The sequence below is a fragment of the Pseudomonas sp. CCC3.1 genome, assembly GCF_034347405.1.
Lineage (GTDB): Bacteria > Pseudomonadota > Gammaproteobacteria > Pseudomonadales > Pseudomonadaceae > Aquipseudomonas.
The window spans coordinates 5,806,567-5,864,237 of sequence record NZ_CP133778.1 but is presented as its reverse complement, the minus strand read 5'-3'; the positions used below and the strand labels follow the sequence as shown (position 1 = coordinate 5,864,237).

The window sequence follows — 57,671 nt, the reverse complement described above, 5'->3', positions numbered from 1 at the left end:
GAACGCTCTACTACTACTATTTGATCTACCGTGAACCTGGGAATAACTAAAAATGCTTTATCTATGGATCAAAGCCTTCCACATCATCAGCATCGTCTGTTGGTTTGCTGGCCTGTTTTACCTGCCCCGCCTCTTTGTTTACCACGCTCAAAGCGAAGATTCCGTCAGTAAAGAACGATTTAGCCTCATGGAACGCAAGCTGTATCGCGGCATCATGGGCCCCGCCATGATCGCCGCACTCATCTTCGGCGGCTGGCTGCTCTACCTTGCTCCAGGCTTTCTCAGCCAAGGGTGGATGCACGCCAAACTGACACTGGTATTTCTGCTCATCGGCTACCACCACATGTGCGGCGCGCAAGTGAAACGCTTCGCCCGTGGCGAGAACAAACGCAGCCACGTGTTCTATCGCTGGTTCAATGAAGTGCCTGTTTTATTCTTACTGGCCATCGTCATTCTGGTGGTGGTCAAACCGTTCTGACTTCAACTTATCCCCCGAGGTTATCCAATGTCACTGCCCGCTCTGCTTGATAAACGCCTGCGCTTGCCGGTAGTCGCCGCTCCCATGTTTTTGATTTCCAATCCTCAACTGGTACTGGCGTGCTGCCGCAATGGCGTTGTCGGTAGTTTTCCTGCACTCAACCAACGCGAGAGCAGCGGTTTCAAGGCCTGGCTTGAAGAAATCGAAGCGGGTCTGGCCACATTGGATAACCCCGCCCCCTATGCCGTAAATCTGATTGTGCACAACAGCAACCCGCGGCTACAGGCTGACCTGGCGATCTGCATCGAGCACAAAGTGCCCATCGTGATCACCAGCCTGGGCGCCGTTAAAGAAGTCGTTGATGCCGTCCATAGCTACGGCGGGCTGGTATTTCACGATGTCACCACGCGACGGCATGCCGAAAAAGCCGCAGAAGCGGGTGTAGATGGACTGATTGCAGTCGCAGCAGGTGCCGGTGGCCACGCGGGCACTTGGAGCCCATTTGCACTGGTCGCCGAAATTCGTCAGTTCTTCGATAAAACCATCTTGCTTGCTGGCTGTTTGAACCATGGACACGAAATCCTGGCGGCGCAGGTAATCGGTGCTGACCTTGCCTACTTGGGGACACGCTTTATCAGCACCCAAGAAAGCCATGCACCTGACGCTTATAAAGAAATGCTCTTGGCCTCTCAGGCTGCCGATATCATTCACACCCCGGCCGTATCAGGGGTACCCGCCAGTTTTATGCGCCAAAGTCTCGAAAATGCCGGTTTTGATCTCGCAGCGCTTAAAACACAAGGTGAGGTAAAACTCAAACCCCTCGCCGACGAAGCAAAAGCCTGGAAGACCGTCTGGTCTGCTGGCCAAGGTGTCGGAGAAATCAATGATCAGCCCACAATCGACCAATTGATTACACGACTGGATGAGGAATACCGCAAAGCGCTAAACCTTACCTCACAACTGGCGCAGCACTGGCCGCACCACTAATCCCTCGAAGCCCGCCAACCCGGCGGGCGTTTTAAAGACATCCGGACAAGGAAGCCCCAATGCCAGAACTGAGCCTGGAACAAGCCCCTCAAGAAGAGCATTTTGCCCCCCTGGATCCCCTGGGATTCAGCGGCCGTATTGGGCGCTTGCGATTACTGGTCTGGAACACGGTGCTCACCGTCATTGCCACAGTGGTTTCAATACTCGTCCTGCTGGCAGTCAACGTTTCACCAACGCTTGGCATTACCTGTGGCGCGACCCTGAGCATTGCTTATTTACTGATCGCTTTAAGAATCAGTGCCCAGCGCCTGCATGACCTCAATTGGTCCGCCTGGATGCTGTTACTGCATTTGGTACCTGTGGCCAACCTTGTGCTGACCCTCATGATGCTGTTGATGCCCGGCACACCCGGCCCGAACAAATACGGACCGCCGCCACCGCCCAACAGTCAGTCCGTCACCGTTATGGCCTGGATCATCATCTTTCTGATCGGTCTGAGCATCTGCGTGATGATCGCCCTTTTTGCTTTGGGCCTTATGGCTGCGTTGATCAACGCAGTCAACGGCAACACCCTGTAGACTGCGCACCTAAATGAACGCGTTAACGCCAGGGACATCATTGTCACCGGACTGTACCGTTGCGATGGAGAACAGCATGACCCGTTACGCTTTGATCACTGGCGCTTCCAGTGGTATTGGCCTGGCCCTGGCAGAAGCCCTTGCCCGTCGTGGGCGCAGTCTGATCCTTGTGGCCCGACAACGGGACGCACTGGAAAGCATTGCGCTTGAGCTGACTCAGCGTTTCGGTGTCGACGTCTTGTTCCGCGCCTGCGACCTGGGCGAACCCCTGCGCCTGTCCGGCTTTTTGCTGGAGCTGGAAGAAGGCGACCGGCAAATAGACTTGCTGGTCAACTGTGCAGGAATCGGCACCTGCGGCCCGTTCCTCGCCCATGACTGGAGCGCCGAACAAGACCTGATCGAACTCAACATTCTGGCGCTGACGCGGATGTGCCATGCCATCGGCAACATGATGGCCGTGCAAGGCGGCGGGCAGATCCTCAACGTGTCATCGATCGCCGCCTATCAGCCCGGCCCGTGGCTCAGCACCTACTTCGCAAGCAAAGCCTACGTGCTGCACTTTTCCGAAGGCCTGCGCGAAGAAGTGAAAAAAACCGGTATCAAGGTCTCGGTGCTCTGCCCCGGGGTCACCCGAACCGGTTTTTTCGATGCAGCCAAAATGAACCCGGATGCCGTCAAACGCAATAAAAGCGCCCTGAGCCCCGAAGAAGTCGCCCTTTACACCGTGCGCGCCCTCGAAAAGAACAAGGCCATCATCATGCCCGGCTGGCGTAACCGCTGGCTAACCCGCATGCCACGCCTGCTCTCTCGCTGGATGACCCGAAAAATCGCAGCCTCGGTCAACAAATCCTACTGCCCGCGTTAACGAGGCTGGGCGTAATCCGTGAGCCTGAGTACACTCAGACCGGACTTCACTCACGGAGACAACGCTTTGGATACTCTGTTCACCAAAATCATCAACCGTGAAATACCGGCCAAGATCATCTACGAAGATGATCTCGTGCTCGCGTTTCACGACATTGCCCCGCAAGCGCCGATCCATTTTTTGGTCATTCCGAAAAAACCGATCCGCACCCTCAACGACCTGACCGAAGAAGACAAGCCGCTGGCCGGACACATTCTGTTCACGGCGCAGCGCCTGGCCAAAGAGTTAGGCTGCGAAGACGGTTTCCGCGTGGTGATGAACTGCAATGAAAAGGGCGGCCAAACGGTTTACCACATTCATATGCATGTGCTGGGTCAGCGCCAGATGAACTGGCCTCCGGGCTGATTAGCCTGATACGAGTACAACACCGTCGTGGGGGCGACACTTCCCCCACGCCTGCGGATGATCCAACGCAAACCCTGCCCACCCGTTTGGGGTAAACTGGCCCCCGTGATTTTTTCCGGAGGTAAGCATGACTACCCAACGTCACTACTCGCCGATTGACCGTCTACTGTTACAAGCCGATACCGCCATGCGCACCTTGCTGCCCTTCAGTGGCCAGCCGCATCGCCCGTCTCCGGCCATCGTTAAAACCGACAAGCCGCTGGATGAGAAAACCGCTCGCCACGTTGCTGGCCTGATGCGTATCAACCACACGGGCGAAGTCTGTGCCCAGGCGCTGTACCAAGGCCAGGCCCTGACCGCCAAGCTGCCGCAAGTACGTGAAGCCATGGAACATGCCGCAGAAGAAGAAATCGACCATCTGGCCTGGTGCGAACAGCGTATTCACCAGCTAGGCAGCCATACCAGCGTGCTGAATCCTCTGTTTTACGGCATGTCTTTTGGTATTGGCGCCGTGGCCGGTTTGATCAGTGACAAAGTCAGCCTCGGCTTTGTCGCCGCCACCGAAGACCAAGTCTGCAAGCACCTTAACGAACACCTTGAGCAACTCCCTGCCGAAGATGAAAAGTCCCGGGCGATTCTTGAGCAAATGCGCCTCGATGAAGAGCAGCACGCAGAGTCCGCACTCAATGCTGGCGGCTACCGTTTCCCAGCCCCGGTAAAATTTGGCATGAGCCTGATGGCAAAAGTCATGACCAAAAGCACCTATCGCATCTGACGCCACACTAACAGTGTCGGGACAGAGGCAAATAAAAAGGCGGCAACCTTTCGGGAGCCGCCTTTTTTGTGGCTGAAACCTTACGCCATGTTGCGGGCGTAAAAGATTTCGAGCATTTCGTGCTTCACACGCTCAGTCACCTGCTCGCGCTGTTCAACCGACAGATTGCTGGTGGCGTCGCCGAACAGGTAGTTATCCAGTTCGAAATCCTTGAGCAGCATCTTGGTGTGGAACAGGTTTTCTTGGTACACGTTCACGTCGGTCATCTGATAACCGTCGCGGGTGTCTTCGGAAAGGTAGTTCTGGATCGAATTGATCTCGTGATCGATAAAGTGCTTTTTGCCTTCCACGTCACGGGTAAAACCACGCACACGATAGTCGACCGTCACGATATCCGAATCAAACTGATGGATCAGATAATTGAGAGCTTTAAGCGGTGAAATAACGCCGCACGTCGACACGTCAATATCCACACGGAAAGTCGCAATACCGTCCACAGGATGAATCTCTGGATAGGTATGTACCGTGATATGACTTTTGTCGAGGTGAGCCAAAATGGTCTCGGGCAGCGGGCCTGGGGATTCTTCAATCTGGCTTTCGGTAGGAATCACCGGCTGCTCGGAAATCAGAATAGTCACGCTGGCGCCTTGGGGATCGTAATCCTGACGGGCGATGTTCAGGATGTTGGCACCAATGATATCAACCACATCTGTGAGGATCTGCGTCAGGCGTTCTGCGTCGTACTCTTGATTGATGTACTCAACGTATGCCTGCTGGTCTTGCGGGGTTTCCGCGTAGCAGATGTCATAGATGTTGAAGCTCAAGGTCTTTGTCAGGTTATTGAACCCGTGGAGCTTGAGTTTGCTTTTCACCGTTATAAAACTCTCTATGTCGATGCGGCTCGGCCGCGTGATCCAGCATGCCCGTCAAGTGCGTGGACGCACCTGCGTAGGACGGTTAACACCTCTTCGCGATGGCGATTTTGGTTATCTGTTCGGACATGCGGCCGGGAGTTTTTCCCTGCCACTACCCTGAAAAAAGTGGCGCATTATGCAGACGTCAGCGACTGATCGCCAGAGTCTGCATTGCATTTATGAAAATTGAATGTCCACTCAACCCAGTTCAATGATTTCGTAGTCATGGCTGATAGCAACACCCGCCGCGCCCAGCATGATCGACGCCGAGCAATACTTCTCGGCCGACAACTCGATAGCACGCTTGACCTGAGCTTCTTTCAAACCGCGACCTTTAACCACAAAGTGCAGGTGAATTTTAGTAAAAACCTTTGGGTCTTCGGTAGCGCGCTCGGCCTCCAGGAACGCTTCACAGCTTTCGACTGCCTGACGTGATTTCTTCAGAATGCTGACAACATCAAAGTTGCTGCAACCACCGAGCCCCAGCAGAAGCATCTCCATAGGCCGTACGCCCAGATTGCGACCGCCACTTTCAGGCGGGCCGTCCATCACAACGACGTGGCCGCTGCCTGATTCACCCAGAAACATGGCCTCACCCGCCCATTGAATGCGTGCCTTCATCGCCCAGACTCCACTGTTTTAAAAGGGGCGCCAGCTTATCACAGGGTCCGAAACTGATGACTCACTGCGCCATGGCCTTTCTTGGACAAGACGAAGGGAAAATTCTGCAAACCACACAGAATCTGTCTGTTAAGCTGGCGCCAAATCACTGGCGCCAGCCAGCCAGCGCTCTATATAAAAATAGATCTGACCCCTACTGTGCTCGCTTTCGGGATACAACCATGGTTGCTATTACCCCCATACCCAAGATCAAAAATCTCGACAAATTTTTGACTCACTGCCAACGCAGACGCTATCAAACCAAGAGCAACATCATTTGCGCGGGAGAACACTCACACACACTGTTCTTCATTCTCAAAGGCTCTGTCACGATTCTGATTGAAGACGACGATGGTCGCGAGATGATCATTGCCTACCTCAACCCAGGAGACTTTATTGGTGAGCTGGGCCTGTTTGAACAGGCAGGGCAAGAACAACCACGCAGTGCTTGGGTCCGGGCCAAAACCGAGTGCGAAGTCGCAGAAATCAGCTACATAAAATTCAGAGAATACGCGCAACAAGAACCAGAAATTCTTTACGCGCTTAGCGGCCAAATTGCTCAACGCCTACGCAACACCACACGTAAGGTCGGAGACCTAGCGTTCTTTGATGTCACCGGGCGAGTTGCACGCTGCCTGCTTGAGCTGTGCAAACAGCCCGACGCCATGACCCATCCAGACGGCATGCAGATCAAAATCACCCGTCAGGAAATCGGTCGCATTGTCGGTTGTTCGCGAGAGATGGTCGGCCGTGTGCTCAAAGGCCTTGAAGAGCAAAACCTGGTCAGCGTCAAAGGCAAGACCATGGTGGTGTTCGGCACGCGCTAAGGCCTTAGCAAGGGTGCCAGGATCTGTTGATAACTGGCGCTCAGGCGCTCAAAAAAGCCGGGCGCGGCAAACACTTCATGCAAGGCGATATGGCTTTCAGCACGGCAGCGCTGCGCAAGCTCACAGCGCTCATTGAAACGATTGACCGCAGCGACCATCGACTCACGCTCATTTTCAACCAGTAACGCGCCGTGAACCAAACCCACCGGCCGTTGCCCGCCTTGGCTCTGACGCCAGCGCTGAGCCGTACCAACCAGCTTTCGGGCATTGAGATTCACGTTGAAGCGCCCATCACAAAAGGCGCCGTCAATTTCGCCTAACGACGCCGAGCCCCCGAGCGCAGTCAGTAAATCGCAGATCGGCTCGCACAGGCGGCGATATGCCGCTTCGATACGGCCGTGATCACCTTCGCTGCGCAGCGGGGCATAAACCAGCGCAATGTTGACGGTAGAAGGTGACTGAGGGACAGGCTCTCCGCCTGTTTCGCGCAACAGGATAGGCCAACCACTGGCTGCCAGCTCAACACTGGCTTGCTCGAACCCGGCTAACCGACTCAAGCGCCGAGGCATAACCAGCGAACTGTCCGTGGGTTGCCAGAACAACACGCCCGCTTCGCGCTCCCCTGCACACACCGAGGCCAATAAATCCTGCTCGGCTTTAAGACCTGCCTCGACGGTGAGTTGCTGGATGAGCGCCATAAAGTACCTGTTCCGACACAAAACAACTGTGGGAGCCTGGCTTGCCAGCGATGCATGCAATGCGGTTTTTCTGTTAAACCGCGTCGATACCATCGCTGGCAAGCCAGCTCCCACACAGTCAATCGAGGATCAATCCAGCGTGGAGCCCGCCACGGGTTTACCGCGCTCCGGGAAGAACAAACGCTGCAATTCCGCGCCCGGCTGTTCAGCACGCATGAACGCCTCACCCACCAGGAATGAATACACCTCGCTGATTTCCATCAACTCGACATCCGCACGGTTGAGGATGCCGCTCTCAGTGATGACCAATCGATCACGCGGAACACGCGGCAACAGATCCAGCGTGGTTTCCAGGCTGACGTCGAAGGTGTGCAGATTGCGATTGTTGATCCCCACCAACGGGGTATCCAGTGTCTTGAGTGCACGTTCAAGCTCATCGCCATCATGCACTTCAACCAGCACATCCAGATTGACGCTTTTGGCAACGGCAGCCAGTTCGGCCATTTTCACGTCATCCAGTGCTGACACAATCAACAGCACGCAGTCAGCACCCAACGCACGGGCTTCAACGATCTGATAAGGATCGATCATGAAGTCCTTGCGAATCACCGGCAGGCCGCAGGCCGCGCGGGCTTGTTGCAGATAGGCATCGGCGCCCTGGAAGAAATCGATGTCGGTCAGCACGGACAAGCAGGTCGCGCCGCCCTTTTCATAACTCAGGGCAATCTCGCTCGGCACAAAGTGCTCACGAATCACGCCCTTGCTCGGCGATGCCTTTTTAATTTCGGCAATCACGGCAGGCTGCTTCAACTTGGCCTGCGCCAGCAATGCCTTGGCAAAGCCGCGTACCGGATCCGCCTTGGCCGCCAGACCTTCAAGCTCCGCCAGGCTGACGCGCGCTCTGCGCTCGGCCACTTCCTGAACTTTGCGCGCCAGAATATTCTCTAGAACGGTAGGCACACTCATGCTTCATTCTCCTGCTTGAAGATCGCGGTAAAGGCGCCCAGCTCTTCGAGTTTTTCCCGAGCCAGCCCTGTGTGCAACGCATCGTGAGCCAACGCCACACCTTCTTTAAGCGTGTAGGCAAGGTCGGCGGCATACAGCGCAGCGCCGGCATTGAGCACGATCATTTCAGCAGCCTTCTGACCTGACTCCGTTTTACGACGCCCCAAAGCATCGCGAATCAGCTCCAGGGATTGTTCCGGGCTATCGACCACCAAGCCAAACAGACTCTGGCTCTTTATACCCAAGTCTTCTGGTTGAACCCAGTATTCCGTAATGACACCCTTTTTCAGCTCTGCCACAAAGGTCGGCGCCGCCAGACTGAACTCATCCAGACCGTCTTGCGAATGCACCACCAGCACGTGCTTGCTACCCAAACGCTGCAAGACTTCAGCCAGCGGACGGCACAGCGCCTGATTGAACACGCCAACCACTTGATGCAACACGCCAGCCGGATTCGTAAGCGGGCCAAGCATGTTGAACAAGGTGCGCAGCCCCAGGTCGCGACGCGGGACAGCCGCGTGCTTCATCGCGCCGTGATGGGATTGGGCAAACATAAAACCAATGCCGACGCTGTCGATACAACGCGCAACCTGAACAGGCGTCAGGTTCAGGTACACACCGGCGGCTTCAAGCAAATCAGCACTGCCGCTTTTGCCCGACACTGCGCGATTGCCGTGTTTAGCCACGGTGCAGCCTGCGGCTGCAATCACCAGCGCAGAAGCGGTGGACACGTTGAAAATATTCGCGCCATCACCGCCAGTGCCCACGATGTCGACCACGCCATCCAGGGTATTGAGCTCAACCTTGTCGGCCAACTCGCGCATGGCCGTGACGGCACCGACGATCTCGTCGATGCTCTCGCTCTTCATGCGCATGCCCATCATGAACGCGCCAATCTGCGCTTCGGTGCATTGACCGGTCATGATGTCGCGCATCACATCGCGCATCTCGGCTTCGCTCAAATCAAGGTGACCGACGATACGGCTCAGGGCTGTTTTGATATCCATAAGAAGTCCTTAGCGCGTGCCGCCAGTTTGTTTGAGGAAGTTAGCGAACAGCTCATGGCCCTGCTCGGTCAAGATCGACTCAGGGTGAAATTGCACCCCTTCGATGTTCAGCGTTTTGTGGCGCAGCCCCATGATCTCGTCGACCGAGCCGTCAGCATTTTGCGTCCAGGCCGTCAGCTCCAGACACTCAGGCAAGGTTTCACGCTTGACCACCAGCGAGTGGTAACGGGTCACAGTCAATGGGTTGTTCAGCCCCTGAAAAACACCTGTATCCAGGTGATACACCGGGCTGGTTTTACCGTGCATGACTTGCCGGGCGCGAACCACGTCACCGCCAAAGGCCTGGCCGATGGATTGATGCCCGAGGCACACCCCCAGAATCGGCAACTTGCCAGCAAAATACTTGATCGCTTCAAGCGAGATGCCCGCCTCGTTAGGCGTACATGGGCCGGGCGACACCACGATGCGCTCAGGGTTGAGCGCCTCGATCTGAGCCACGGTCAATTCATCGTTGCGCACGACTTTAACGTCGGCACCCAACTCGCCGAGGTACTGCACAACGTTGTAAGTAAAAGAGTCGTAATTGTCGATCATCAGCAACATGGCAAAGCTCCTCAGGCGTCGGACGCGGGGGTTTGTTCAGCGAGCGCTACGGCACGAAACATCGCGCGGCGTTTATTCAGCGTCTCTTCCCACTCCAGGGCCGGTACCGAGTCAGCAACAATGCCGCCACCCGCTTGCACGTGCAACTCACCGTCCTTGATCACCGCGGTGCGAATCGCGATGGCCGTGTCCATGTTGCCGTTCCAGGCGAAGTACCCGACTGCGCCGCCATACACGCCACGTTTAACTGGCTCCAGCTCGTCGATGATTTCCATCGCGCGGATTTTCGGTGCGCCCGACAACGTGCCCGCTGGCAAAATCGCTCGCAGCGCGTCCATCGCTGTCAGCCCACTTTTGAGCTGGCCAGTGACGTTGGACACAATGTGCATCACGTTGGAGTAGCGCTCGATCACCATCTTCTCCGTGAGCTTGACCGAACCGGTTTCCGATACACGGCCCGTGTCGTTGCGCCCCAAATCGATCAGCATCAAGTGCTCGGCGATTTCCTTGTCATCACTGAGCAGGTCTTTTTCCAGCGCCAGATCAGCTTCTTCGGTTGCGCCGCGAGGACGCGTGCCGGCAATCGGGCGCACGGTAATCAGATTGTCCTCAACCCTGACCAGCACTTCCGGCGAACTGCCCACCACGTGGAAGTCACCAAAATTGAAGAAGTACATATACGGCGTCGGATTGAAGCAGCGCAGCGCTCGGTACAGGTCAATCGGCGCAGCCTTGAAGTCAATCGACATGCGCTGCGACGGCACGACCTGCATGCAATCGCCCGCCAGGATGTAGTCCTTGATCGTATCGACCGCTTTTTCGTAGTCATCCTGGGTAAAGCTGGAGCGGAACACCGGGTCAGCGGCTTGCTGCTGGGTGAAGTCCAGGCCACGGCGGGGTGCAATCGGCTGACGCAATTGCTCAAGCAACGCCTCAAGACGCGCCTGACCTTCGTCATACGCATCCGCTTGCGCCGGATCGACCAGCACAATCGCGTGCATCTTGCCCGCCAGGTTATCGAACACCACGACGGCATCCGACACCATCAGCAAAATGTCCGGTACGCCCAGCGGATCCGGGTTCGGGCACTTGCCCAAACGCTTCTCCACGTAGCGCACGCAGTCATAACCGAAATAGCCCACCAGCCCACCATTGAAGCGCGGCAAGCCAGCAATGGTCGGCACGTTGTAACGGGCTTTGAATGCCTCAACGAAGGCCAGCGGATCTTCAGCTTCGTGAGATTCGATTTCGACGCCGTCATGAGTCACGCGAATCTGCTGCTCGTGCACACGCAACACCGTGCGGCATGGCAAGCCAATGATCGAATAGCGCCCCCACTTCTCGCCGCCCTGCACCGACTCCAGCAAATAGGAGTTGGGCTGATCGGCCAGTTTCAGGTAGATCGACAACGGCGTGTCGAAGTCAGCAAGGGTTTCACGTGCAAGCGGGATACGGTTGTAGCCGGCAGCGGCCAAACGCAGGAATTCTTCGCGGATCATGAGGTGCCTCGTGGCATGAGGGTAAAACGGTCAGGTGTGCAAACGTGCCGGATCTCCGGCCAGATTCAAGTCAGGCGCGCCAACGCCAGCGGGCCAGGGCCTTGATAACTTTCATCCAGAGTTTGCGAGTGACCACCACGATGGAATCTCTTCGAGAGGGGTGAACGGAAGCGCCCAACGTTATCTCAGGCGCAGAATCTAAGCAACCGGCTATCAGCTCATGCAGATTGTCGATGACGACATCCGGGGCTTCTTCAGCAATCGGCCGACCATGGTTGTAGCCATAGCTCATGGCCACACAGCGCACACCAGCCGCTTTTGCCGCCAGCACGTCATTGCGTGAATCGCCGACAAACAACGCTTGTTCCGGTGTCACACCGGCCATTTTCATCACGAAAAAAAGTGCAGCAGGGTCAGGCTTTTTCTGCGGCATGGTGTCACCACCCACAATCCAGCGAAAAAACCGCCCCATCTTCAGCTCATCCAGCAATGGCGCGACAAACCGCTCGGGCTTGTTGGTGATCAACGCCATTTCAACACCCTGCTTTTGCAGCCATTTAAGGCTTTCGCGCACGCCGGGGTAGATCGTGGTGTGTTCATGGCCGCCATCATAGGCGTCCATGAAAATCGCCAGCGCCTCTTCAGCCTCCGCGTCATCGACACCCGAGGCCGTCATATTGCCGGCCAGTGCACGGCGCACCAGCATGGGCGCGCCGTTGCCGATCCACATCTTTACGTTTTCAATACCGGCGGGCGGGCGGCCCAGTTTGAGCAGCATGGTATTCACGGCGGCGGCCAGATCCGGAACCGAATCGATCAAGGTCCCGTCCAGATCGAACATCACCAGTTTGGGCAGTTGCCCCCCAAGCAACTGCTCAAAGCCACTCATGGGCGTGCCAACGCAAGCTCGGCACGCATTTTCTGAATCACTTCTTCGTAGTTCGGCGTGTTGAAAATCGCCGAACCTGCCACGAACGTATCGGCACCGGCTTCAGCGATTTCACGGATGTTGCCGACGTTTACGCCACCATCGATTTCCAGGCGAATCTCGCGGCCAGAGGCATCGATCAATGCGCGGGCTTCTCGCAGTTTATTCAACGTGCCAGGGATGAACTTCTGCCCGCCGAAGCCTGGGTTAACGCTCATCAGCAAGATCATGTCGACCTTGTCCATCACGTACTTGAGCACATCCAGCGGCGTGGCCGGATTGAACACCAGACCTGCCTTGCAACCGCCTTCGCGGATCAGCTGCAAAGAGCGGTCAATGTGCTGAGTGGCTTCGGGATGGAACGTGATGTAGGTCGCGCCTGCTTCGATAAAGTCGCCAATGATCCGATCGACCGGGCTGACCATCAGATGCGCATCGATGGGCGCGGTAATGCCGTACTTGCGCAGGGCAGCGCACACCATCGGACCGATGGTCAGGTTTGGCACGTAGTGATTGTCCATGACATCGAAGTGCACGATATCAGCGCCAGCGGCGAGCACATTGTCGACTTCCTCGCCAAGACGGGCGAAATCGGCAGAAAGAATCGATGGGGCAATAGCGAAGGGCTGCATAACGCACCTTTTAATGAGCAAAACACGGTGGCGCGCATTGTATACCGCCTGCCGAGAAGCGCCACCGGGCCGTGATGATTAACCCCGTAGCAGCTGCCGAGCTCCGCGAGGCTGCGTCCGACGACGCAGTCGTCGTAAAACCAGCGGTCGCGGTCTGTCAGATCCATCAGATTCTTAGCCGTTACGATCGCTTCGCAATCGGACGCAGCCTCGCGGAGCTCGGCAGCTGCTACGGAACGTCGCAACATCTACTCATTCGTTGCATCAATGCCTGGGCCTTGCGTGATCTAACTTTAGAAAACCACCTAGTCAGAGGGCAAAGGATTGCCAAACTCCAAGAACGCTTATCGCCTGCATATTGGCCGCTACTCAGAGCCCGGTCGCCTCTATTTGCTAACCACTATCACCCAGAAACGACGCCCGCTTTTTCAGGACTTCAAACTGGGACGCTTGGTGGTCGATCAATTCAGGCAAGCACATGACGACGGTATCGTAACGTCAAAGGCGTGGGTCGTCATGCCAGACCATTTCCACTGGCTGGTAGAGCTACACAACAAAACACTTGGAGAATTGATGTGCCGCGTTAAATCGCGCAGCAGCCTAAACATAAACAACTTCGCTCAAACCAGTGACCGCGTATGGCAAAAGGGTTATCACGACAGGGCATTGCGCCGTGAAGAAGACCTCAAGGCAACCGCCCGCTACATCGTACAAAACCCGATCCGTGCGGGCCTGGCCACACGAATCGCAGACTACCCCCTCTGGGACGCCTGCTGGATGTAACCCTTACGCCTGGGCCGTGCGCATTTTCTCGCTGCGCCCGCGCAACCACTCCAGCGTCAGCAACAACACCACCGAAAAGGCAATCAGCAACGTCGCCGCTGCGGCAATGGTCGGGCTGAGGTTTTCGCGGATGCCACTGAACATTTGCCGTGGCAAGGTCGCTTGTTCTGGCCCCGCCAAAAACAGGGTCACAACCACTTCATCAAACGAGGTCGCAAAGGCAAACAGCGCCCCCGAGATCACGCCTGGGGCAATCAACGGCAAGGTCACGCGGCGGAACGCTGTCAGTGGCGAGGCACCCAGACTGGCCGCCGCCCGCACCAGGTTATGGTTGAACCCCTGCAACGTGGCCGACACGGTGATGATCACAAACGGCACACCCAGCACCGCATGCACCACGATCAATGAGATGAAGCTGTTGCCCAACCCCAGCGGCGCAAAGAACAGGTAGCTGGCCACACCGATGATGACCACCGGCACCACCATCGGCGAAATCACCAAGGCCATGACCAGCGCTTTGCCGGGGAAATGCCCCCGCGTCAGGCCAATCGCTGCCAACGTACCAAACACCATCGCCAACACCGTAGCCGCAGGCGCCACGATCACGCTGTTTCTCAAGGCCCGCATCCATTCCGCCGACGCGAAAAAGTCCTGGTACCAGTGCAGCGAAAAGCCCTGCAACGGGTACACCAGAAAGCTGCCCGAGTTGAACGACAACGGGATGATCACCAGCACCGGCAAAATCAGAAACAACAGGATCAGCCCACACAGAATGCGCAAGCTGTAAAACCACACCCGCTCAACGGGCGACATATAAGGACTCAGCATGGCAGGCTCCTTAGCTCAAGCGCAGGCGGGTCGCGCCTACCAGCCAGTTGTAGATCAGATAAAGCACCACAGTTGCCAGCAACAACAGACCGCCCAACGCTGTCGCCATGCCCCAGTTGATACTGGTGTTGGTATAAAACGCCACGAAGTAGCTGACCATTTGGTCGTTCGGGCTGCCCAGCAAGGCCGGGGTGATGTAGTAACCAATGGCGATGATGAACACCAGTAAGCAACCCGCCCCGACGCCTGCATACGTCTGTGGGAAGTACACCCGCCAGAAACTGGCAAATGGATGACAGCCCAGTGAGATTGCCGCACGCATATAGGTCGGAGAGATGCCTTTCATCACGCTGTAGATCGGCAAGATCATGAACGGCAACAGGATGTGCACCATCGCGATGTAGACGCCGGTGCGGTTGAACACCAGTTCCAGCGGCTTATCGATAATGCCCAGGCTCATCAGCCCGCTATTGATCAGGCCACCCGACTGCAACAACACGATCCAGGCTGCCACCCTTACCAGCACTGAGGTCCAGAACGGCAGCAGCACCAGAATCATCAGCAGGTTGCTCTGACGTGCAGGCAAGTTAGCCAGCAAGTACGCCAACGGGTACGCCAGCACCAGGCAGATGCAGGTGATGACAAAACCCATCCAGAACGTACGGGCAAAAATATCCAGGTAAATCGATTGATCAGGCGTAGCGGGGGCAATTTCACCCAAGTCGTCAATGCGGTGATCGACTGCCGCCAGCAGGTAAAACGGGGTCACGCTTGAGACGTTGCGTTTGATCGCCTGCCAATACGCCGGGTCGCCCCAACGTTCGTCGAGCGACTCCATCGCGTCTTTGTAAGATTCGGGCACCGCCTTGAACGGCAGCCCCTTGGCGGTTTTCATCAGCAGGCTGCGATAGCCGGCCAATTCCATGTTCAGGCGCTTGGACAAATCGCCCAATACTTGATTCTTGCGAGCCTCGGCCAAGTCTTCGCTGAGTGCCTGGTACACCGGCTCCGCAGGCAAACCTTTTCCGTCCCAGCCCGCCACTGCAACCACCGTGCGTGGCAAGCCTTCCACCACCTCCGGGTTGCCGACACTTTTGTAGAGCAGGGCCGCGATCGGAACCAGGAACACCAGCAACAAGAAAATAACCAACGGCGCAATCAAGGCCTGTGCCTTCCAGCGGTTAACCCGCTCGGCATGCGCAAGACGCTTCTTCAACGTTGGGCTGGAGACCTCGTTCAGGGGAACGGCGATGGCCATGGCGAACTCCGAAAATCTTTAAACGATGGCGGCGCGACTGAATCAGCCGCGCCGCATTTCAACGCTGCTTACTTGGCAGCCCAGGCATTGAAGCGTTGTTCCAGTTGCTCACCGTTGTCAGCCCAGAAGCTGACGTCGATTTGCACCTGGTTCGCAATGTTTTCCGGGGCGGTTGGCATTTGTTCCTGCACGGCTTTAGGCAGTAAAGGCATCGCCTCTTTGTTGGCCGGGCCGTACGCGATGTTTTGCGAATAGACACTCTGCTGCTGCGGCTGCAAGGTGAACGCCATGAACTTTTTGGCAGCGTCAGCCTTTGCTTTGCTCAGGCCCTTAGGGATGGCCCATGCATCGAAGTCATAAATCCCGCCGTTCCACACAATCTTCAGGTTGCTTTCTTTCTGTACGGCGGCGATCCGGCCGTTGTACGCCGAGCTCATGACCACGTCGCCAGAGGCCAGGTACTGCGGCGGCTGTGCACCGGCTTCCCACCACTGAATGTTCGGCTTGAGTTCATCCAATTTTTTGAAGGCACGGTTCTGGCCGTCTTTGCTCGCCAGCACGGTGTACACATCCTTCGGTGCCACGCCGTCAGCCATCAAGGCAAATTCCAGGGTGTACTTGGCGCCTTTGCGCAGGCCACGCTTGCCCGGGAAGGTTTTGGTGTCCCAGAAGTCAGCCCAACTGGTCGGTGCGGTTTTCAGCTTGTCAGCGTTGTAAGCCAACACCGTCGACCATACAAAGAAGCCCGCCCCGCAGCCCTGAATAGCGCCTTTGACGTACTGGTCCGGGTTGCCAAACAGCGCGGCGTCCAAGGGTTCGAACATGTCCTCATCGCAACCGCGCGACAGCTCTGGCGATTCAACCTCTACCAGATCCCAGGAGATGCTTTTGGTGTCGACCATGGCCTTGATTTTGGCCATTTCACCGTTGTATTCGCCGGCGATGATTTTGCCATCACCCTTGGCTTCCCAAGGCGCGTAAAACGCTTTGACCTGAGCGGCCTTGTTCGCGCCGCCAAACGACACCACGGTCAGGTCGGTTGCCGCCAGCGCACTGCCCGCAAACATCAGGCCGAGGCTTAGCGCCGTAAACTTGAAAGTCTTATGCATTGTTGTTCTCCACTGTGCAGGGTTGGTGAAGCCGGGGCGATCAATTCGCCTCTAAGAGAGGGTCAAGCGCACGTACATGTTCGACTTGCCAGCCCAGCGGCACGACGTCACCGACGGCCAGGGCGGGGTCCAGCTCGGCAATCGGCTGTTTCACGAAGAAATCGTTCTTGCCGCACACTTCCAGGCGTACCCGGACGTGGTCGCCCAGGTAGATAAATTCCTCGACCCGTCCTGTGAAACGGTTCGCGCACGACTCGCTGGAGCCCTTGAGGCTGATGCGCTCAGGTCGGATCGACAGCGTCACCGGATCACCCGTGCGCCCGACATTCACTGCCAGCGCCTGAACCTTCTCGCCGCGGCTCAGCTCAACCACGCAGCGCTCACCGTCCTGACTGTGCAGGCGGCCATTAAGGCGGTTGTTCTCGCCAATGAAGTTGGCCACAAAGGTATTGCTGGGCTCTTCATAGAGGGTACGCGGCGGGGCGATTTGCTGGATTTCGCCCTGATGGAACACCGCCACCCGATCAGACATCGTCAGCGCTTCGCCCTGGTCGTGAGTCACGTACACCACGGTCACACCCAGGCGCTGGTGTATGTGCTTGATCTCCATCTGCATGTGCTCACGCAGTTGTTTGTCCAGCGCACCCAGCGGCTCGTCCATCAGCACCAGTTGCGGCTCAAACACCAATGCACGGGCCAAGGCCACTCGCTGCTGCTGACCGCCCGAGAGTTGCGCCGGGTAACGCTGAGCGAATGCCTCGAGCTGCACCATGCTCAGCACTTTCTTGACCCGCTCGCTGATATCAGTGCGATTGAGGCCGCGCACCGACAGCGGAAATCCGAGGTTTTCAGCCACTGTCATGTGCGGGAACAGCGCGTAGTTCTGGAACACCATGCCGATGTCACGCTTGTGCGGCGGCACGTTATTGATGGCGCGCCCGGCCAACAAAATCTCGCCAGCGGTCGGCGTTTCAAAGCCGGCCAGCATCATCAGACTGGTGGTTTTGCCCGAACCGGACGGCCCGAGCAAGGTCAGGAACTCGCCTTTGCGAATATCCAGGTTGAGATCTTTGACGATCAGGTTTTCGCCGTCATAGCTCTTTTGCACGCCACGGAAGCTGACCAATACCTCACTCGCCCCAGCGCTTGCACCGACCTCACTCATAACCGCACCTTCTGTGTTGGACTGCTGTGGTCCAAGACTAAAGGTGCCGCCAGCCCGCAGAAATCGGGGCGCAGGAGAGATTTGCATCAGCAGGTTGGACAGCTTCTTGTAGGGATCGCCCTACAGCGATGTCGCGATTAGAACGCTGCCTTTAAGGCCGGCCCGCATCCACGCAAAGACGCGTCATAAAACTGTCGCAAATAGATAGGTGTCGCTTGCTGAGACAGACCCAAATCCCGTAGCAGTTGCCGAGTTTTGCGAGGCTACGTCCGATTGCGAGGTGATCGTAAAGCCAAAGCACTGGGCTTTTCTCAAAGACCGAGGCGGCCGGCTTTACGACGACTGCGTCGCCGGACGTAGCCTTCGGCAACTGCTACGGATTCGCCCTACAGCAGTTTATGTTCCATCGCGTATTTCACCAGTTCAGCCAGCGAGGTGATGTTGAGCTTTTGCATCAGCCGCGCTTTATGGGTGCTGATGGTTTTGCTGCTCAACGCCAGTTGCTGAGCAATGTCGTTAACGTTAGCCCCCTGAGCCAAGCGCTCAAACACTGAAAACTCCCGCTCGGACAGCAACGCGTGCAACGGCCGCTCATCGGTCAATCCAACCTCAAACACCATGCGGTCAGCCAGCTCCGGGTCGATGTATCGCCCACCCGCCGCTACCTTGCGAATCGCCGTCAGCAACAACGCCGGATCGCTGTCCTTGGTCGCATACCCCGCCGCCCCGAACTTCAAGGCGCGGGCCGCCATTTGCGCCTCGTCATGCATCGACAACACCAAAATAGCCGGCGGGTTGTTCAAGGCGCGAATCCTCGGGATAGCCTCCAGCCCGTTAACCCCGGGCATGGAAATATCCAGCAGCACCACTTCGCACGGCACATGGCGCAAGGTTTCCAACAGTTGCTCGCCATTGCTCGCCTCGCCCACCACTAACAGGTCTTTGGCCAGGCCAATCAACTGCTTGATGCCCTCACGCACGATGGTGTGATCTTCCGCTACCAGTACACGAATCACGGCTATTTCCTTTCTAAAGACGTTGGATTAATGGCACGCGCACCGTCAGCGTGGTGCCCTCACCCGGTTCGCTGTGCAACGCCAACGTACCACCGAGCATCAAGACACGCTCACGCATGCCGACCAGACCAAAGGAGGTGGCTCGCCCGGTCGTCGGCACAAATCCCCGGCCATCATCGCTGATGCTCAGGCACAGTTCACGGCCCTCCACACTCAAGGTCACTTCGACGGTTTGCGCGTGAGCATGACGCATCACATTGGTCAGGGCTTCCTGCAAAATTCTGAACAGCCCGACTTCCTTGGCCGCACTCAACGGGGGCAAACTTTCCGGCACCTGCACCAGACACGGAATGTTGGAACGTGCCTCAAAACGGTGGGCCTGCCATTCGATCGCCGAACTGATACCCGCATCCAGAATCGGTGGCCGCAAGGCCGTGGCCACGTCGCGCACGAGCTGGAACAGCTGCGCGATGAGTTTTTTCATGCTGTTGAGCCGCTCGCGCAACCCCGGATCCAGCTCGGCATAGGCCAGCTCGCACATCGAGGTTTCGAGTTTGAGCACGGTCAGCATCTGTCCCAGTTCGTCGTGTACCTCACGCGCTATTCGCGCCTTTTCTTCTTCACGCACGCTCTCCAGATGAGCCGACAATTCGCGCAACTGCCCGCGAGAACTGTCCAGCTCCAATTCAATGCGTTTGCTCTCACTGATGTCCCAGACGATGCCGTCCCACACCACCGTGCCATCTTCAAGACGCCGGGTGATGGCTTTGATCTCGGCCCAACGCTGTTGGCCTTCACGGGTCAAAATCCGCCCTTGCCACGACCAGTCGCTGTCGCTTTCCAAGGCGATGTCCTGCACGCGATGGTAATCCGCCTTGTCATCCGGGTGCACGAGACTGCGTAAGCCAACGTCACGATGACGCAGGGTTGCCGGGGAGAACCCCACCAGCTTCTCGCTGCCTTCACTGATGTAAGGAAAGTCCAGATCGCCAGTCAGCAAGGACCGCTCCAATCGGAAAACCAGCCCCGGAACGTTGGCCGCAATGCCTTGCAAACGGGCGTCGCTTTCTTGCAGAGCAGCCTGCACCAGACGCCGCTCAGTGATGTCATTGAGGTACACCACCAGGTATTCGGCCTGTTTAAAGCGCAGGAAACTCAAGGTCACGTCTGCCGGAAACTCGCTGCCATCGGCCCGAACACAATGGGTTTCGATACGTTGCGCACCCTCCTCGTTGCCGCGCGCGCGGCGCCACAGGTTCAACCAGCTGTCCATGTTCAGGCCCGGTTTGAAATCGCCCAACGGCCGATCCAGCACCGCGCCAGCCGGGTAGCCCAACATGGCTTCAGCGGCCTGGTTGGCGTAGCGCACGTGGCTGTCCCAGTTGACCCATAAAATGCCCACCGGGCTTTGGTCAATCGAAAACTGGGTCAAGCGCAACGCTTCGGCGCTGGCAGTACCTGCCGCGAGGTCTTCGCGCGCCTTGAGCAGCGCCTGCTCCAGAGCGCTTTGATGACGACGCTGCCACGCCACAATGGCCATGCTGGCCAGCAACAGTGCGCCGATCAGCAAACACAGATTCTGCCAAAAACCGGGCGACTGCCCGGCGTGGGGGTATTTGGGTTGCAACCAGCGGGTGTGCAACTGCTCCATGTCCCGCGCCGGAATGGCATGCAGCCCGCGCTCAACAATACCGGCCAACTGCGGCCAGTCACGGCGCGTGGCCACCCGCAGCAATTGCGGAAAACCAATGTCCCCGACCACGGTCAGACCGACGAATTCGGGTTCTGCGGAAAGACGCGCGAGCTGCGCCTCATCAATGACGGCGTAGGTCGCTTGCTGGCTAAGCAACAGCTGCAAGGCCTGGCGTTCAAGGGGCACGCCCTGCAAATTGAGTCCCGGATAACTGGAGCGAAGAAAGTCGGCTGTGGCGCTGGGCATGCGCACGGCGACCCGGGTATTGCTGTCGATACGCTCAAGATCCACCGAGCCTGCGCCGTTACGCTCACCCACGACCAACTGCGCAACCCGCATGTACGGATCGGAGAATTGCCACAGCCGCAGCCCGGCCGGGGTTTGCGTCAGCCCCGGCGCCAGGTCGATTTCCCCGTTACGGGCCGCTCGCTCCAGTTGCTCGAGATCAGGGTAGTTGCGCCACGTCAGCTCAATGTCCAGGCTCTGCGCCAGCCACTTCATGAGCTCCACATTGGCCCCGGACAACTGCTGCAAGCGCTGATCAAATTTGGCATAGGGCACCTGTAAAACCAGCCCGACCCGCAGCGCTTTGTGCTGCGCCAGCCACTGCTGTTGTTCGGCACTGAGCTGCGCAGCCGGGATGGAGGCCGCATGGGCCATCAAGGGCAGCCACAACCAGCCGATAACCAACAGAGAGTAAAAACGCTTCATCTGAACACTCACACCCATTAGGCTGCCGGGATTACTTCTGGCCTGGAACCACTTATGTCTTCTTTGCGCCTGGCGCTTGCAGCGCTGTGCCTGTCATCGGCTTTGCCGGTGCTGGCGGCCGACCCGGCACCGGTGAGCAAATCCGCCGAATCTGCGCCAGATGTACATCAATCAGAGGCCCGTCAACCACTGCCCGAGCGCAGCCAGGAAGACGCGGCCGCTCTTGAACGCCAACTCCCGGCCGATGAGCAGCAACAACTTCAGGCTGGCGAAGACACCTTTCTGGCCCTCTGGAAACCCGCTAATAGCAGCGACCCCAACGGGGTCGTGATCATCGTCCCGGGCGCGGGCGAAACCGCAGACTGGCCACTGACCGTCGGCCCTTTGCGCAACAAGCTGCCGGATACCCACTGGGCCAGCCTGAGCCTGAGTCTGCCGGACATGCGCAACGACGCCAGCCAGGCACGCGTGGTCGAGCCAGAAACTATTCCTACAGCGCCCGCGCCGAACAGTAGCAGCAAAGACGCCAGCACCACAGCCAAACCCATCGAACAGGCGGCCAGTATCGGGACTGAAAATCCTGATGCAGAAGCGCAATCGGACGAAGCTGTTGAAGCGATGACCAAAGCCGATGCTGAACGTATTTTCGCCCGAATCGACGCCGCGCTGGCCTTCGCCCAACAACAGCACATGCGCAGCATTGTGTTGCTCGGCCACGGCACAGGGGGTTATTGGGCGACACGCTACCTGAACGAAAAACACCCGACGCAGGTGCAAAAACTCATCCTGGTGTCCGCGCAGACACCCGCCCACGTGCAACCTGATTTGAACCAGCTCACGCTTGCACTCTCGGTTGCATTGCTGGATGTGTTCTATAAAGACAAGCCACTCATGCGCAAGGCCGCCTTGCAACGGCTGCAAGCCAGCAAACGGATGAACCGCTCAAATTTCAAACAATTGGAATTGCTCGCCACTCCGGGCAATCGTGAAGGCGAACAGGAACAGTTATTTCGCAGGGTGCGCGGCTGGCTCAGTCCGCAGCCTGTGGATAAGCCCAGTCCTTAGATTTAAGCGATTTCTGCCTCTGTGGGAGCCTGGCTTGCCAGCGATGCAGGCGATGCGGTTTTTCTGTTAAATCGCGTCGATACCATCGCGGGCAAGCCCGCTCCCACATTTAAGTGAACAGCATTGCAGTCCTTAGCGGAATCCGCGCTGCTCACGAATCAGCGCATAGGCATGGTGCAACTCACGGGTTTTTTCCGTGGCCTCACGCACCTGAGCCGGGCTGGCTCCGGTGCCAGCAACCTTGTCTGGGTGATGACGGCTGAGCAAACGTCGATACGCCCGTTTGATCTGCTCCGGGTCTGAACTGGCCGTCACACCGAGCAAAGCCAACGACTGCTGATACGTACCGCCGCGAGTCGCCAGCGGTTTTTTCTGCGGTTCATAATCGGCACCGAGCGCCTGCACCTGTTGCGGCGTCCAGCCCAGCCATCGCCCCCACAACACGATCAACTCGCGTTCTTTGGGGTCGACTCGGCCATCCGCCACCATCATTCGCCAACAGGCACGCAACACACCTTCTGCCGCATGCGGCTGCGTTTTGAGGCGCCCGAGATACCCGCGCAACGAATCACGCCCTGACTTGCCGCGATTGAACGCCGCAATGGCCCGCTGCTGTGCGGCAGCGCTCATGTCGAGCTGACGCATTTCCTGACGCGCCTGTTCGATATGTCTCTCAACGACCCGCCCACCGCTCTTGGCCAGCCGACCGAGCAGCACAAACAACAACTCATCGTTACGCAGCGTCGCGCGGCCACCCAAACGCTCACGCAGGTGCGCCCAACTGTGCAGTTGCAGGCGCCGATCAAGGGCCTGTCCCAATAAGGCACCCAACATGGCCCCCGGAATGCTGGCGATCAAAAAGCCAGCCCCGGCTCCGATCAGAGTCCCTGGCCACAGCATCTTAGTCTTTACCCTGTATCAACAATTCGACCTCAGCCAAGCGTTCATGTGTGCCGACATCCACCCAATGCCCCTGTAACTGCTCCCCCGTCACGGCCCCAGCAGCCATGGCGTTACGCAGCAGTGGCGCTAGCCTGAACGCCCCGGCTTGCGCGCCGTGGAACAGCGCGGGGCTCAAGACGGCAATTCCGCTGTAGGTCAGCGTCTCGACACCCGGCACAGCATCCAGTACCTGGGTGCCCTTGAGGTAAAAGTCACCGCCTGTGTGGTGCGCCGGGTTATCCACCAGCACCAGATGCGCCAGGCCCGCCAGCGGTTGGCGCAAGCGGGCAAAGTCGTAGTCGGTCCAGATGTCACCATTGACCACGACAAACGGGTTATCGCCCAGCAGCGGCAATGCTTTAAAAATTCCGCCACCGGTTTCCAGGGGCTCGCCTTCAGCCGAATATTGAATGCTCACACCCAAACGTGAGCCGTCGCCCAAATGGTCTTCAATCTGCTGACCGAGCCAGGCGTGGTTGATCACGATTTCGGTAAAACCTGCCGCAGCCAGCGCTCGCAGGTGGTACTCGATCAACGGCACACCGCCCGCGCGAATCAACGGCTTGGGCGTGTGCAGGGTTAACGGACGCAAGCGTTCGCCTTTACCCGCCGCCAGAATCATGGCTTTCATGCATTGGCCTCGGCAGACAGACGCAGGCAGGCAAACAACTCACCCAACTCCGCCAATTCAGGACGTCGGGCCAACACCGCTTCTATATAAGAGAAGAAGCGCGGCACATCGGCCAGGTAACGTGGTTTACCGTCGCGGTGGCAGATCCGGGCAAAAATGCCGATGACTTTCAAGTGACGTTGCACGCCCATCAAATCACTGGCCCGCAAGAACTCTTCAAAATCGGCGCCCACCGGGATGCCCAGCGGCAAGGCCAGCTTCCAGTAGTCTTCCAGCCAGGCGCGCACGCGCTCTTCGGGCCAACTGAGAAACGCGTCCTTGAACAGGCAGGTGATGTCATAGGTCACCGGGCCATACACGGCATCCTGAAAATCGAGCACGCCGGGGTTCGGAATGCTGAGCATCAAGTTGCGCGGCATAAAGTCGCGGTGCACCAACACTTGGGGCTGCGCCAACGCACTGTCGATCAACAGCGTGCTGACCCGTTGCCAGGCCGCCAATTGCTGCTCATCGAACTCGACGCCCAAATGACGGCGCACGTACCACTCCGGGAACAGTTCAAGCTCGCGGCGCAGCAATGCCACGTCATAGCTGGGCAATGGCTCGGTCATCGGCAATTGCTGAAAGGCCAGCAAGGCTTCGATGGCGTCTTTGAACAGCTCATCGGCGTTGCTGCTGTTGATCACGTCCAGAAAGGTTTTATTACCCAGATCATTGAGCAAAAGAAAACCGCGCTCCAGGTCTTGAGCGTAAATTTTCGGCACGTTTATCAGGCTGGTACGCAGCAATTGCGCAATATCGACGAAAGGTTTGCAGTTTTCCTGGGGCGGCGGAGCGTCCATCACGATAAAACTGCGGCCTTCGCCGGCCCAACGGAAATAGCGTCGAAAACTCGCGTCACTGCTGGCCGCAGTCAATGTGGCCGGGGGTACGGAGCCCCAGCCCTCCCTCTCAAACAGGGTGATCAACTGCTCATCAAGCCAAACTTTCAGGTGTTGCAAGCGTACATCTTGGTCAGGCATTACAAGGGTCTCCGACGGCGCTAGCCGTCAAGCGGGTCATGCTTTATTATCCAGAATCTTTTCCAGACCATCGATAGGCGTGCGGTCCCCCACCGCGGGCTGATGGCACGCAGGAAGCCCGGACTAATAAGATGGCATTGAAATCCCCCGCGTTTCGTAAAAAATTTCCGTTGCTGGTAACCGGCAGTTTGCTGGCCATGCAACCTCTAGCCGTGCCGTTCGCTGTTGCCGAGGAGCAGTATGACTGTTCCGTGTCGGCTACGGGTGGCTGGGATTGCGCACCGAAAACCAATAATGCGCAATTGCCACCTCGTCCGTCACATACCGGCGCCACAGCAGAAGCCGGTGGTGAGTCAGGCGAACAGGCGGCTCAGGTGCCACTGGTAACCGCAGCCAAAGGCCGTGGCCTCAAGGCGCGCAGTGACGACTACAGCCATCTGGACTGGGTCCCGCGCGACAAACTCACGCCTGCGCAACTGGCCGAAACCGGCCCGTACTGCTCGGGCTCGTACGTTGAGCCCACGCGTCCGGGCATGCACGACACCACCAGCAAAAGCGACTCGCCTACGTTTGTGGGGGCCAAGGCTTCCCGCTACCAGCAGGATGAGCAGATTGCCACCCTGGCCGGTGACGTTGTCATGCGCCAAGGCAGCATGCAGGTCGAAGCCGACGAAGCCAGCCTGTACCAGGCCGAGAGCCGCGGCGAACTGAATGGCAACGTACGCCTGCGTGACAACGGCGCCCTGATCGTCGGCGATCACGCTGATGTTCAACTGGACACCGGTGCCGCCAAGGTCGATAACGCCGAATACGTGCTGCACAAGTCGCGCATTCGCGGCAGCGCGCTTTACGCCAAACGTGCCGAAGACGCGATCATCCGCCTCAAGGATGGTACGTACACCACGTGCGAACCGAACAGCAACGCCTGGCAGCTCAAAGGCAACAACATCACGCTGAACCCGGCCACCGGTTTCGGTACGGCCACCAACGTGACGCTGCGGGTTAAAGACATCCCTGTTCTTTACACCCCGTACATCTACTTCCCGATCGACGCTCGCCGTCAGTCCGGTTTCCTGCCGCCGTCTTTCAGCAGCGGCTCCGACACCGGCTTTACGCTCGTGACCCCGTACTACTTCAACCTGGCACCCAACTACGATGCCACGTTGTACCCGCGCTACATGACCAAGCGCGGTTTGTTGATGGAAGGTGAGTTCCGCTACCTGACCGAGTCCAGCGAAGGACAATTAGGCGCGGCGTATCTCAACGACGACAACGATGATCGCAAGCTGCAGACCGACTACAAAGACACGCGCTACATGCTCAACTGGCAACACAAGGGCGGGCTTGATTCGCGTGTGCTGACCGAAGTCGACTACACCAAAATCAGCGATCCGTACTACTTCCAGGATCTGCAAACTGATCAGGTCGGCGTCGAAAGCCGCGACTACCTGAACCAGCAAGCAGCCGTCAGCTACCGTGGCGATGACTTCACCGCCAAGCTGAACGTGCACGCATACCAGTTGGCGACCGTGACCCAGGTCACGCCGTACAACCAGATGCCACAGCTCACTTTCAATGGTGGCCTGCCATATCACCCGGGTGGCGTGAACTTCTCCTACAACACCGAACTGGTGCGGTTTGAGCGCGACCTGGAAAACGGCACCTACACCGACGAATACGGTGTCACCTCGCCGCGTCTGGACAGGAACGTAACAGGTCTGGCGCGCGCCAACGGCACGCGTCTGAACCTCGCACCGGCCATGTCGTTGCCGATGACTTCGAGCTACGGCTACGTGACCCCGACCCTCAAGTACGCGTACACCCAGTACGACCTGGATCTTGATGGCACCGGCAAAACGCAAATGGTCACGGATGGCGACAAGTTCGACAGCTCGGTCAGCCGCAGCGTACCGATCGCCAGCGTCGACAGCGGCCTGTACTTCGACCGCAACACCAACTGGTTCGGCACCAACTACCGCCAGACTCTGGAACCGCGTGCGTTCTACCTGTATGTGCCTGAGCGCAACCAGGAAAACATCCCTGTTTTCGACACCAGCGAAAGTACCTTCAGCTACTCCTCGCTGTGGCGCGACAACCGCTTCACCGGCTCTGACCGTATCGGCGACGAGAACAAACTGTCGCTGGGCCTGACCAGCCGCTGGATCGAAGAAAACGGCTTTGAGCGTCAACGCGTGAGCATTGGCCAGGCGTACTACTTCAAGGACCGCAAGGTTCAGTTGCCAGGCGTGAGCGACGATCGCGATGACTCGACATCGAACGTTTCGCCGTACGCACTGGAATACGCTTACCGCTTCAACCGCGACTGGCGTGCCACTGCTGACTACAACTGGGACCCGGAAACCCGTAGCCCACGTTCTGGCAGCGCGATGATGCATTACCAGCCAGAAGACAACCCGAACAAGGTCGTCAACCTGGGCTATCGCTATCGCAACGACCAGGTGGTGTACAACCAGTACACCGGTAAGTGGCAATTTGGCGGTGACTACCTGACCCCGAGCGATCCTGGCTACATCAAGGATTACTACAAAATCCAGCAGCACGACTTCTCGGTGATCTGGCCGCTCGTGCCGCAATGGAGCGTCATCAGCCGCTGGCAGTACGATTACAACCGCAACCGTACCCTGGAAGCCTTCGGTGGCTTTGAGTACGACAACTGCTGCTGGAAAATGCGCCTGATCAGCCGCTACTGGGTTTCCAACGACGAATACACCCAAGAAGCCCCGCAAAACGAAAAGGGCGACCATGGGATCTTCCTTCAAATTGTGCTGAAAGGTCTCGGCGGCGTTACAGGCGCCAAAGTAGAGAGCTTCCTCGACAAAGGCATCCAAGGTTATCGTGAACGTGAAGATCAAGCTTTCTGAGTGTCTGCGCCCCCTAGTATTGGGCGCGTTGTTCCTGGGTACTGCAGCAGCGCACGCTGCAGTACAGCCCCTTGATAAGGTGGTGGCCATCGTCGATAACGACGTGATCATGCAGAGCCAACTGGACCAGCGTGTCCATGAAGTTCAGCAAACCATTGCCAAGCGTGGTCAGGGCGTTCCGCCTGCCAGCGTCCTGGATCAGCAAGTGCTTGAGCGTTTGATCGTCGAAAACCTGCAACTGCAGATCGGCGAGCGTTCGGGCATTCGTATCTCTGACGAAGAACTGAACCAGGCCATCGGCACCATTGCCCAGCGCAATAACATGACCCTTGATCAGTTCCGGGCGGCGCTGGCCCATGACGGCCTGTCCTATGAAGACGCTCGCGAGCAGGTTCGCCGCGAGATGATCATCAGCCGGGTACGTCAACGCCGTGTGGCCGAGCGTATTCAGGTCACCGAGCAAGAAGTGAAAAACTTCCTTGCCTCAGACCTGGGCAAGATGCAGATGTCCGAAGAGTACCACCTGGCCAACATCCTGATCCCGACGCCTGAAAGCGCGAGTTCGGATGCCGTCCAGGCTGCAGCCAAACAGGCAGAAGACCTCTACAGACAACTCAAGCAAGGTGCTGACTTCGGTCAGATGGCCATCGCCCGTTCCGGCAGCGACACCGCGCTCGAGGGCGGCGACATGGGCTGGCGTAAAGCTGCTCAATTGCCGCCTCCGTTCGATCGCATGCTGAGCGAAATGCCAGTCGGTGACGTTACGCCTCCAGTGCGTACACCGGGCGGCTTTATCATCCTCAAGCTGAACGCCAAGCGCGGCGGCGAAACGGTCATGGTCGACGAAGTTCATGTTCGTCACATCCTGATCAAGCCAAGCGAAATCCGTACCGAGGCGCAAACCAAGGAACTGGCCACCAAAATCTACGACCGCATTCAATCGGGCGAAGACTTTGCCACCCTGGCTAAAACCTACTCCGAAGACCCGGGTTCTGCCCTCAACGGCGGCGACCTGAACTGGGTTGACCCGAACTCGCTGGTTCCTGAGTTCCGTGAAGCCATGGCCGAAACCCAGCAAGGTGTTCTGTCCAAGCCGTTCAAAACTCAATACGGCTGGCATGTTCTGGAAGTCCTTGGTCGTCGCGCCACTGACAGCACCACTCAAGCTCGCGAACAACAGGCTATGAACGCCTTGCGTAACCGCAAGTACGACGAAGAGCTGCAAAGCTGGCTGCGTCAGATCCGCGACGAAGCCTATGTAGAAATCAAACTTCCTGGTGCAACCAACCAGGCAGAGAGCGCAGATCAGGGAGCACAGTGAAAACACAGCGTTTTGCACTGACACCCGGCGAACCGGCAGGCATAGGTCCAGACCTGTGCCTGCTTCTCGCTTCGCAACGCCAGCCACATCCCCTGATTGCCATTACCAGCCGCGACCTGCTCACTGAGCGGGCCGCGCAACTGGGCGTGGCTGTCAGCCTGCTGTCGGCGGGCCCGGGCAACTGGCCCGAGCAACCGGCCCCGGCAGGCAGTCTGTATGTGTGGGACACCCCGCTGAACGCGAGTGTCACCGCCGGTACGCTGAACAAGGCCAACGCCGCATTCGTGCTGCAAACCCTGACCCGCGCAGCCCACGGCTGTGTCGAAGGCGACTTCGCAGGCATGATCACCGCGCCGGTGCACAAAGGCGTGATCAACGAAGCGGGCATCCCGTTTTCCGGCCATACCGAATTCCTCGCCGAGCTGACCCACACCGAGCAAGTCGTCATGATGCTGGCCACCCGCGGACTGCGCGTGGCACTGGTCACCACTCACTTGCCGTTGCGTCAGGTCGCCGATGCAATCACCCCCGAGCGTCTGATGCGCGTAACCCGCATTCTGCACGCCGACCTGCAACAAAAATTCGGCATCGCCCAACCGCGTATCCTGGTGTGCGGGCTCAACCCGCATGCTGGCGAAGGCGGCCATTTGGGCCATGAAGAAATAGACATCATCGAACCAACCCTGGAGCGTCTGCGTAACGAAGGCATGGACCTGCGTGGCCCATTGCCTGCCGACACTCTGTTTACCCCCAAATATCTGGAGCACTGCGATGCAGTGCTGGCGATGTACCACGACCAAGGCCTGCCCGTACTGAAATACAAAGGGTTTGGTGCCGCAGTCAACATCACCCTGGGCTTGCCGATTATCCGCACCTCTGTCGACCATGGCACCGCCCTGGATCTGGCAGGCAGCGGCAAGATCGATACCGGCAGTCTGCAAGTCGCCCTGGAAACCGCCTATCAGATGGCCGAGACCCGTATATGACCGAGCAATACCAACACAAGGCGCGCAAGCGTTTTGGCCAAAACTTCCTGCACGATGCAGGCGTCATCGACCGCATCCTGCGCGCGATCAATGCCAAGTCGGGCGACCGCCTGCTGGAAATTGGTCCGGGCCAGGGCGCTCTGACGCAAGGCATTTTGAGCAGCGGCGGCCAACTGGATGTCGTGGAGCTCGATAAAGACCTGATCCCGATCCTGAATCAACAGTTCGCTGGCATGAGCAACTTCTCCCTGCACCAGGGCGATGCACTGAAGTTCGACTTCAAGAGCCTCAACGCCGCACCGCGCACGCTGCGAGTGGTCGGCAACCTGCCGTACAACATCTCCACGCCGCTGATTTTTCACCTGCTGAAAAACGCCGACCTGATCCGCGACATGCACTTCATGCTGCAAAAAGAAGTGGTTGAGCGCATGGCCGCAGGGCCTGGCGGTGGTGACTGGGGCCGCTTGTCGATCATGGTTCAGTACCATTGCCGCGTCGAACACCTGTTCAACGTGGGTCCTGGCGCCTTCAACCCGCCGCCAAAAGTTGATTCCGCGATTGTCCGCCTGGTGCCGCACGACGTACTGCCGCACCCGGCCAAAGACCATCGCCTGCTCGAACGTGTGGTTCGCGAAGCGTTCAACCAACGCCGCAAAACCCTGCGTAACACCCTTAAAGCTTTGCTCAGCAACGCCGAAATCGAAGCCGCAGGCGTCGATGGCAGCTTGCGCCCAGAGCAACTCGACCTCGCCGCCTTCGTGCGCCTGGCCGACAAACTCAGCGAACAACCTGTCGAAGCGCCAGCAGCTGACTGATCGCTGAGAAAAACGGGCACCAGGTCAGACGCGACGTCTGGCCTGGTACCGGCTAGACTCAGGCATCAGTTTTATCCGGAACTGTGTCTCTGCTTTCACGTAAGGCCTCTCGCATGCAAGATCCTCGCTATGTGATCGACGTCAGCGTCGTTACGCGTTACCTGCCAGAACAATCACAACCCGAACATCAGCGCTACGCCTTTGCGTACACCATTACAGTGCACAACACAGGCACCGTGGCTGCCAAGCTGCTGTCCCGGCATTGGGTAATTACCGATGGCGACGGTCATGTAGAAGAAGTCCGCGGCGCTGGCGTTGTCGGGCAACAGCCGTTGATTGAGCCCGGCGAACAGCACATCTACAGCAGCGGCTCGGTGATCACGACCAAAGTCGGGACCATGCAGGGCAGCTACTTGATGCAAGCGCCAGATGATCATCAATTCAAAGCCATCATTGCGCCCTTCCGCCTTGCCGTTCCTGGAGCCCTGCACTGATGGCGGTGTATGCCGTTGGCGACCTGCAAGGTTGCTTGCAGCCGCTCAAGTGCCTGCTGGAACGCGTCGCCTTCGACCCAGCCAAAGACAAACTGTGGCTGGTGGGTGATCTGATCAATCGCGGCCCGGAATCACTGGAAACCCTGCGTTTTCTCTACCGCATGCGCGACTCCCTCGTTTGCGTGCTGGGCAACCATGACCTGCACCTGTTGGCCGTCGCCTACAACATCGAACGCCTGAAAAAAGGCGATACGTTGCGCGAGATCTTGCAGGCACCCGATTGCGATGACTTGCTCACCTGGCTGCGCCAGCTTCCTTTGCTGCACTACGACATAGAACGCAACACAGCGCTGGTGCATGCAGGAATACCGCCGCAATGGACGCTGAAAAAAGCACTCAAGTACGCCAGCGAAGTCGAACAGGCTTTGCGTGATGACAACCTGGTCAAACCCTTCCTAGATGGCATGTACGGAAACGAACCTGCCAAGTGGGACAACGACCTCACGGGCATCACACGCTTGCGGGTCATCACCAACTACTTCACCCGCATGCGTTTTTGTAACCGCGACGGCAAGCTCGACCTCAAGAGCAAAGAGGGCGTAGGCAGCGCTCCACCCGGCTACGCGCCGTGGTTCAGCTATAAAGAACGCAAAACCCAGGATATAAAGATCATCTTTGGGCACTGGGCAGCACTGGAAGGCAACTGCCAAGAGCCTGGCGTGTTCGCGCTCGACACCGGCTGTGTCTGGGGCGGGTCCATGACCCTGCTCAATGTCGACACCGGCCAGCGCCTGAGCTGCGACTGTGATGATACGGGCCACACAGCCCCCACCCCTCAACCCCATTCTTCTCAGCCTTTGGGCGCGCCGTAGTACGCACCCGCTGTCAGGCCAAAGGAAAACACATGACCGAATTCAAACGCATCCCCCCACAAGAAGCTCAAGCCTTACGCGAAAAAGGTGCTGTGGTGGTCGACATTCGTGACCCACAGGCCTACGCCGCGCAGCACATCAGTGGCGCAAAGCACCTGGACAACCACTCGATCGCCGACTTCATCAGGGCCGCGGACCTCGACGCCCCCTTGATCGTCGCTTGCTACCACGGCAACTCCAGCCAAAGCGCAGCGGCCTACCTTATCAGTCAGGGTTTCTCTGACGTCTACAGCCTCGATGGCGGTTTCGAACTGTGGCGTACAACTTACCCACTAGAAACCTCTACAAACGCCGCCGAATAATTTTTTTATCAGCGCCAGCCCGCGTGATCATTGGGCTGGCGCCCCTCCTGACCAACGGTCGAACATAACAATTCACGCATCTCGCCTTGACCTCTCCGATTACCAACTATCCTTAAGCGCAGGCCATCCGAATCTGGGGAGAGCCGGTACACCGGCGTATGGATCATCAGTAGTAACTTCAAGGGGTTAGCCACCTTGATGGTGTCCTGGGGGGTACACGGCAACTGCAATGTTGCTGCATGCCAGCACTCGAACTGACCGATCTATCGCCGGCTCCACGTATCGAGCGAGGTGACGTCATGAGTATTTTTAGCCACTTCCAACAACGCTTTGAATCCACACGCCAAGAAGAGCTCACGCTCCAGGAATACCTTGAGCTGTGCAAACAAGACAAAAGCGCTTATGCCTCAGCGGCAGAACGCCTGCTGCTGGCCATCGGTGAACCGGAACTACTGGACACCTCGACCAACTCTCGCCTGTCGCGAATCTTTTCCAACAAGGTAATTCGCCGCTATCCGGCCTTTGAAGACTTCCACGGAATGGAAGAATGCATCGACCAGATCGTGTCGTACTTCCGCCATGCGGCCCAAGGTCTGGAAGAGAAGAAACAAATCCTCTACCTCCTCGGCCCGGTGGGCGGCGGTAAATCATCGCTGGCTGAAAAGCTGAAACAGCTGATCGAGAAAGTACCGTTCTATGCGATCAAAGGCTCACCGGTCTTTGAATCACCGCTGGGGCTGTTTAACGCGACCGAAGACGGCGCGATTCTCGAAGAAGACTTCGGCATTCCAAAACGCTACCTGAGCACCATCATGTCGCCCTGGGCCACCAAGCGCCTGGCCGAATTTGGTGGCGATATCAGCCAGTTCCGCGTGGTCAAGCTCTACCCTTCGATCCTCAATCAGATCGGTGTGGCCAAGACCGAGCCGGGCGACGAAAACAACCAGGACATTTCGGCCCTCGTCGGTAAGGTCGATATCCGAAAACTCGAAGAATTCCCGCAAAACGACGCCGATGCCTACAGCTACTCGGGCGCACTGTGCCGGGCCAACCAAGGCCTGATGGAATTCGTCGAAATGTTCAAGGCACCGATCAAGGTGCTGCACCCACTGCTCACCGCCACCCAAGAGGGCAACTACAACAGCACCGAAGGCCTCGGCGCGATTCCGTTTACCGGCATCCTGCTGGCGCACTCCAACGAATCGGAGTGGCATACCTTCCGTAACAACAAGAACAACGAAGCGTTTATCGACCGGATCTACATCGTCAAAGTCCCGTACTGCCTGCGCGTCAGCGACGAAGTAAAAATCTACGACAAACTGTTGTTCAACAGTTCTCTGGCCAAAGCGCACTGCGCGCCAGACACCCTGAAGATGCTCGCGCAGTTCACTGTACTGTCGCGCCTTAAAGAGCCGGAAAACTCCAACATCTACTCCAAGATGCGGGTCTACGACGGCGAAAACCTCAAAGACACCGACCCGAAAGCCAAATCGATCCAGGAATACCGCGACAGCGCAGGCGTGGATGAAGGCATGAACGGTCTTTCGACCCGTTTCGCGTTCAAAATCCTGTCCAAGGTCTTCAACTTCGACCCGCACGAAATCGCCGCCAACCCAGTGCACCTGCTGTACGTGCTGGAGCAACAAATCGAACAGGAACAGTTCCAGGCCGAAACCCGCGAACGCTACCTGCGCTTCCTCAAGGAATACCTGGCGCCGCGCTACATCGAGTTCATCGGCAAGGAAATCCAGACCGCCTACCTCGAGTCGTACAGCGAGTACGGGCAAAACATCTTCGACCGCTACGTGCTCTACGCAGACTTCTGGATTCAGGATCAGGAATACCGCGACCCGGAAACCGGCGAAATCCTCAACCGCGTAGCGCTCAACGAAGAACTGGAGAAAATCGAAAAACCGGCCGGCATCAGCAACCCGAAAGATTTCCGCAACGAAATCGTCAATTTCGTGCTGCGTGCCCGTGCCAACAACAACGGCAAAAATCCGACCTGGCTCAGCTACGAGAAGCTGCGCGTCGTCATCGAGAAAAAAATGTTCTCGAACACCGAGGACCTGCTGCCAGTTATCAGCTTCAACGCCAAAGCGAGCAAAGAGGACCAACAGAAGCACAACGACTTCGTTACACGCATGGTCGAACGCGGCTACACCGACAAACAAGTGCGACTGCTCTCCGAGTGGTATCTGCGAGTCAGGAAATCGCAGTGAGGCAGTTGTAAGCCTCAAGCCTCAAGCTGCAAGAAGAAAACACACGCGCTGTGCTTCGACTTGCAGCTTGCAGCTGACAACTTGAAGCTGCCCGGAGGGCCTTATGAGCTATGTGATCGACCGACGCCTCAATGGCAAGAACAAGAGCACGGTAAACCGTCAGCGTTTCCTGCGGCGTTATCGTGACCACATTAAAAAGGCGGTCGAAGAGGCCGTAGGCCACCGTTCCATCACCGACATGGAACATGGCGAGCAAATCAGCATTCCGGGCCGAGATATCGATGAGCCCGTGCTTCACCACGGCCGTGGCGGCAAGCAAACCGTGGTTCACCCCGGCAACAAGGAATTCACCACAGGCGAGCATATCCAGCGCCCGCAAGGCGGTGCAGGAGGCGGTGGCGGCCCCGGCAAGGCGGGCAACTCCGGCGAAGGCATGGACGAGTTCGTGTTTCAGATTACCCAGGAAGAGTTTCTCGAATTCATGTTCGAAGACCTCGAACTGCCGAATCTGGTCAAACGGAACCTGACAGGCACCGATACCTATAAAACCGTACGCGCCGGCATCAGCAGCGAGGGCAACCCGTCGCGCATCAACATCATCCGCACCCTGCGCTCAGCACACGCGCGGCGCATTGCGCTATCGGGCAGCAGTCGGGCAAAACTCAAAGAAGCCAAGGCCGAACTGGAACGGCTGAAGCGCGAAGAACCCGACAACTTCGGCGATATCAAAGAAATCGAGGCTGAAATAGAGAAACTCAGCGCGAGAATTCACCGCGTTCCATTTCTCGACACCTTCGACCTCAAGTACAACCTGCTGGTCAAGCAACCCAATCCCAGCTCGAAAGCCGTCATGTTCTGCCTCATGGACGTTTCCGGCTCCATGACCCAGGCCACAAAAGACATCGCCAAACGCTTCTTTATCCTGCTGTACCTATTCCTCAAGCGGAACTACGACAAGATTGACGTAGTGTTTATTCGCCATCACACCAGCGCCCGCGAAGTGGACGAAGAGGAGTTTTTCTATTCCCGGGAAACAGGCGGCACCATCGTCTCCAGCGCGCTCAAACTGATGCAGGAGATCATGGCCGAGCGTTATCCAACCAATGAATGGAACATCTACGCGGCCCAGGCCTCGGACGGTGACAACTGGAACGACGATTCACCCATTTGCCGCGATATTCTGATCAACCAGATCATGCCGTTTGTGCAGTACTACACGTACGTGGAAATCACGCCACGCGAGCATCAGGCGCTCTGGTTCGAATATGAGCGGATCAGAGAGGCATTTTCCGACACCTTCGCTCAACAGCAACTGGTCTCGGCCGGCGATATTTATCCGGTCTTCCGTGAACTCTTCCAGCGCAGGTTAGCCACATGACCGCCAAAGAGCATAAACGCCAACCCATTTCCACGGGTTCAGAATGGACCTTTGAGCTGATCCAGGCCTACGACCGCGAAATCGGCCGCCTCGCGGAACGCTATGCGCTGGATACCTACCCCAACCAGATTGAGGTCATCACCGCCGAGCAAATGATGGACGCCTACGCCTCCGTCGGCATGCCATTGGGCTATCACCACTGGTCCTACGGCAAACACTTCTTGAGTACCGAAAAATCGTACAGCCGCGGTCAGATGGGCCTGGCCTACGAAATCGTCATCAACTCCGACCCCTGCATTGCCTATCTGATGGAAGAAAACACTATCTGCATGCAGGCACTGGTGGTGGCCCACGCGTGCTATGGGCATAACAGCTTCTTCAAGGGCAACTACCTGTTTCGCACCTGGACCGATGCCAGCTCGATCATCGACTACCTGGTGTTCGCCAAGCAGTACATCATGCAGTGCGAAGAACGCCACGGCATTGACGCCGTGGAAGACCTCCTCGACTCCTGCCATGCCCTGATGAACTACGGCGTAGACCGCTACAAACGGCCTTATCCGATCTCCGCCGAAGAAGAACGCCGGCGCCAGAAAGATCGCGAAGAGCATCTGCAAAAACAGATCAACGACCTCTGGCGCACCATCCCCAAAGGGGCTGACAAATACAGCGAAAAAGACAACGCCCGTTTTCCTGAAGAACCGCAGGAAAACATCCTGTACTTCATCGAAAAACACGCGCCCTTACTGGAGCCCTGGCAGCGCGAAGTGGTACGGATTGTGCGCAAGATCGCCCAATACTTTTACCCGCAACGTCAAACACAGGTTATGAACGAAGGCTGGGCCACGTTCTGGCACTACACCCTGATGAACGACCTGTACGACGAAGGCCTGGTGACCGAAGGCTTCATGATGGAGTTCCTGACCTCGCACACCAGCGTGGTCTTCCAGCCCGGCTTTGACAGCCCGTATTACAGCGGGATCAACCCCTACGCATTGGGTTTTGCGATGTACCGCGACATTCGGCGCATCTGTGAAAACCCTACCGATGAAGACCGTCACTGGTTCCCGGACCTGGCAGGCACCGACTGGCTGTCCAGCATCAAATTTGCCATGAGCAGCTTCAAGGATGAGAGTTTCATCCTGCAGTACCTGTCACCCAAGGTGATCCGCGACCTGAAACTGTTCAGCATCATGGACGACGATCAAAAGGATGATTTGCTGGTGCCGGCCATTCACGACGAAAACGGCTACCGCACCATTCGCGAAACGCTGGCGGCGCAATACAACCTGGGCAATCGTGAGCCGAACGTTCAAATCTGGAGCATTGATCGACGCGGCGACCGCTCACTGACCCTGCGCCATCAACAACATGACCGTAAACCGCTGGGCGAATCCACAGACGAAGTGCTCAAGCACCTGCATCGGCTCTGGGGCTTTGATATTCATCTCGAAACCCTGCAAGGCGACCAGGTGATGAAAGTCCACCACGTGCCCCCCAAAGGCGAACATAGCGACAACGATTACGGACGCCTGGACCTGTCTGTTGTCCATCTGTAACAACACCCGCCTCCGTTGGCACGGCGCACAGGTTATTCTGTCGCGCTAACGGAGGCTTTTTTATGAAGATTTATCAAGTAGGCGGCGCGGTACGCGACCGCTTGCTGGGCATCCCCGTCACCGACATCGACCGGGTCGTGGTGGGCGCAAGCGCCGAGCAGATGCTCGCCCTGGGGTATCGCCCAGTGGGTTCGGATTTCCCGGTGTTTCTTCACCCCATAACCGGTGAAGAATATGCGCTCGCCCGCACCGAGCGAAAAAGCGGCCACGGGTACGGCGGCTTCATCTTCCATGCAAGCCCAGACGTAACCCTTGAAGAAGACCTGATTCGCCGCGACCTGACCATCAATGCAATGGCCGAAGACGATGCAGGCAACTTGACCGACCCGTACCACGGGCAACAAGACCTTGAAGCGCGCATTTTACGCCACGTTTCCCCCGCATTCGCCGAAGATCCTCTGCGCGTTCTGCGTGTTGCCCGATTTGCGGCACGCTATGCCGGGCTGGGTTTCAGCATCGCACCCGAGACGCTAGAACTGATGCGCCAACTGTCCACCTCTGGTGAACTGCAGGCTCTGACCCCGGAGCGCTGCTGGAAAGAAATCTCCCGAGCACTGATGGAAAATCACCCACAGGTCTTCATTGAAGTGCTGCGCAGTTGTGATGCACTCGAAGTGCTGATGCCCGAAGTGAACGCACTGTTTGGCGTGCCTCAGCCTCCCGCTCACCACCCTGAAATCGACAGCGGCCTGCATACACTGAGCGTGCTTGAGCAAGCGGCTTTGCATGGCCAGCCCCTGACCGTGCGCTGGGCCTGCCTGCTACACGATCTGGGCAAAGGGCTGACACCCGAAAGCGAGTGGCCAAGGCACATTGCCCACGAACACAAAGGGCTGCGCCTGATCAAAGCGGTCAATGAACGCTACAAAGTACCGAGGGACTGCCAGGAACTGGCACTGCTGGTGGGCGAGTATCACACCCACGGCCATCGAGCCCTGGAACTCAAGGCGTCGACATTGCTGGAGCTAATGCAACGTTTTGACGTGTACCGTCGACCGCAGCGTTTCGAAGAGTTTGTGGTGGCGTGCGAGATGGACGCCAAAGGGCGACTGGGGTTGGAAAATCGGCCGTATCCACAGGCCGACTACTTGCGGGGCGCAGCCTTGGCGGCGCAAGCGGTAGCGGTTCAACCGCTGCTTGCGCAAGGTTTCAAAGGCCCCGAACTAGGCGAAGCCCTCAAACGCGAACGGCTCAAGGCACTGCAAGCCTACAAAGACGCTGCCAAGCGTTGACTTGAGGATCCGCTACAAGCCGATTTCGTAGCAGTTGCCGAGCCTGCGAGGCTACGTCCGGCTGCGCAGCAGTCGTAAAATCAAACACTGCGGGGCGCGGCAGTAAAACCTTGCATTTAGCGCTTACGATCGCTACGCAATCGGACGTAGCCTCGCAGGCTCGTCAACTGCTACAGGGTTTTGCACGCCCCCTTAAACCGAGCGCTCAAGCATCTCGACCGGCGTCAGATGCGCACCCTGCCACTCAAACGCAACCGGCGCCAACACTTGATCGATTTGCGCATCAGCCCACATCTGGGCAAGGGTTTTACCCACGCCCGGATGTACCTTGTCTGGCGCCATCAAAGACAACGGCCACAGCACAAAAGCATTCTTGAGAATTTCTGCACGCGGCAGGGTCAATCCCTCAAAGCTGCCAACCAAATCGCCGTAAAACAACACGTCGATGTCCAGCGGCAAGCCTTTGCGATCCTGCGCGTAACGCCCGTTATCCGCCTCGATCAGCTTCAAACGTCGGCTTAACTCAACCAATGAAAAATCGGTTTTTGCCGATACCACCAGATTGAAAAAAGGCCCGCTCTTGATGCCCACCGGCAGGCTTTCAAACACCGCAGAGCACTTCATATCCTGCAGAAAACCAGCCAGCGCATTTAATCCGGCGCACAAGTGCTGTTCACGCTCGACATTGCTGCCAAGCCCGAGATAAACCTCTGTTAGCGGCATCCGCGCTCAATCTCCACGCCCACCCCTGTGGCCGCCGCAACGGCGCCGGGCTTGGTCAGTTTGAGGTGCAGCCAGGGAATATTGAACTCACTCATCAGTACTTGCGCCAAACGCTCAGCAAACGTTTCGACCAACTGGAATTGAGCTTCCTCGGCAAATGTCTGAATGCGCGATGACACGCTCGCGTAGTCCAGAGCCAGCGTCAGGTCGTCTCCGGCAGCAGCCGGGCGGTTGTCCCACGCAAAACTCAGATCAAGCCGCAGACACTGACGGATGCCGCGCTCCCAGTCATAAGCACCGATCACGGTGTCAACTTCCAGGCCTTCGATAAACACTCTGTCCAAGCACTCTTCTCCGCAGCACGACAAGGGCGCAATGCGCCGTTAGAATCAGGGCGTCCTTGCCCGGAATAGTTAGCATGTTTTGGTTACTGGCGATCCTCGCCTACCTGCTTGGTTCTATGTCCTTCGCCATTTTGCTCAGCCGCCTGACGGGAAATCCCGATCCGCGAATGAGTGGTTCAGGCAATGCCGGCGCAACCAACATGTTGCGCCTGGCCGGTAAAAAGCTCGCCATCCTGACCTTGCTCGGCGATCTGTGCAAAGGGCTTTTACCCGTATTGCTGGCCTATCAACTGGGCTGCTCGCTCCAGGAACAAGCCTGGATTGGCGCCTGCGCCGTTGTCGGGCACATGTATCCGCTGTACTTTCGCTTCCGAGGCGGCAAGGGCGTGGCCACTGCTGCCGGCATGCTGCTGGGGCTTTATCCGCCCGCCGCACTGCTGGCCGTTGTTGCATGGCTGCTGACCTTTCAGGTCAGCCGCACCAGTTCACTGGCAGCGCTGATTGCCGCCCCCCTCACCCTGCCATTGCTGGCCTGGCAAGAACCCGCCGCACTGCTGCCCATGAGCACCTTGACGATGCTTATCGTCTGGCGACACCGCAGCAATTTACGCGACCTGATGGCCGGGCGCGAACGGCATTTCTGAATTGTGCAGATGAAAAAGACACACGCTTAGTCCGCCCAATACTTACAGCGGCTTCAACTGCTCCATCGGCCAACGCGCCTGCACGCTGATTGCCAGGCTTTCATGCTGACCCGCCAGCAAACGCTGGCAACCGGCAAAGGCAATCATCGCGCCATTGTCGGTGCAGAATTCCGGCCGAGCGTAGTACACCTGCCCCTTCATATCGCCGAGCATTTTCTCAAGAGACTCACGCAGCGCCTTGTTGGCACTCACTCCGCCCGCGATCACCAGGCGCTTCATGCCCGTATGCTTGAGCGCGCGCTTGCATTTGATGGTCAGCGTCTCAACTACCGCCTGCTGAAACGCCAGCGAGATGTCGCAACGCGCTTGTTCGGTATCGTCACCCGCCGCCACACAACGCTGCCAGGTGTTCAGAGCGGAAGTCTTAAGACCGCTAAAGCTGAACTCCAGCCCAGGGCGATCAGTCATTGGCCGCGGGAACACAAAGCGCCCTGCAACGCCTTGTGCCGCCAATCGCGCGATCTCAGGACCGCCCGGATAATTGAGCCCCATCATCTTCGCGGTCTTGTCGAACGCTTCGCCGGCCGCATCATCGAGCGACTCGCCCAACAGCTCGTACTCACCAATGCCATCCACACGAACCAGCTGCGTATGACCACCCGACACCAACAAAGCGACGAACGGGAACTCCGGTGGCTGCTCTTCCAGCATCGGCGCCAACAAATGGCCTTCCATGTGGTGCACGCCAAGGGCTGGAATGCCCCAGGCAAATGCCAGCGCCTGGGCGCAAGAGGCCCCAACCAAAAGGGCTCCAACCAATCCAGGACCCGCCGTGTAGGCAATCGCGTCAATTTCTGTAGGCACGCAGCCGGCCTCAGCCAGCACCTGACGAATCAAGGGCAGCATGCGCTTGACGTGATCCCTGGAAGCCAGCTCCGGAACCACACCGCCATAAGCACGATGCAGATCGATCTGACTGAACAGCGCATCGGCCAAGAGCCCGCGTTCACTGTCGTATAGCGCGACGCCGGTTTCGTCGCAGGAGGTTTCTAATCCCAGTACTAGCATGGGTTTACGCCTTGTAGAGGCTAAATTCGAAGGCGCGCATAATAGTCGCCACTCCCGCCCCCGGCCAGCGGTTTTCGATCAGAGGCTTTGCATTCCGGGCGATGAGGGGTTAACATCCGCAACCCTTAAAAACCGACGTCTTCCAACGCGATTTTGCCTTGAGACGTTGACCCCGGTAATGAATGAAGGTAGCTCTGGATGCCAGCCGTCAAAGTAAAAGAGAACGAACCCTTCGACGTAGCTCTGCGTCGTTTCAAGCGCTCCTGCGAAAAAGCCGGTGTACTGGCTGAAGTTCGCAGCCGCGAATTTTACGAGAAGCCGACTTCTGAGCGTAAGCGTAAAGCAGCAGCAGCTGTTAAGCGTCACGCGAAGAAAGTTCAGCGCGAGCAGCGCCGCGCCGTTCGTCTGTACTAATACACAGACGTTCGTTGCAAGCTTCTGCCAAGCCCGGCCTAAAGCCGGGCCGTAGGCAGTTGCAGCAAGTTACACGCTTTATCGTCAAGGCCGCAGACGCGACCGCGACAAGCGCAACACCACGTCAGACCTGGCTTTCAGCCAGCGGTGCACGTCTTTACTGACGAGCCTAACAAGGCTACCGACGAGCACACTTCTCTGATTTTCCTAAAGACGATCAGCCCAAGGTACTTCTCCTGTACCTGCTTATGAGCTATCCGAGACCCACCACAGGTCAATCCGGACTCAGAGCGCGACACCTATCGAACACATTTGCACTGATTAAAACCTTAGTCAGATGAGATTCGACAGATACACTTCCCCAAAAATGATTGAGCAGACGTCACACGATCGAGCAGCGCACTCCCGTGCACGCCATCATGACCAAGCCCCCTCAACTGGGATAATTTCTGCACCGTGATGACGAGAACGCCATGGCCGGGTTAATCCCCCAGAGCTTTATTGACGACCTTCTGAACCGCACCGATATCGTCGATGTCGTCAGTTCGCGCGTGCAAATGAAGAAAGCGGGCAAGAACTACACGGCCTGCTGCCCGTTCCACAAAGAAAAAACACCGTCTTTTAGTGTCAGCCCCGACAAACAGTTTTATTACTGCTTTGGCTGCGGCGCTGGCGGCAACGCCCTCGGCTTCATCATGGACCACGACAACCTGGACTTTCCCCAGGCCGTCGAAGAGCTGGCGAAAGCCGCCGGCATGGAAATTCCCCGAGAAGAAAGCGGCCGCCAACACAAACCCCGACAGCCCATCGACTCACCGCTCTACCCGCTTCTGACTGCGGCAGCCGACTTTTACCGGCAAGCACTCAAGAGCCATCCTTCGCGAAAAGCCGCCGTCGAATACCTTAAAGGCCGCGGCCTGACCGGTGAAATCGCCCGCGACTTTGGCTTGGGCTTCGCCCCGCCAGGCTGGGACAACCTGTACAAGCACTTGAGCAGCGACACCCTGCAGCAAAAGGCCATGATTGACGCCGGACTGCTGGTCGAAAACGCCGAGACTGGCAAACGTTACGACCGCTTCCGCGACCGCGTCATGTTCCCGATCCGCGACAGCCGTGGCCGCATCATTGCTTTCGGTGGCCGAGTGCTGGGCGACGACAAACCCAAGTACCTGAACTCCCCGGAAACGCCAGTGTTCCACAAGGGCCAGGAACTGTACGGGCTGTTCGAGGCACGCAAGTTCAACCGCAGCCTCGATGAAATCATCGTGGTGGAAGGTTATATGGACGTGATCGCGCTGGCCCAACAAGGCCTGCGTAACGCCGTCGCCACCCTGGGCACCGCCACCAGCGAAGAGCACATGAAACGTTTGTTTCGCGTGGTGCCCAGCGTTTTATTCTGTTTTGACGGAGACCAGGCTGGCCGCAATGCCGCCTGGCGCGCCCTTGAGGCAACATTGTCCTGCCTGCAGGACGGGCGTCGCGCACGCTTCCTGTTTTTGCCCGAAGGCGAAGACCCGGACACACTGGTGCGATCCGAAGGCACAGACGCCTTCAAAGCCCGTATCAACCAGCATGCACAACCGCTGGCCGATTACTTCTTCCAGCAACTGACCGAAGAAGCCGACCCGCGCTCACTGGAAGGCAAGGCCCACATGGCCACGCTGGCCGCACCACTGATCGACAAAGTCCCGGGCGCCAATCTGCGTATTCTGATGCGCCAGCGATTGACCGAAATTACCGGCCTGAGCAGCGAAACCGTCAGCCAACTGGCGCAAAGTGCACCCGCCAAGCCCCAGGCACAACCGACTTACGACCCCGGCATTGATTACGATGCAATGCCCGACTACAGCGATTTCCAGCAACCGGACATGTACATCCCTCAACAGGAATGGACACCGAAAAAGCCTGGCGCTGGCGGCAAGAAGTGGGAAAACAAACCTTGGGACAAAAAAGGCAAGCGGGGCGGCGAGCGTGAGCAAGCCTGGGTTCCGGTCGGCGTTGAGCCGCCCACACTCACAGCCCTGCGTACACTGCTGCATCACCCGCAACTGGCAAAAAAAGTGGAAGACGCCGGGCACTTTGCTGCAGAAGATCAGACCAATAATCAGCTACTGATTGCTCTGGTCGAGGCCGTACAGAAAAATCCTAAGCTAAGCTCTATACAGCTGTTGTCGCGCTGGCATGGCACCGAACAGGGCCGGCTGCTGCAAAGACTGCTGGAAAAGGAATGGCTAATTGATGCCGATAACCTTGAACAACAATTTTTCGACACCATAACTAGCCTGTCAGCGCGTCAACGTGAACGAAATCTAGAGCAACTTCTTCGAAAAGCACGTCAAGGCGAGCTTAGTACCGAGGAAAAAAATGAGTTACGCGACCTCTTGAGTCGCAATAATCCAGCATCAAACCCGACCTCAACTGGCGCGTGAGGTCATAGCTAAGGTATAATCCTCGGCTTGTTTTTTGCCCGCCAAGACCTTCAGTGGATAGGGTGTTATGTCCGGAAAAGCGCAACAACAGTCTCGTATCAAAGAGTTGATCACCCTCGGCCGTGAGCAGAAATATCTGACTTACGCAGAGGTCAACGACCACCTGCCCGAAGATATTTCAGATCCGGAGCAAGTGGAAGACATCATCCGCATGATTAATGACATGGGGATCCCCGTACACGAGAGTGCTCCGGATGCGGACGCCCTTATGTTGGCCGATGCTGACACCGACGAAGCAGCTGCTGAAGAAGCAGCCGCAGCGTTGGCGGCAGTAGAAACCGACATTGGTCGTACTACTGACCCTGTGCGCATGTATATGCGTGAAATGGGTACGGTAGAACTGCTGACACGTGAAGGCGAAATTGAAATCGCCAAACGTATCGAAGAGGGCATCCGTGAAGTGATGGGCGCAATCGCGCACTTCCCTGGCACGGTTGACCATATTCTCTCCGAGTACACTCGCGTCACCACCGAAGGTGGTCGCCTGTCCGACGTTCTGAGCGGTTATATCGACCCGGACGACGGCATTGCGCCACCTGCCGCCGAAGTGCCGCCACCTGTCGACCCGAAAGCTGTAAAAGCTGACGACGACAGCGACGATGACGAAGCCGAAACCGCTACTGACGACGAGGAAGAAGTCGAAAGTGGCCCGGATCCGATCATCGCAGCACAGCGTTTCGGTGCCGTCTCCGATCAGATGGAAGCCGCTCGCAAGGCACTGAAAAAGCACGGTCGTGACAGCAAGCAAGCGATTGCCGAGCTGGTCGCACTGGCCGAGCTGTTCATGCCAATCAAACTGGTCCCGAAGCAATTCGAAGGCCTGGTTGAGCGTGTTCGCAGCGCCCTGGAGCGTCTGCGTGCACAAGAGCGCGCCATCATGCAGCTGTGTGTACGTGATGCACGCATGCCGCGTACCGACTTCCTGCGCCTGTTCCCGGGCAACGAAGTCGACGAAAGCTGGAGCGACGCGCTGGCCAAAGGCAAAAGCAAATACGCTGAAGCCATTGGTCGCCTGCAACCGGACATCATCCGTTGCCAGCAAAAGCTGTCTGCTCTCGAAGCAGAAACCGGCTTGAAGATTGCCGAGATCAAGGACATCAACCGTCGCATGTCGATCGGTGAGGCCAAGGCCCGCCGCGCGAAGAAAGAAATGGTTGAAGCCAACTTGCGTCTGGTGATCTCCATCGCCAAGAAGTACACCAACCGTGGCTTGCAGTTCCTCGACCTGATCCAGGAAGGCAACATCGGCTTGATGAAAGCGGTAGACAAGTTTGAATACCGCCGCGGCTACAAATTCTCGACTTATGCCACCTGGTGGATCCGTCAGGCGATCACTCGCTCGATTGCCGACCAGGCCCGCACCATCCGTATTCCGGTGCACATGATCGAGACGATCAACAAGCTCAACCGTATTTCCCGCCAGATGTTGCAGGAAATGGGCCGTGAACCGACCCCGGAAGAGCTGGGCGAACGCATGGAAATGCCTGAGGACAAAATCCGCAAGGTATTGAAGATCGCTAAAGAGCCGATCTCCATGGAAACCCCGATCGGTGATGACGAAGACTCCCATCTGGGCGACTTCATCGAAGACTCGACTATGCAGTCGCCAATTGATGTAGCCACCGTTGAGAGCCTTAAAGAAGCAACACGCGACGTACTGGGCGGCCTCACTGCACGTGAAGCCAAAGTACTGCGCATGCGCTTCGGTATCGACATGAATACCGACCACACCCTTGAGGAGGTTGGTAAGCAGTTCGACGTTACCCGTGAGCGGATTCGTCAGATCGAAGCCAAAGCGTTGCGCAAGCTGCGCCACCCGACGAGAAGCGAGCATTTGCGCTCCTTCCTCGACGAGTGATCCCAAAACCCCCGGCCCTGCCGGGGGTTTTGCTTTATAGCCATCACAATCTCCCTCCCCGCTACCTCCCCCCGCGCCAGAGCCCGACTACACTCGCTTTATTCGAGCGTAAAACGAGAAGCGCATGTCACGACTGCTGGTACTTCTGTCTCTATCGCTTCTTGCCTGGAACTCAGCGGTCGCAGCCCTGACGTTTACCGACGAAGAACAGCAATGGCTTAAAAACCACCCCGAACTGCGCCTGGGCGTGGACGCCACGTGGCCGCCTTTTGAGTTTCGTGATGAGCAAGGCATCTACACCGGGCTAACCGCTGATTATGTAAAGCTGATCAAAGAGCGGCTTGGGATCACCGTGAAATTGGTGGAGCCGTATAGCTGGAGCACCGTACTGAAATTAACCAATGACAGCCAACTCGACTGGCTGCCCAGCATTATGTCGACTCCCGAACGGCAAAAGACTTTGGGCTTTACCCGCCCGTATCTCGACTTCCCCATCGTCATTCTGGCCCACAAGGGTGGCGCCAACCCCAAAAACCTTAATGATCTGTACGGCCTCAAAATTGCCGTGGTCGAAAACTATGCCCCCCACGAACTACTGCGGGTTCAGCACCCCGACCTGAACATCGTCGCGCTGCCCAACGTCAGCTCCGCGTTGCAAGCGCTGGCCACCGACCAGGTGGATGCCATGGTCGGCGACCTGGCCTCAAGCGTGTGGAGCCTGCGCCAACTCAAGCTCAACGGCCTCTACGTCAGCGGCGAAACGCCTTACCGCTACCAAATGGCAATGGCGGTACCCAAAAGCGAAACCACTTTGCTGGCACTGCTCGACAAAGTGCTGGCCGACATGAGCCCCAGTGAAACCCAGGCCATACAAGAGCGCTGGATCGGCAGCACCAGCGACTATCGCCCCCTGTGGCGCATGCTGCTGTTCTATGGACTCCCAGCCATCGTGCTGCTGATCGCCGTCATGGCCGTGCTCATACGCATCAATCGACGCTTGAGCTCCGAAATCACCCGCCGGGTAGATCTCGAACAAGCACTGCGCAGCAGCGAATACCACTACAGAGGCTTGATCGAAAATCTGTCAGCCATTGCCTGGGAAGCCCGCCTCAACGGCAACACCTACACCTATACCTACGTATCGCCACAAGCCGAAGCCCTGCTCGGCTACCCCATGAGCGACTGGTTAAGACCGGACTTTTGGGACAGCATCGTGCACCCGGACGAACTGGCCAGAATCAAGGCTTACTGCGATACGCAAATCAGCGCCGAGCACAACTACAGCGTCGACTATCGAGTCCTCACCTCTGACGGTAAAACCCTGTGGATACGGGATATTGTCAGCCTCACCAGCCAGCACCCGCACACGGTGCTGCGCGGCCTGATGATCAACATCAGCGAAACCAAAAAAACCGAAGAAGCCTTGCGGCTTTCCGAAGAGAAGTTCGCCAAAGCCTTCCACGCATCGCCAGATGGCCTGCTACTCAGCAGGCAAAGCGATGGCCTGCTGATCGAAGTGAACGAAGGCTTCACCCGCCTCAGCGGCTATGACAGTGCCGAGTCACTGTGTCGATCAACCCTGGACCTGCAACTGTGGGTCGATCCTGAGCAACGCAAAGGCCTGGTAGGGCTACTGGAAAAAAATGGCTTTGTGCGAGATTACACCTGCCATATACGGCGCAAGGACGGGCTGATCCGGCTCTGTGAAATCTCCAGCAGCCCACTGATGATTGGCAACGAATGCTGCATGCTGGCCATCGCCCGCGACATCACCGAACGCCATCAAATGCAGGAAAAACTGCTGCAAACCGCCACCGTGTTTGAAAGCACAGCCGAAGGCATCCTCTTCACCGACCCGCAGCAGAAAATCACTGCCGTTAATCGGGCCTTCACTGAAATCACCGGCTATAGCGAGAGCGAAGCACTGGGCAAAACACCCCGTATTCTGGCCTCGGGCCAACACGACAGTGCGTTCTATACCGCCATGTGGCACCAGCTTTCACAAGCAGGCCACTGGCAAGGCGAGATCTACAACAAACGCAAAAAGGGCGAAAACTACCCCTGCTGGATGACCATCAGCGCCGTGCACAATAGCGATAAAAACGTAACCCACTATGTCGCCGTGTTTGCCGACATATCCAGCATCAAACGCGCCCAGGCACGCTTGGACCACCAAGCCCACCACGATCCGCTGACCAACCTGCCCAACCGACTTCTGTTCGACAACCGGTTACAGCAAGTCCTGATTGACCAGGAGCGCGACGGCAAACATGGCGCCGTCTTGTTTCTTGACCTGGACCGCTTCAAAAACATCAATGACAGCCTCGGCCACCCCGTCGGCGACCTGCTGCTCAAAGGCATCGCCACACGCCTGAAAAAACACCTGCGTGACATCGACACCGTTGCCCGCCTGGGCGGCGATGAATTCATCATCCTGCTGCCAGGCCTCAAGCAACCTGACGACGCCGAACTGATCGCCGACAAACTGCTGGCCTGCTTCAACGCGCCCTTCAGCGCCGGGGAGTACGAACTGTTCATCAGCGCCAGCATTGGCATCAGCGTCTACCCGGAAGACGGCACAGACGTGGCCACACTGGTCAAAAATGCTGACGCCGCGATGTACCGCTCCAAACTCAAAGGCCGCAACCGGGTTGAGCGCTACACCCACGACCTGACCTCCCAGGCCAGCGTGCGCGTGGTCCTGGAACAAGAACTGCGCAGAGCACTGGAGCGTGGCCAACTGTCATTGTTCTACCAACCCAAGATCAGCCTGCACGACCTGCAACTGATCGGTGCCGAAGCGCTCATTCGCTGGCACCACCCTACATTGGGAGAAATCTCACCCGAGCGCTTCATTGTGTTGGCCGAAGAAAACGGCATGATCATCCCCATAGGCGACTGGGTACTTGAGCACGCGTGCCAACAAATGCACCTCTGGAATCAGACCTACGAACCCTTTGGCCCTGTCTCAGTCAACCTCACAGGGGCACAACTGCACCAGCCAAAACTGCTCGGTCGTATCCAGCAACTGCTGAGAACCTACAGCCTCAAACCCGGCTGCTTACAACTGGAGATCACTGAAAACTCCATCATGAGCCAGACCGAAGAAGCACTCGAAGCCCTGCATCAGCTCAAAAACATTGGAGTGCAACTGGCCATCGACGACTTCGGCACCGGCTACTCCTCCCTCAGCTACCTCAAGCGCTTACCGCTGGACACGCTAAAAATCGACAAATCATTCATCCGCGGCCTGCCCGACGACCCTCACGACGCCGCTATCGTGCGCGCCATCATCGCCCTGGGGCGCAGCATGCAATTCAGCATCATTGCCGAAGGCGTCGAAACCCAGGCGCAACAAGCATTTCTGGCGGCAGAGGGTTGCGAACAAATCCAGGGCTACCTCATCAGCGTCCCATTAAGTGCGACAGAATTCGCAGCCACATTTCTTCGCACCTCTATTTAGGACTTTTCGGATAGCACTCGAACGAAACCATCGTTATAATCCGCGGCCTACTGAGGGCCTATAGCTCAGTTGGTTAGAGCAGGGGACTCATAATCCCTTGGTCGTAGGTTCGAGTCCTACTGGGCCCACCACTTTGAAAGCCGCGCACTGCGCGGCTTTTTCATGTCCGCGATAAAATCGCCAAGCCTGTTCTATAGTCCAAAGTAACAGGCACTTAAAGTGTTGATTAGACAGTGAGCCGAATAGCCGGCATTATCGGCTCAGCTTATGAGCCGAATAGGCTCGCAAATCGCCTCACAGATGAGCAAACCGATGAATACTCCCTTCTGGATCTGGCAGCAGTCCAACTGGCCAGACTTCAGTTGGCAAGCCGAACCGCTTGCCCCGCTTCTGCGCGCTTGCGGCCAGGCTCAGGGCCGTTTGCTCGGGATGCTCGGTGCTGTAGGCAGTGACACAGAGGTGCAGAGTAGCCTGGATGCCATGCTGCAAAACATCGTCACCTCATCAGCCATCGAGGGCGAGCAACTGAATGTCGGCTCGGTGCGATCATCACTGGCGCGGCGCTTGGGGTTGAACGAAGAGGCCCGCACCACTGCACGCTCAGAAGGCTTGGCGGAGTTACTTCTCGATGCCACCTGCGCACACCAGCAACCTTTAAATCTAGAACGATTGTACGGCTGGCACTGCTGGCTATTCCCCCTCGACGACAACCTGTTGCCACGCCCGATACGCATAGGCTCACTGCGCGGCGAAGAGCCTATGCAGGTTGTTTCCGGGCGTCTCGACCGCCCCACCGTACACTTTGAAGCCCCACCACGCGCGGGATTGGAAGAACAGTTGGCCGACTTCTTCACCTGGTTCGAAAGCAGCCGCAACGATACCAGCCTAGACCCATTGCTGCGCGCCGGCATTGCCCATTTCTGGTTTGTCACCCTGCACCCCTTTGATGACGGAAATGGCCGTCTTACTCGCGCCATCACAGACTTGGCGCTGGCCCAAGGCGAGCAGAAGGCAATTCGCTTTTATGCCATGTCAGCGAGCATCCTCGACGACCGCGCCGGCTATTACACCCATCTTGAGTCTAGCCAGAAAAGCACGCTCGATATCACGGCCTGGTTGCAGTGGTTTCTGGGCACATTGCTCAAGAGCCTGGAGCATGCACTTGCCCGTATCGACCGTGTGCTGTGCAAGGCGCGCTTTTGGCAGACGCACCGCAATAGCGCCCTGTCTGCTGAACAGATCAAAGTGCTTAACCGTCTGCTTGATGGCGGCGAGCGAGGATTTGAAGACGGAATCAGCGCCGCTCAATACCAAGCAGTCGCCAAGGTCTCTAAAGCGACAGCCACTCGCCACCTAAGCGATCTGGTAACGAAGGGTTACATCGCCCGACTGCCGGGAGGTGGGCGCAGTACTCGCTACCAGGTAAATCATGCAAGCAATACCCCTGCCTGAATTCCACCGCGGCGCCGATCGTGGTGCATTGGCGGTAACGGCTCGCTATTGAATGTCCCACGCTCGCTCAGCCCTGTACGATAACCGCCCGTCACGCTCACACCTGGGGAGCCTCTCTTGTCCGATACCCGCCCGCCTGCACTGGATGAAATCGACCGCCAATTGATCGCGGCCTTGCAGCTGAATGCCCGCGCGAGTGTGGCCATGCTGGCACGGCAGTTGGGGATTGCCCGTACCACAGTGACGTCGCGTCTGGCGCGGCTGGAAAAGACTCAGGTCATCACCGGTTATGGCGTGCGCCTGAGTCAGCGCCTGATGGATGGCGGCTTGCAGGCGTATGTCGGGATTACCGTGCAGCCACGCTCCGGCAAGGAGGTGGTGCGGCGCTTGAGCAATATGGCGCAGGTGCAGCAGTTGTGCGCGGTCAGCGGTGAGTTCGATTACGTGGCTTGGCTGCGCAGTGAATCGCCCGAGCAACTGGATCAGTTACTCGATCAGATCGGCAGTGTCGAAGGCGTTGAAAAGACCACCACGTCGATCATTCTCAGCAGCAAAGTAGATCGCGGTTAAGCCATAACGCCGCGACGACACATCAAACTGCCTATCAAGTTCGTCATATCGACTTAAACAAGGTCATAACGACGACACTTTGCGTCTTAATTACGTGTTCCACGCGCTCTAAACTGACGGCTGTCTTTTCCTATACTCACGTGTAACGCGAGTCGCCCAGTAAGGTCAGTCATGAACAAGAATAATCGCCACCCTGCCGACGGCAAAAAACCGATCACTATTTTCGGGCCCGACTTTCCATTTGCCTTTGATGACTGGATCGAACACCCCGCAGGCCTGGGCAGTATTCCGGCAGACAAGCTGGGTTCGGAGGTGGCGATTGTTGGCGCCGGGATGGCGGGCATGGTGGCCGCTTACGAGCTGATGAAGCTGGGCCTCAAGCCAGTGGTGTATGAAGCGTCGAAGATGGGCGGACGTCTGCGCTCGCAAGCGTTTGAGGGCAGCGAAGGAGTGATTGCCGAGTTGGGCGGCATGCGTTTCCCGGTGTCTTCAACGGCGTTTTACCATTACGTCGACAAGCTGGGCCTCGAAACCAAACCGTTTCCCAACCCGCTGACGCCCGCTTCTGGCAGCACGGTGATCGACCTTGAAGGCCAAACCTTCTACGCACAAAAGCTGGCAGATTTGCCTGCGCTGTTCCAGGAAGTCGCCGACGCTTGGGCCGACGCGCTGGAAGCAGGCTCACGCTTTGGCGATATTCAGCAAGCCATCCGGGACCGTGACGTCCCGCGCCTTAAAGAGCTATGGAATACGCTGGTTCCGCTGTGGGATGACCGCACCTTCTACGATTTTGTCGCCACGTCCAAAGCCTTTGCCAAACTGTCTTTCCAGCACCGCGAAGTGTTTGGACAAGTCGGGTTCGGCACGGGCGGCTGGGACTCGGACTTCCCGAACTCCATGCTCGAAATTTTCCGTGTGGTGATGACCAACTGCGACGACCACCAGCACTTGGTCGTCGGCGGCGTTGAACAAGTGCCGCTGGGCATCTGGAGCCATGTGCCTGAGCGTTGCGCCCACTGGCCTGAAGGCACCAGCCTACGCTCGCTGCACCGTGGCGCACCGCGCACCGGGGTCAAAGCCATTTCACGCTCGGCAGATGGGCATTTTTCGGTCACTGATAACCTCGGCGTCACCCGCACTCACGAGGCTGTTTTGGTCACGTGCCAAAGCTGGTTGCTGACCACGCAAATCGACTGCGAAGAATCGCTGTTCTCACAAAAAGTGTGGATGGCGCTGGATCGCACGCGCTATATGCAGTCCTCGAAAACCTTCGTCATGGTCGATCGCCCGTTCTGGAAAGACAAAGACCCGGAAACCGGCCGCGACCTGATGAGCATGACCCTCACCGACCGCCTGACCCGTGGCACGTACCTGTTCGATAACGGCGACGACAAGCCGGGCGTGATTTGCCTGTCGTACTCGTGGATGAGCGATGCGCTGAAAATGCTCCCGCACCCGGTGGAAAAGCGCGTGAAACTAGCGCTCGATTCGCTGAAAAAGATCTACCCCAAGGTCGATATCGCCAGCCGTATCATCGGCGACCCGATCACTGTGTCGTGGGAAGCCGACCCGCACTTCCTCGGTGCTTTCAAAGGCGCATTGCCGGGCCACTATCGCTATAACCAGCGCATGTACGCGCACTTCATGCAGCAAGACCTGCCCAGCGAACAGCGCGGAATTTTTATTGCTGGCGATGATGTTTCATGGACACCGGCCTGGGTTGAAGGCGCGGTGCAAACATCGTTGAACGCGGTGTGGGGCATCATGACTCATTTCGGCGGCAGCACCCACGCCGACAACCCGGGCCCTGGCGATGTGTTCAACGACATCGGGCCGATTGCCTTGCCGGATTGACTCAACGTCATAGACCCGTAGGAGCGAGCTTGCTCGCGATCTTTTAAACGATCAAAAGATCGCGAGCAAGCTCGCTCCTACGAGGATGGTGCACAACAGGAGAGCCCCCATGCGCGTCGCCCTTTACCAATGTCACCCTTTGCCGCTGGACGTAGCAGGCAATCTGCAACGCTTGAAAACCATCGCCTCGCAGACCAAAGACGTTGATTTACTGGTGCTGCCCGAGATGTTTCTCAGCGGCTACAACATTGGTGCACAGGCCGTGGCCGAACTGGCCCAGGCCCACGATGGCGAGGCTGCTCAACAGATCGCCGAGCTGGCGAAAACCACCAGCATGGCGATTGCCTACGGCTACCCCGAACGCGATGCGAACGGGCACATTTACAACAGCGTGCAGATCATCGACAGCCACGGCAAAAGCCTGTGCAACTACCGCAAAACCCATCTGTTTGGCGAGCTGGATCGCGGCATGTTCAGTGCCGGGCCTGACGCGTTCCCGGTGTTCGAACTCAATGGCTGGAAACTTGGGGTACTGATTTGCTACGACCTTGAGTTCCCGGAAAACACCCGCCGCCTGGCCTTGGCCGGGGCTGAGCTGATCGTCGTACCCACCGCCAATATGGCGCCCTACGACTTTATCGCCGATGTCACCGTGCGTTGCCGGGCGTTCGAAAACCAGTGCTATGTGGCCTACGCCAACTATTGCGGGCATGAAGGCAGTATCCAGTACTGTGGCCAAAGCAGCATCGCCGCGCCCAACGGCCTGCAAGTCGCATTGGCCAAACAGACAGAAACCCTGATCACCGCCACCCTCGAACGCCAACAGTTGCTGGATGCCAAGACCGCAAACGTCTACCTCGCGGACCGCCGTCCGGAGCTTTACAACGCACTGAGCAAGCGCTGATTGCCCGTAATCCGCTAGCATGTGGGCATCTCTGTTCCGGAAATGCCCATGCCTGCGCTGAACCACACTCACGCCCAACGTTTGACCCTCGCTAGCGGTCTTACCCTTTCACTGCGCCATGAGCCGCGCCTCAAGCGCTGCGCGGCTTTTTTACGGGTGCACGCGGGCAGCCACGATGTACCGGCTGCCTGGCCCGGCCTGGCACATTTTCTGGAACACCTGCTGTTTCTCGGCACTGAACGCTTTGCGGCTGACGACAACCTGATGGCCTACGTGCAACGTTACGGCGGGCAGATAAACGCCCGCACCAGCGAGCGCCACACCGACTTCTTTTTTGAACTGCCGCCCGCCGCCTTTGAAGGTGGTCTGGAGCGGCTGTGCGACATGCTCGCCCACCCGCGCATGAATCTGGACGACCAACTGCGCGAACGCGAGGTGCTGCACGCCGAATTTATTGCCTGGGCCCGTGAGCCTTCGGCACAGCGCCAACTGAATCTGCTTCAGCCGTTGAACCCGGCGCACCCGCTCAGGGCTTTCCATGCGGGCAATCGCTACAGCCTGCCGATCCCGCGCCCCGCCTTTCAGCAGGCGCTGCGGGACTTCTACCAGCAGTTCTATCAAGCGTCGAACATCAGCCTTAGCCTCGTTGGCCCCGTGCCGCAAGACACGCTTCGCGCACTCGCCGAGCGGTACACCGATCAATGGGCCACAGGCCCGACGTGCGCCCAAGCCCGCCCACCCGCGCTGATGCCACGCCATGAAACGGCGTACCAGCAGCTCACCGGGCAGTGCCTGAACCTGATGTTCCCCTTCGAACAATTACCAGAGGCGTCAGACGCGGCCCTGGAGTTTCTGTGTCATTGGATCAATGCCGACAAGCCCGGCGGACTCATCGCACACCTGCGCGATCAGCACCTGTGCAACAGCCTTAACGCTGACGTGCTGTATCAGTTCAACGGCCAGGCCCTGCTGCATCTTGAATTCAGCGCACCGAATGACATCGCCCACAACGCTGCACAACTCTGCGAGACGTTTTACGACTGGCTGGCGTTCTTCAACGCGCAACAAGACTGGTCTTCCCTGCGCAGTGAATTTCGGCGACTGCAACAGCGTCAGCAAGACGTCAGCGACGCACTGCAACTGGCCCGCCGTGACACTGAGCAACGTGAACCTGGCCTGTCAGATCAAGCCGTAGACGCGCTCAAGGCCCTCTTGCAACACATGCTGCCCGCCACGCAGCCTTCCGCCCGTCACGCGTGGCAGCTGCCTGCGCCGAACCCGTTTCTGGCTGCGCCAACAGAGCCGGCCAATGCGGGTCTGATTCGCGGCCAGACCAGCGCTCACCGAGGCCTGCGAACCTTTGCTCAAGATCGCCTGCGTAGCCGTCGCGACGGATCGTCGGCCATGAGCTTTAGCGCAGAACTGCCCGCGCTCGACGGCGAGGCGACGGTTTACCTGCGTTGGCGTTTAGCGGCCACCCCGGCGAGCAGCCTGCTACCAGTGCTGGAAGAGCGTTTGCGCCCCCTGCAACACGATGCCCGGCAAGCCGGGGTTGAGCTGTCGTTCAGCGCTGCTGGCAATGACTGGCTGCTGAAAGTCCACGGCGTTCATACGCCGCTGCCCGCGCTCCTGGAACACGCGCTGCGAGCGCTCAGTGCGCCCGCGGCTGACACGTTCAGCCCGCCGCCTGCCGCGCCGTTAATGCCCATCCGCCAATTGCTTAAACGGCTGCCCGATGCCAGCCAGCAGACCAGCCAATCGATCATCAGCGACGTGGCGCAATGCTGGGCCTCGGCACGCTGGGACGGCCTGGCCGTCGGTCTGCCCGCTGCAACACAGCCTTTGATCAGCGCTGTATTGAGCAAAGCTCCCGGCACCCCGGATGCGAGCTTGCCGACGCTCGAACATCCAGCCCAACGCCGCTGGATCACCGAAGCATGCGACTCCAGTGAACACGCCTTGCTGGTGTTTTGCCCGGCCCCAACAGGTGATCTGGAAACCGAAGCCGCCTGGCGCCTGCTCGCCCACCTCGCGCAGACCCCCTTCTACCAGCAGCTACGCGTTGAGCAGCAACTGGGTTACGCGGTGTTCAGTGGCCTGCGTCCACTCAACGGGCAAATCGGCCTGCTGTTCGGCGTGCAGTCGCCTCACGCCTCATGCGCCGAAATCTTCGAGCACATCCGAACCTTCCTTGCCGATTTGCCTGCGCGAATTACTGCGCTGGATGAAACATCCTTCATTCAGGCGCGTGCCGCCTTGGCACAACAATTCTCACCCGAGTCCCTGAGCGCGTCTCAAGCCAGCGAACTGTTGTGGCAAGCCAAATTGGGGGGCCACCCGTCGGACTACTTGAAAGCCCTCTACGCCGCGCTTATAAGCCTGGATCAACGGACTACACTGAAAGCTGCTCAGCACATTGTTCAGCCTGACTGCGCTTGGCTGTGTGTCGCCACCCAGTCAGCAACTGAAACGTTTTTTCTCGGGAAAAGCTGATTTTTACCAACCCCGTAAAGAGCTTTCTCCGACATTGAGCGTTCAACAGCGGACAATTTTAGTAACATAGCCGCCTAAGCATCGGAACAACTCCTTCGGGAGCTGGACTAACCAAGAGACACCCCACC

51 protein-coding genes and 1 tRNA gene are annotated in these 57,671 nt (G+C 57.7%); 31 read left to right on the top strand and 21 right to left on the bottom strand.

What is annotated here, in order from left to right; all coding sequences use genetic code 11:
- The first annotated feature begins 52 nt into the window (after nucleotides 1–52).
- From hemJ to coq7, 6 genes are all read left to right on the top strand, one after another.
- Nucleotides 53–478, top strand: coding sequence for a protoporphyrinogen oxidase HemJ (gene hemJ / locus RHM56_RS25870; RefSeq protein ID WP_322237303.1), 426 nt, complete (start codon nucleotides 53–55; stop codon nucleotides 476–478).
- A 27-nt stretch (nucleotides 479–505) separates the two neighbouring features.
- Nucleotides 506–1,465 (top strand): nitronate monooxygenase family protein, encoded by a 960-nt coding sequence (locus RHM56_RS25865; RefSeq protein ID WP_322237300.1) that lies wholly within the window; start codon nucleotides 506–508, stop codon nucleotides 1,463–1,465.
- Nucleotides 1,466–1,524: 59 nt separating this feature from the next.
- A complete protein-coding gene (locus tag RHM56_RS25860; RefSeq protein WP_322237298.1) occupies nucleotides 1,525–2,043 on the top strand; it encodes a DUF805 domain-containing protein in 519 nt (172 codons plus the stop codon).
- Between the two features lie 76 nt (nucleotides 2,044–2,119).
- Nucleotides 2,120–2,908 carry an SDR family oxidoreductase gene (locus RHM56_RS25855; RefSeq protein WP_322237296.1) on the top strand — a complete coding sequence of 263 codons (789 nt, stop codon included), beginning with the start codon at nucleotides 2,120–2,122 and terminating at the stop codon, nucleotides 2,906–2,908.
- Between the two features lie 66 nt (nucleotides 2,909–2,974).
- Nucleotides 2,975–3,313 (top strand): histidine triad nucleotide-binding protein, encoded by a 339-nt coding sequence (locus RHM56_RS25850; RefSeq protein WP_086795740.1) that lies wholly within the window; start codon nucleotides 2,975–2,977, stop codon nucleotides 3,311–3,313.
- Between the two features lie 127 nt (nucleotides 3,314–3,440).
- Nucleotides 3,441–4,088, top strand: coding sequence for a 2-polyprenyl-3-methyl-6-methoxy-1,4-benzoquinone monooxygenase (coq7, locus tag RHM56_RS25845; RefSeq protein WP_322237291.1), 648 nt, complete (start codon nucleotides 3,441–3,443; stop codon nucleotides 4,086–4,088).
- 80 nt (nucleotides 4,089–4,168) lie between these two features.
- Here coq7 and speD read toward each other — a convergent pair whose 3' ends face one another.
- Nucleotides 4,169–4,960 (bottom strand): adenosylmethionine decarboxylase, encoded by a 792-nt coding sequence (gene speD, locus RHM56_RS25840; RefSeq protein WP_322237288.1) that lies wholly within the window; start codon nucleotides 4,958–4,960, stop codon nucleotides 4,169–4,171.
- Nucleotides 4,961–5,200: 240 nt separating this feature from the next.
- Nucleotides 5,201–5,623, bottom strand: coding sequence for an OsmC family protein (locus RHM56_RS25835; protein WP_003444470.1), 423 nt, complete (start codon nucleotides 5,621–5,623; stop codon nucleotides 5,201–5,203).
- A 221-nt stretch (nucleotides 5,624–5,844) separates the two neighbouring features.
- Here RHM56_RS25835 and crp point away from each other — a divergent pair, with 221 nt between their 5' ends.
- Nucleotides 5,845–6,489, top strand: a complete 645-nt coding sequence (gene crp, locus RHM56_RS25830) for a cAMP-activated global transcriptional regulator CRP (protein WP_322237285.1) — start codon at nucleotides 5,845–5,847, stop codon at nucleotides 6,487–6,489.
- On the opposite strand, the gene RHM56_RS25825 is transcribed toward crp, so the two are convergent.
- The 7 genes from RHM56_RS25825 to rpe all read right to left on the bottom strand — a co-directional run bounded on the left by RHM56_RS25825 (nucleotide 6,486) and on the right by rpe (nucleotide 12,861).
- Nucleotides 6,486–7,187: a lipoate--protein ligase family protein gene (locus RHM56_RS25825; protein ID WP_322237283.1), complete on the bottom strand. Its 702-nt coding sequence runs from the start codon at nucleotides 7,185–7,187 to the stop codon at nucleotides 6,486–6,488. The two genes, crp and RHM56_RS25825, sit on opposite strands and share 4 nt — an antisense overlap.
- A gap of 129 nt (nucleotides 7,188–7,316) precedes the next feature.
- Nucleotides 7,317–8,153 (bottom strand): indole-3-glycerol phosphate synthase TrpC, encoded by an 837-nt coding sequence (gene trpC, locus RHM56_RS25820; protein ID WP_322237280.1) that lies wholly within the window; start codon nucleotides 8,151–8,153, stop codon nucleotides 7,317–7,319.
- The gene (gene trpD / locus RHM56_RS25815) at nucleotides 8,150–9,199 is read right to left on the bottom strand and encodes an anthranilate phosphoribosyltransferase (RefSeq protein ID WP_322237277.1); all 1,050 of its coding nucleotides are present in this window, start codon (nucleotides 9,197–9,199) and stop codon (nucleotides 8,150–8,152) included. Before trpD ends, trpC begins: the two co-directional genes overlap by 4 nt.
- 9 nt (nucleotides 9,200–9,208) lie before the next feature.
- Nucleotides 9,209–9,802, bottom strand: a complete 594-nt coding sequence (locus RHM56_RS25810; RefSeq protein ID WP_322237275.1) for an aminodeoxychorismate/anthranilate synthase component II — start codon at nucleotides 9,800–9,802, stop codon at nucleotides 9,209–9,211.
- Between the two features lie 11 nt (nucleotides 9,803–9,813).
- Complete coding sequence (gene trpE / locus RHM56_RS25805; protein ID WP_322237273.1) at nucleotides 9,814–11,301, bottom strand: anthranilate synthase component I; 1,488 nt, start codon at nucleotides 11,299–11,301, stop codon at nucleotides 9,814–9,816.
- Between the two features lie 70 nt (nucleotides 11,302–11,371).
- Nucleotides 11,372–12,190: a phosphoglycolate phosphatase gene (locus tag RHM56_RS25800; RefSeq protein ID WP_322237271.1), complete on the bottom strand. Its 819-nt coding sequence runs from the start codon at nucleotides 12,188–12,190 to the stop codon at nucleotides 11,372–11,374.
- A complete protein-coding gene (gene rpe / locus RHM56_RS25795; RefSeq protein ID WP_322237269.1) occupies nucleotides 12,187–12,861 on the bottom strand; it encodes a ribulose-phosphate 3-epimerase in 675 nt (224 codons plus the stop codon). The genes RHM56_RS25800 and rpe overlap by 4 nt, the downstream gene beginning before the upstream one ends.
- A gap of 324 nt (nucleotides 12,862–13,185) precedes the next feature.
- Here rpe and RHM56_RS25790 point away from each other — a divergent pair, with 324 nt between their 5' ends.
- Nucleotides 13,186–13,644, top strand: coding sequence for an REP-associated tyrosine transposase (locus tag RHM56_RS25790; RefSeq protein WP_322237267.1), 459 nt, complete (start codon nucleotides 13,186–13,188; stop codon nucleotides 13,642–13,644).
- Nucleotides 13,645–13,647: 3 nt separating this feature from the next.
- On the opposite strand, the gene RHM56_RS25785 is transcribed toward RHM56_RS25790, so the two are convergent.
- The 6 genes from RHM56_RS25785 to RHM56_RS25760 form a co-directional block, all read right to left on the bottom strand.
- Nucleotides 13,648–14,472: an ABC transporter permease gene (locus tag RHM56_RS25785; RefSeq protein WP_322237265.1), complete on the bottom strand. Its 825-nt coding sequence runs from the start codon at nucleotides 14,470–14,472 to the stop codon at nucleotides 13,648–13,650.
- A gap of 10 nt (nucleotides 14,473–14,482) precedes the next feature.
- A complete protein-coding gene (locus RHM56_RS25780; RefSeq protein ID WP_322237263.1) occupies nucleotides 14,483–15,730 on the bottom strand; it encodes an ABC transporter permease in 1,248 nt (415 codons plus the stop codon).
- 68 nt (nucleotides 15,731–15,798) lie between these two features.
- Nucleotides 15,799–16,839, bottom strand: a complete 1,041-nt coding sequence (locus tag RHM56_RS25775; protein ID WP_416194875.1) for an ABC transporter substrate-binding protein — start codon at nucleotides 16,837–16,839, stop codon at nucleotides 15,799–15,801.
- Between the two features lie 40 nt (nucleotides 16,840–16,879).
- Entirely contained in the window at nucleotides 16,880–18,004 is a 1,125-nt protein-coding gene (locus tag RHM56_RS25770; RefSeq protein WP_322237261.1) for an ABC transporter ATP-binding protein, read from the bottom strand.
- A gap of 386 nt (nucleotides 18,005–18,390) precedes the next feature.
- Entirely contained in the window at nucleotides 18,391–19,020 is a 630-nt protein-coding gene (locus tag RHM56_RS25765; RefSeq protein ID WP_019409859.1) for a response regulator transcription factor, read from the bottom strand.
- A 13-nt stretch (nucleotides 19,021–19,033) separates the two neighbouring features.
- A complete protein-coding gene (locus RHM56_RS25760) occupies nucleotides 19,034–21,424 on the bottom strand; it encodes a PAS domain S-box protein (RefSeq protein ID WP_322237258.1) in 2,391 nt (796 codons plus the stop codon).
- Between the two features lie 54 nt (nucleotides 21,425–21,478).
- Between RHM56_RS25760 and RHM56_RS25755 the strand changes: the two genes are divergently transcribed.
- Nucleotides 21,479–22,489 (top strand): alpha/beta hydrolase family protein, encoded by a 1,011-nt coding sequence (locus tag RHM56_RS25755; protein WP_322237256.1) that lies wholly within the window; start codon nucleotides 21,479–21,481, stop codon nucleotides 22,487–22,489.
- Between the two features lie 132 nt (nucleotides 22,490–22,621).
- Here RHM56_RS25755 and RHM56_RS25750 read toward each other — a convergent pair whose 3' ends face one another.
- Genes RHM56_RS25750 through RHM56_RS25740 form a run of 3 tightly spaced genes read right to left on the bottom strand, consistent with a single transcriptional unit; the run spans nucleotide 22,622 to nucleotide 25,084 of the window.
- Nucleotides 22,622–23,389: a TerB family tellurite resistance protein gene (locus RHM56_RS25750; protein ID WP_322237254.1), complete on the bottom strand. Its 768-nt coding sequence runs from the start codon at nucleotides 23,387–23,389 to the stop codon at nucleotides 22,622–22,624.
- Nucleotide 23,390: 1 nt separating this feature from the next.
- Nucleotides 23,391–24,062: an N-acetylmuramate alpha-1-phosphate uridylyltransferase MurU gene (gene murU / locus RHM56_RS25745; RefSeq protein ID WP_322237252.1), complete on the bottom strand. Its 672-nt coding sequence runs from the start codon at nucleotides 24,060–24,062 to the stop codon at nucleotides 23,391–23,393.
- A complete protein-coding gene (locus tag RHM56_RS25740; protein ID WP_322237250.1) occupies nucleotides 24,059–25,084 on the bottom strand; it encodes an aminoglycoside phosphotransferase family protein in 1,026 nt (341 codons plus the stop codon). The genes murU and RHM56_RS25740 overlap by 4 nt, the downstream gene beginning before the upstream one ends.
- Before the next feature lie 131 nt (nucleotides 25,085–25,215).
- Here RHM56_RS25740 and RHM56_RS25735 point away from each other — a divergent pair, with 131 nt between their 5' ends.
- The 11 genes from RHM56_RS25735 to RHM56_RS25685 all read left to right on the top strand — a co-directional run bounded on the left by RHM56_RS25735 (nucleotide 25,216) and on the right by RHM56_RS25685 (nucleotide 39,267).
- On the top strand, nucleotides 25,216–27,966 hold the full coding sequence (locus RHM56_RS25735; protein ID WP_322237248.1) for an LPS-assembly protein LptD: 2,751 nt from the start codon (nucleotides 25,216–25,218) through the stop codon (nucleotides 27,964–27,966).
- On the top strand, nucleotides 27,947–29,287 hold the full coding sequence (gene surA, locus RHM56_RS25730) for a peptidylprolyl isomerase SurA (RefSeq protein WP_416194874.1): 1,341 nt from the start codon (nucleotides 27,947–27,949) through the stop codon (nucleotides 29,285–29,287). Before RHM56_RS25735 ends, surA begins: the two co-directional genes overlap by 20 nt.
- Entirely contained in the window at nucleotides 29,284–30,273 is a 990-nt protein-coding gene (gene pdxA, locus RHM56_RS25725; RefSeq protein ID WP_322237244.1) for a 4-hydroxythreonine-4-phosphate dehydrogenase PdxA, read from the top strand. Before surA ends, pdxA begins: the two co-directional genes overlap by 4 nt.
- The gene (rsmA, locus tag RHM56_RS25720; RefSeq protein WP_322237242.1) at nucleotides 30,270–31,088 is read left to right on the top strand and encodes a 16S rRNA (adenine(1518)-N(6)/adenine(1519)-N(6))-dimethyltransferase RsmA; all 819 of its coding nucleotides are present in this window, start codon (nucleotides 30,270–30,272) and stop codon (nucleotides 31,086–31,088) included. The genes pdxA and rsmA overlap by 4 nt, the downstream gene beginning before the upstream one ends.
- A gap of 113 nt (nucleotides 31,089–31,201) precedes the next feature.
- The gene (gene apaG, locus RHM56_RS25715; RefSeq protein ID WP_322237240.1) at nucleotides 31,202–31,582 is read left to right on the top strand and encodes a Co2+/Mg2+ efflux protein ApaG; all 381 of its coding nucleotides are present in this window, start codon (nucleotides 31,202–31,204) and stop codon (nucleotides 31,580–31,582) included.
- Nucleotides 31,582–32,454 (top strand): symmetrical bis(5'-nucleosyl)-tetraphosphatase, encoded by an 873-nt coding sequence (locus RHM56_RS25710; protein ID WP_322237239.1) that lies wholly within the window; start codon nucleotides 31,582–31,584, stop codon nucleotides 32,452–32,454. Before apaG ends, RHM56_RS25710 begins: the two co-directional genes overlap by 1 nt.
- Nucleotides 32,455–32,486: 32 nt before the next feature.
- On the top strand, nucleotides 32,487–32,816 hold the full coding sequence (gene glpE / locus RHM56_RS25705) for a thiosulfate sulfurtransferase GlpE (RefSeq protein WP_322237237.1): 330 nt from the start codon (nucleotides 32,487–32,489) through the stop codon (nucleotides 32,814–32,816).
- A gap of 299 nt (nucleotides 32,817–33,115) precedes the next feature.
- On the top strand, nucleotides 33,116–35,038 hold the full coding sequence (locus RHM56_RS25700) for a PrkA family serine protein kinase (RefSeq protein ID WP_019409846.1): 1,923 nt from the start codon (nucleotides 33,116–33,118) through the stop codon (nucleotides 35,036–35,038).
- Nucleotides 35,039–35,141: 103 nt separating this feature from the next.
- Nucleotides 35,142–36,416, top strand: coding sequence for a YeaH/YhbH family protein (locus tag RHM56_RS25695; RefSeq protein ID WP_322237235.1), 1,275 nt, complete (start codon nucleotides 35,142–35,144; stop codon nucleotides 36,414–36,416).
- Nucleotides 36,413–37,975 (top strand): SpoVR family protein, encoded by a 1,563-nt coding sequence (locus RHM56_RS25690; protein WP_322237233.1) that lies wholly within the window; start codon nucleotides 36,413–36,415, stop codon nucleotides 37,973–37,975. Before RHM56_RS25695 ends, RHM56_RS25690 begins: the two co-directional genes overlap by 4 nt.
- A 62-nt stretch (nucleotides 37,976–38,037) precedes the next feature.
- Complete coding sequence (locus tag RHM56_RS25685) at nucleotides 38,038–39,267, top strand: multifunctional CCA addition/repair protein (RefSeq protein WP_322237231.1); 1,230 nt, start codon at nucleotides 38,038–38,040, stop codon at nucleotides 39,265–39,267.
- Nucleotides 39,268–39,459: 192 nt separating this feature from the next.
- Here the strand turns inward: RHM56_RS25685 and folK are convergent, their stop codons facing one another.
- Both folK and folB read right to left on the bottom strand, forming a co-directional pair.
- On the bottom strand, nucleotides 39,460–39,990 hold the full coding sequence (gene folK, locus RHM56_RS25680) for a 2-amino-4-hydroxy-6-hydroxymethyldihydropteridine diphosphokinase (protein ID WP_322237230.1): 531 nt from the start codon (nucleotides 39,988–39,990) through the stop codon (nucleotides 39,460–39,462).
- Complete coding sequence (folB, locus tag RHM56_RS25675) at nucleotides 39,981–40,334, bottom strand: dihydroneopterin aldolase (RefSeq protein ID WP_322237227.1); 354 nt, start codon at nucleotides 40,332–40,334, stop codon at nucleotides 39,981–39,983. Before folB ends, folK begins: the two co-directional genes overlap by 10 nt.
- A 74-nt stretch (nucleotides 40,335–40,408) precedes the next feature.
- Here folB and plsY point away from each other — a divergent pair, with 74 nt between their 5' ends.
- A complete protein-coding gene (gene plsY, locus RHM56_RS25670; RefSeq protein ID WP_322237225.1) occupies nucleotides 40,409–40,978 on the top strand; it encodes a glycerol-3-phosphate 1-O-acyltransferase PlsY in 570 nt (189 codons plus the stop codon).
- A 42-nt stretch (nucleotides 40,979–41,020) separates the two neighbouring features.
- Here plsY and tsaD read toward each other — a convergent pair whose 3' ends face one another.
- Nucleotides 41,021–42,046 carry a tRNA (adenosine(37)-N6)-threonylcarbamoyltransferase complex transferase subunit TsaD gene (tsaD, locus tag RHM56_RS25665; RefSeq protein ID WP_322237223.1) on the bottom strand — a complete coding sequence of 342 codons (1,026 nt, stop codon included), beginning with the start codon at nucleotides 42,044–42,046 and terminating at the stop codon, nucleotides 41,021–41,023.
- 198 nt (nucleotides 42,047–42,244) lie between these two features.
- On the opposite strand from tsaD, the gene rpsU reads away from it, so the two are divergent.
- From rpsU to pqqF, 10 genes are all read left to right on the top strand, one after another.
- Nucleotides 42,245–42,460, top strand: a complete 216-nt coding sequence (gene rpsU / locus RHM56_RS25660; protein WP_002551877.1) for a 30S ribosomal protein S21 — start codon at nucleotides 42,245–42,247, stop codon at nucleotides 42,458–42,460.
- A gap of 473 nt (nucleotides 42,461–42,933) precedes the next feature.
- Nucleotides 42,934–44,889: a DNA primase gene (dnaG, locus tag RHM56_RS25655; protein ID WP_322237220.1), complete on the top strand. Its 1,956-nt coding sequence runs from the start codon at nucleotides 42,934–42,936 to the stop codon at nucleotides 44,887–44,889.
- Between the two features lie 67 nt (nucleotides 44,890–44,956).
- Entirely contained in the window at nucleotides 44,957–46,807 is a 1,851-nt protein-coding gene (gene rpoD / locus RHM56_RS25650; RefSeq protein ID WP_322237218.1) for an RNA polymerase sigma factor RpoD, read from the top strand.
- Nucleotides 46,808–46,931: 124 nt separating this feature from the next.
- Nucleotides 46,932–50,270, top strand: a complete 3,339-nt coding sequence (locus RHM56_RS25645) for a bifunctional diguanylate cyclase/phosphodiesterase (RefSeq protein ID WP_322237216.1) — start codon at nucleotides 46,932–46,934, stop codon at nucleotides 50,268–50,270.
- Nucleotides 50,271–50,324: 54 nt separating this feature from the next.
- Nucleotides 50,325–50,401, top strand: a tRNA-Ile gene (locus RHM56_RS25640).
- A gap of 181 nt (nucleotides 50,402–50,582) precedes the next feature.
- A complete protein-coding gene (locus RHM56_RS25635) occupies nucleotides 50,583–51,722 on the top strand; it encodes a Fic family protein (protein ID WP_322237214.1) in 1,140 nt (379 codons plus the stop codon).
- A gap of 117 nt (nucleotides 51,723–51,839) precedes the next feature.
- Nucleotides 51,840–52,292 carry an Lrp/AsnC family transcriptional regulator gene (locus tag RHM56_RS25630; RefSeq protein WP_322237212.1) on the top strand — a complete coding sequence of 151 codons (453 nt, stop codon included), beginning with the start codon at nucleotides 51,840–51,842 and terminating at the stop codon, nucleotides 52,290–52,292.
- A gap of 171 nt (nucleotides 52,293–52,463) precedes the next feature.
- Complete coding sequence (locus tag RHM56_RS25625; protein ID WP_322237210.1) at nucleotides 52,464–54,146, top strand: flavin monoamine oxidase family protein; 1,683 nt, start codon at nucleotides 52,464–52,466, stop codon at nucleotides 54,144–54,146.
- A 109-nt stretch (nucleotides 54,147–54,255) separates the two neighbouring features.
- On the top strand, nucleotides 54,256–55,050 hold the full coding sequence (locus RHM56_RS25620) for a carbon-nitrogen hydrolase family protein (protein ID WP_322237208.1): 795 nt from the start codon (nucleotides 54,256–54,258) through the stop codon (nucleotides 55,048–55,050).
- A 48-nt stretch (nucleotides 55,051–55,098) separates the two neighbouring features.
- Entirely contained in the window at nucleotides 55,099–57,543 is a 2,445-nt protein-coding gene (pqqF, locus tag RHM56_RS25615) for a pyrroloquinoline quinone biosynthesis protein PqqF (protein WP_322237206.1), read from the top strand.
- The last annotated feature ends 128 nt before the right edge of the window (nucleotides 57,544–57,671 follow it).

Bases quoted from the DNA above. Each gene is read 5' to 3' on its own strand.
- hemJ (WP_322237303.1), top strand. From the start codon at position 53: ATGCTTTATCTATGGATCAAAGCCTTCCACATCATCAGCATCGTCTGT.
- RHM56_RS25865 (WP_322237300.1), top strand. From the start codon at position 506: ATGTCACTGCCCGCTCTGCTTGATAAACGCCTGCGCTTGCCGGTAGTC.
- RHM56_RS25860 (WP_322237298.1), top strand. From the start codon at position 1,525: ATGCCAGAACTGAGCCTGGAACAAGCCCCTCAAGAAGAGCATTTTGCC.
- RHM56_RS25855 (WP_322237296.1), top strand. From the start codon at position 2,120: ATGACCCGTTACGCTTTGATCACTGGCGCTTCCAGTGGTATTGGCCTG.
- coq7 (WP_322237291.1), top strand. From the start codon at position 3,441: ATGACTACCCAACGTCACTACTCGCCGATTGACCGTCTACTGTTACAA.
- RHM56_RS25835 (WP_003444470.1), bottom strand. From the start codon at position 5,623: ATGAAGGCACGCATTCAATGGGCGGGTGAGGCCATGTTTCTGGGTGAA.
- crp (WP_322237285.1), top strand. From the start codon at position 5,845: ATGGTTGCTATTACCCCCATACCCAAGATCAAAAATCTCGACAAATTT.
- RHM56_RS25825 (WP_322237283.1), bottom strand. From the start codon at position 7,187: ATGGCGCTCATCCAGCAACTCACCGTCGAGGCAGGTCTTAAAGCCGAG.
- trpC (WP_322237280.1), bottom strand. From the start codon at position 8,153: ATGAGTGTGCCTACCGTTCTAGAGAATATTCTGGCGCGCAAAGTTCAG.
- trpD (WP_322237277.1), bottom strand. From the start codon at position 9,199: ATGGATATCAAAACAGCCCTGAGCCGTATCGTCGGTCACCTTGATTTG.
- RHM56_RS25810 (WP_322237275.1), bottom strand. From the start codon at position 9,802: ATGTTGCTGATGATCGACAATTACGACTCTTTTACTTACAACGTTGTG.
- trpE (WP_322237273.1), bottom strand. From the start codon at position 11,301: ATGATCCGCGAAGAATTCCTGCGTTTGGCCGCTGCCGGCTACAACCGT.
- RHM56_RS25800 (WP_322237271.1), bottom strand. From the start codon at position 12,190: ATGAGTGGCTTTGAGCAGTTGCTTGGGGGGCAACTGCCCAAACTGGTG.
- rpe (WP_322237269.1), bottom strand. From the start codon at position 12,861: ATGCAGCCCTTCGCTATTGCCCCATCGATTCTTTCTGCCGATTTCGCC.
- RHM56_RS25785 (WP_322237265.1), bottom strand. From the start codon at position 14,472: ATGCTGAGTCCTTATATGTCGCCCGTTGAGCGGGTGTGGTTTTACAGC.
- RHM56_RS25780 (WP_322237263.1), bottom strand. From the start codon at position 15,730: ATGGCCATCGCCGTTCCCCTGAACGAGGTCTCCAGCCCAACGTTGAAG.
- RHM56_RS25775 (WP_416194875.1), bottom strand. From the start codon at position 16,839: ATGCATAAGACTTTCAAGTTTACGGCGCTAAGCCTCGGCCTGATGTTT.
- RHM56_RS25770 (WP_322237261.1), bottom strand. From the start codon at position 18,004: ATGAGTGAGGTCGGTGCAAGCGCTGGGGCGAGTGAGGTATTGGTCAGC.
- RHM56_RS25760 (WP_322237258.1), bottom strand. From the start codon at position 21,424: ATGAAGCGTTTTTACTCTCTGTTGGTTATCGGCTGGTTGTGGCTGCCC.
- RHM56_RS25755 (WP_322237256.1), top strand. From the start codon at position 21,479: ATGTCTTCTTTGCGCCTGGCGCTTGCAGCGCTGTGCCTGTCATCGGCT.
- RHM56_RS25750 (WP_322237254.1), bottom strand. From the start codon at position 23,389: ATGCTGTGGCCAGGGACTCTGATCGGAGCCGGGGCTGGCTTTTTGATC.
- murU (WP_322237252.1), bottom strand. From the start codon at position 24,062: ATGAAAGCCATGATTCTGGCGGCGGGTAAAGGCGAACGCTTGCGTCCG.
- RHM56_RS25740 (WP_322237250.1), bottom strand. From the start codon at position 25,084: ATGCCTGACCAAGATGTACGCTTGCAACACCTGAAAGTTTGGCTTGAT.
- RHM56_RS25735 (WP_322237248.1), top strand. From the start codon at position 25,216: ATGGCATTGAAATCCCCCGCGTTTCGTAAAAAATTTCCGTTGCTGGTA.
- rsmA (WP_322237242.1), top strand. From the start codon at position 30,270: ATGACCGAGCAATACCAACACAAGGCGCGCAAGCGTTTTGGCCAAAAC.
- apaG (WP_322237240.1), top strand. From the start codon at position 31,202: ATGCAAGATCCTCGCTATGTGATCGACGTCAGCGTCGTTACGCGTTAC.
- RHM56_RS25710 (WP_322237239.1), top strand. From the start codon at position 31,582: ATGGCGGTGTATGCCGTTGGCGACCTGCAAGGTTGCTTGCAGCCGCTC.
- glpE (WP_322237237.1), top strand. From the start codon at position 32,487: ATGACCGAATTCAAACGCATCCCCCCACAAGAAGCTCAAGCCTTACGC.
- RHM56_RS25700 (WP_019409846.1), top strand. From the start codon at position 33,116: ATGAGTATTTTTAGCCACTTCCAACAACGCTTTGAATCCACACGCCAA.
- RHM56_RS25695 (WP_322237235.1), top strand. From the start codon at position 35,142: ATGAGCTATGTGATCGACCGACGCCTCAATGGCAAGAACAAGAGCACG.
- RHM56_RS25690 (WP_322237233.1), top strand. From the start codon at position 36,413: ATGACCGCCAAAGAGCATAAACGCCAACCCATTTCCACGGGTTCAGAA.
- RHM56_RS25685 (WP_322237231.1), top strand. From the start codon at position 38,038: ATGAAGATTTATCAAGTAGGCGGCGCGGTACGCGACCGCTTGCTGGGC.
- folK (WP_322237230.1), bottom strand. From the start codon at position 39,990: ATGCCGCTAACAGAGGTTTATCTCGGGCTTGGCAGCAATGTCGAGCGT.
- plsY (WP_322237225.1), top strand. From the start codon at position 40,409: ATGTTTTGGTTACTGGCGATCCTCGCCTACCTGCTTGGTTCTATGTCC.
- tsaD (WP_322237223.1), bottom strand. From the start codon at position 42,046: ATGCTAGTACTGGGATTAGAAACCTCCTGCGACGAAACCGGCGTCGCG.
- rpsU (WP_002551877.1), top strand. From the start codon at position 42,245: ATGCCAGCCGTCAAAGTAAAAGAGAACGAACCCTTCGACGTAGCTCTG.
- dnaG (WP_322237220.1), top strand. From the start codon at position 42,934: ATGGCCGGGTTAATCCCCCAGAGCTTTATTGACGACCTTCTGAACCGC.
- rpoD (WP_322237218.1), top strand. From the start codon at position 44,957: ATGTCCGGAAAAGCGCAACAACAGTCTCGTATCAAAGAGTTGATCACC.
- RHM56_RS25645 (WP_322237216.1), top strand. From the start codon at position 46,932: ATGTCACGACTGCTGGTACTTCTGTCTCTATCGCTTCTTGCCTGGAAC.
- RHM56_RS25635 (WP_322237214.1), top strand. From the start codon at position 50,583: ATGAATACTCCCTTCTGGATCTGGCAGCAGTCCAACTGGCCAGACTTC.
- RHM56_RS25625 (WP_322237210.1), top strand. From the start codon at position 52,464: ATGAACAAGAATAATCGCCACCCTGCCGACGGCAAAAAACCGATCACT.
- RHM56_RS25620 (WP_322237208.1), top strand. From the start codon at position 54,256: ATGCGCGTCGCCCTTTACCAATGTCACCCTTTGCCGCTGGACGTAGCA.
- pqqF (WP_322237206.1), top strand. From the start codon at position 55,099: ATGCCTGCGCTGAACCACACTCACGCCCAACGTTTGACCCTCGCTAGC.